This window comes from Streptomyces sp. 15-116A (assembly GCF_025290915.1).
Classification (GTDB): Bacteria; Actinomycetota; Actinomycetes; order Streptomycetales; family Streptomycetaceae; genus Streptomyces.
This window is the reverse complement of record NZ_JAOCQE010000017.1, coordinates 1-50,262: the sequence shown is the minus strand read 5'-3', so window position 1 is coordinate 50,262 and position 50,262 is coordinate 1. Positions and strand designations below refer to the sequence as shown.

General features: G+C 71.2%; 57 protein-coding genes and 1 pseudogene. 18 read left to right on the top strand and 40 right to left on the bottom strand.

Annotated elements, in window-relative coordinates:
- The 6 genes and pseudogenes from N4P33_RS05900 to N4P33_RS05875 all read right to left on the bottom strand — a co-directional run.
- Positions 1-258: pseudogene (locus tag N4P33_RS05900) on the bottom strand (hypothetical protein); the annotation flags it as partial.
- A gap of 141 nt (positions 259-399) precedes the next feature.
- On the bottom strand, positions 400-1,341 hold the full coding sequence (rlmB, locus tag N4P33_RS05895) for a 23S rRNA (guanosine(2251)-2'-O)-methyltransferase RlmB (protein WP_260825198.1): 942 nt from the start codon (positions 1,339-1,341) through the stop codon (positions 400-402).
- A gap of 52 nt (positions 1,342-1,393) precedes the next feature.
- Entirely contained in the window at positions 1,394-2,794 is a 1,401-nt protein-coding gene (gene cysS, locus N4P33_RS05890) for a cysteine--tRNA ligase (protein ID WP_260825197.1), read from the bottom strand.
- 137 nt (positions 2,795-2,931) lie between these two features.
- Positions 2,932-3,426 carry a 2-C-methyl-D-erythritol 2,4-cyclodiphosphate synthase gene (gene ispF, locus N4P33_RS05885; RefSeq protein ID WP_260825196.1) on the bottom strand — a complete coding sequence of 165 codons (495 nt, stop codon included), beginning with the start codon at positions 3,424-3,426 and terminating at the stop codon, positions 2,932-2,934.
- Positions 3,416-4,192 carry a 2-C-methyl-D-erythritol 4-phosphate cytidylyltransferase gene (ispD, locus tag N4P33_RS05880; protein WP_260825195.1) on the bottom strand — a complete coding sequence of 259 codons (777 nt, stop codon included), beginning with the start codon at positions 4,190-4,192 and terminating at the stop codon, positions 3,416-3,418. Before ispD ends, ispF begins: the two co-directional genes overlap by 11 nt.
- A gap of 304 nt (positions 4,193-4,496) precedes the next feature.
- On the bottom strand, positions 4,497-4,979 hold the full coding sequence (locus N4P33_RS05875) for a CarD family transcriptional regulator (RefSeq protein WP_003953493.1): 483 nt from the start codon (positions 4,977-4,979) through the stop codon (positions 4,497-4,499).
- A gap of 613 nt (positions 4,980-5,592) precedes the next feature.
- Here N4P33_RS05875 and N4P33_RS05870 point away from each other — a divergent pair.
- The gene (locus N4P33_RS05870) at positions 5,593-6,285 is read left to right on the top strand and encodes a copper chaperone PCu(A)C (RefSeq protein WP_260825194.1); all 693 of its coding nucleotides are present in this window, start codon (positions 5,593-5,595) and stop codon (positions 6,283-6,285) included.
- 72 nt (positions 6,286-6,357) lie between these two features.
- Here N4P33_RS05870 and N4P33_RS05865 read toward each other — a convergent pair whose 3' ends face one another.
- Together N4P33_RS05865 and N4P33_RS05860 are read right to left on the bottom strand one after the other, a co-directional pair.
- Entirely contained in the window at positions 6,358-7,038 is a 681-nt protein-coding gene (locus tag N4P33_RS05865; protein ID WP_004929857.1) for a response regulator transcription factor, read from the bottom strand.
- Positions 7,035-8,348 carry a cell wall metabolism sensor histidine kinase WalK gene (locus N4P33_RS05860; RefSeq protein ID WP_260825193.1) on the bottom strand — a complete coding sequence of 438 codons (1,314 nt, stop codon included), beginning with the start codon at positions 8,346-8,348 and terminating at the stop codon, positions 7,035-7,037. The genes N4P33_RS05865 and N4P33_RS05860 overlap by 4 nt, the downstream gene beginning before the upstream one ends.
- Before the next feature lie 211 nt (positions 8,349-8,559).
- Between N4P33_RS05860 and phoU the strand changes: the two genes are divergently transcribed.
- The 3 genes from phoU (at position 8,560) to N4P33_RS05845 (ending at position 9,904) form a co-directional block, all read left to right on the top strand.
- Positions 8,560-9,240: a phosphate signaling complex protein PhoU gene (gene phoU / locus N4P33_RS05855; RefSeq protein ID WP_260825191.1), complete on the top strand. Its 681-nt coding sequence runs from the start codon at positions 8,560-8,562 to the stop codon at positions 9,238-9,240.
- A gap of 118 nt (positions 9,241-9,358) precedes the next feature.
- Positions 9,359-9,514 carry a hypothetical protein gene (locus N4P33_RS05850; protein ID WP_260825190.1) on the top strand — a complete coding sequence of 52 codons (156 nt, stop codon included), beginning with the start codon at positions 9,359-9,361 and terminating at the stop codon, positions 9,512-9,514.
- 138 nt (positions 9,515-9,652) lie between these two features.
- Positions 9,653-9,904, top strand: a complete 252-nt coding sequence (locus N4P33_RS05845) for an SCO4226 family nickel-binding protein (RefSeq protein ID WP_260825189.1) — start codon at positions 9,653-9,655, stop codon at positions 9,902-9,904.
- Positions 9,905-9,922: 18 nt separating this feature from the next.
- Here N4P33_RS05845 and N4P33_RS05840 read toward each other — a convergent pair whose 3' ends face one another.
- Positions 9,923-11,188 (bottom strand): MFS transporter, encoded by a 1,266-nt coding sequence (locus N4P33_RS05840; protein WP_260825187.1) that lies wholly within the window; start codon positions 11,186-11,188, stop codon positions 9,923-9,925.
- Between the two features lie 150 nt (positions 11,189-11,338).
- Here N4P33_RS05840 and N4P33_RS05835 point away from each other — a divergent pair, with 150 nt between their 5' ends.
- From N4P33_RS05835 to N4P33_RS05825, 3 genes are all read left to right on the top strand, one after another.
- Positions 11,339-12,100: a phosphoglyceromutase gene (locus tag N4P33_RS05835; RefSeq protein ID WP_260825186.1), complete on the top strand. Its 762-nt coding sequence runs from the start codon at positions 11,339-11,341 to the stop codon at positions 12,098-12,100.
- Between the two features lie 185 nt (positions 12,101-12,285).
- Positions 12,286-13,707, top strand: a complete 1,422-nt coding sequence (locus tag N4P33_RS05830) for a DUF234 domain-containing protein (protein ID WP_260825185.1) — start codon at positions 12,286-12,288, stop codon at positions 13,705-13,707.
- 222 nt (positions 13,708-13,929) lie between these two features.
- Positions 13,930-14,844: a phosphorothioated DNA-binding restriction endonuclease gene (locus tag N4P33_RS05825; protein ID WP_260825184.1), complete on the top strand. Its 915-nt coding sequence runs from the start codon at positions 13,930-13,932 to the stop codon at positions 14,842-14,844.
- Here N4P33_RS05825 and N4P33_RS05820 read toward each other — a convergent pair.
- Together N4P33_RS05820 and N4P33_RS05815 are read right to left on the bottom strand one after the other, a co-directional pair.
- Positions 14,830-15,372 (bottom strand): HAD domain-containing protein, encoded by a 543-nt coding sequence (locus tag N4P33_RS05820; protein ID WP_260825183.1) that lies wholly within the window; start codon positions 15,370-15,372, stop codon positions 14,830-14,832. The two genes, N4P33_RS05825 and N4P33_RS05820, sit on opposite strands and share 15 nt — an antisense overlap.
- 12 nt (positions 15,373-15,384) lie before the next feature.
- Positions 15,385-15,801 carry a DUF2000 domain-containing protein gene (locus N4P33_RS05815; protein ID WP_260825181.1) on the bottom strand — a complete coding sequence of 139 codons (417 nt, stop codon included), beginning with the start codon at positions 15,799-15,801 and terminating at the stop codon, positions 15,385-15,387.
- Positions 15,802-15,851: 50 nt separating this feature from the next.
- Between N4P33_RS05815 and N4P33_RS05810 the strand changes: the two genes are divergently transcribed.
- Entirely contained in the window at positions 15,852-16,670 is an 819-nt protein-coding gene (locus tag N4P33_RS05810; RefSeq protein WP_260825180.1) for an AraC family transcriptional regulator, read from the top strand.
- Here N4P33_RS05810 and N4P33_RS05805 read toward each other — a convergent pair.
- The gene (locus N4P33_RS05805) at positions 16,636-17,148 is read right to left on the bottom strand and encodes a YbjN domain-containing protein (RefSeq protein ID WP_260825179.1); all 513 of its coding nucleotides are present in this window, start codon (positions 17,146-17,148) and stop codon (positions 16,636-16,638) included. The two genes, N4P33_RS05810 and N4P33_RS05805, sit on opposite strands and share 35 nt — an antisense overlap.
- A complete protein-coding gene (gene mshA, locus N4P33_RS05800; protein ID WP_260825178.1) occupies positions 17,141-18,478 on the bottom strand; it encodes a D-inositol-3-phosphate glycosyltransferase in 1,338 nt (445 codons plus the stop codon). The genes N4P33_RS05805 and mshA overlap by 8 nt, the downstream gene beginning before the upstream one ends.
- Positions 18,479-18,735: 257 nt before the next feature.
- Here mshA and N4P33_RS05795 point away from each other — a divergent pair, with 257 nt between their 5' ends.
- The 3 genes from N4P33_RS05795 (at position 18,736) to N4P33_RS05785 (ending at position 22,584) form a co-directional block, all read left to right on the top strand.
- Positions 18,736-19,527: a class I SAM-dependent methyltransferase gene (locus tag N4P33_RS05795; protein ID WP_260825201.1), complete on the top strand. Its 792-nt coding sequence runs from the start codon at positions 18,736-18,738 to the stop codon at positions 19,525-19,527.
- A gap of 231 nt (positions 19,528-19,758) precedes the next feature.
- Positions 19,759-20,844 carry a C40 family peptidase gene (locus N4P33_RS05790; protein ID WP_260825177.1) on the top strand — a complete coding sequence of 362 codons (1,086 nt, stop codon included), beginning with the start codon at positions 19,759-19,761 and terminating at the stop codon, positions 20,842-20,844.
- 333 nt (positions 20,845-21,177) lie between these two features.
- Positions 21,178-22,584 (top strand): PP2C family protein-serine/threonine phosphatase, encoded by a 1,407-nt coding sequence (locus tag N4P33_RS05785; RefSeq protein ID WP_260825176.1) that lies wholly within the window; start codon positions 21,178-21,180, stop codon positions 22,582-22,584.
- Positions 22,585-22,740: 156 nt separating this feature from the next.
- On the opposite strand, the gene N4P33_RS05780 is transcribed toward N4P33_RS05785, so the two are convergent.
- The 5 genes from N4P33_RS05780 to N4P33_RS05760 form a co-directional block, all read right to left on the bottom strand.
- Positions 22,741-23,073, bottom strand: coding sequence for a DUF2516 family protein (locus tag N4P33_RS05780; protein WP_260825175.1), 333 nt, complete (start codon positions 23,071-23,073; stop codon positions 22,741-22,743).
- 117 nt (positions 23,074-23,190) lie between these two features.
- Positions 23,191-23,814 carry a hypothetical protein gene (locus tag N4P33_RS05775; protein ID WP_260825174.1) on the bottom strand — a complete coding sequence of 208 codons (624 nt, stop codon included), beginning with the start codon at positions 23,812-23,814 and terminating at the stop codon, positions 23,191-23,193.
- Between the two features lie 78 nt (positions 23,815-23,892).
- Positions 23,893-24,387: a helix-turn-helix domain-containing protein gene (locus N4P33_RS05770; RefSeq protein WP_260825172.1), complete on the bottom strand. Its 495-nt coding sequence runs from the start codon at positions 24,385-24,387 to the stop codon at positions 23,893-23,895.
- A 67-nt stretch (positions 24,388-24,454) separates the two neighbouring features.
- Positions 24,455-25,009, bottom strand: a complete 555-nt coding sequence (locus N4P33_RS05765; protein ID WP_260825171.1) for a pyridoxamine 5'-phosphate oxidase family protein — start codon at positions 25,007-25,009, stop codon at positions 24,455-24,457.
- 84 nt (positions 25,010-25,093) lie between these two features.
- The gene (locus tag N4P33_RS05760) at positions 25,094-25,819 is read right to left on the bottom strand and encodes a class I SAM-dependent methyltransferase (protein WP_260825170.1); all 726 of its coding nucleotides are present in this window, start codon (positions 25,817-25,819) and stop codon (positions 25,094-25,096) included.
- A gap of 72 nt (positions 25,820-25,891) precedes the next feature.
- Here N4P33_RS05760 and N4P33_RS05755 point away from each other — a divergent pair, with 72 nt between their 5' ends.
- The 3 genes from N4P33_RS05755 (at position 25,892) to N4P33_RS05745 (ending at position 27,662) form a co-directional block, all read left to right on the top strand.
- Positions 25,892-26,302 carry a VOC family protein gene (locus N4P33_RS05755; RefSeq protein ID WP_260825168.1) on the top strand — a complete coding sequence of 137 codons (411 nt, stop codon included), beginning with the start codon at positions 25,892-25,894 and terminating at the stop codon, positions 26,300-26,302.
- Between the two features lie 236 nt (positions 26,303-26,538).
- Positions 26,539-27,195 (top strand): glyoxalase, encoded by a 657-nt coding sequence (locus N4P33_RS05750; RefSeq protein WP_260825167.1) that lies wholly within the window; start codon positions 26,539-26,541, stop codon positions 27,193-27,195.
- Complete coding sequence (locus tag N4P33_RS05745) at positions 27,192-27,662, top strand: pyridoxamine 5'-phosphate oxidase family protein (RefSeq protein ID WP_260825166.1); 471 nt, start codon at positions 27,192-27,194, stop codon at positions 27,660-27,662. The genes N4P33_RS05750 and N4P33_RS05745 overlap by 4 nt, the downstream gene beginning before the upstream one ends.
- 24 nt (positions 27,663-27,686) lie before the next feature.
- On the opposite strand, the gene N4P33_RS05740 is transcribed toward N4P33_RS05745, so the two are convergent.
- The 7 genes from N4P33_RS05740 to N4P33_RS05710 form a co-directional block, all read right to left on the bottom strand.
- A complete protein-coding gene (locus N4P33_RS05740) occupies positions 27,687-29,735 on the bottom strand; it encodes an AAA family ATPase (protein WP_260825165.1) in 2,049 nt (682 codons plus the stop codon).
- A gap of 37 nt (positions 29,736-29,772) precedes the next feature.
- Entirely contained in the window at positions 29,773-30,396 is a 624-nt protein-coding gene (locus N4P33_RS05735) for a TetR/AcrR family transcriptional regulator (protein WP_260825164.1), read from the bottom strand.
- An 18-nt stretch (positions 30,397-30,414) separates the two neighbouring features.
- On the bottom strand, positions 30,415-31,302 hold the full coding sequence (locus N4P33_RS05730) for a hypothetical protein (protein ID WP_260825163.1): 888 nt from the start codon (positions 31,300-31,302) through the stop codon (positions 30,415-30,417).
- Positions 31,303-31,384: 82 nt separating this feature from the next.
- A complete protein-coding gene (locus N4P33_RS05725; protein WP_260825162.1) occupies positions 31,385-33,538 on the bottom strand; it encodes an aminoglycoside phosphotransferase family protein in 2,154 nt (717 codons plus the stop codon).
- A gap of 276 nt (positions 33,539-33,814) precedes the next feature.
- Positions 33,815-34,702 carry a winged helix-turn-helix domain-containing protein gene (locus N4P33_RS05720; protein ID WP_260825161.1) on the bottom strand — a complete coding sequence of 296 codons (888 nt, stop codon included), beginning with the start codon at positions 34,700-34,702 and terminating at the stop codon, positions 33,815-33,817.
- Between the two features lie 107 nt (positions 34,703-34,809).
- Positions 34,810-35,529, bottom strand: a complete 720-nt coding sequence (locus N4P33_RS05715) for an HAD family hydrolase (RefSeq protein ID WP_399028699.1) — start codon at positions 35,527-35,529, stop codon at positions 34,810-34,812.
- Between the two features lie 29 nt (positions 35,530-35,558).
- A complete protein-coding gene (locus N4P33_RS05710; RefSeq protein ID WP_260825160.1) occupies positions 35,559-36,437 on the bottom strand; it encodes a winged helix-turn-helix domain-containing protein in 879 nt (292 codons plus the stop codon).
- Positions 36,438-36,574: 137 nt separating this feature from the next.
- Between N4P33_RS05710 and N4P33_RS05705 the strand changes: the two genes are divergently transcribed.
- The gene (locus tag N4P33_RS05705; RefSeq protein WP_260825159.1) at positions 36,575-36,763 is read left to right on the top strand and encodes a hypothetical protein; all 189 of its coding nucleotides are present in this window, start codon (positions 36,575-36,577) and stop codon (positions 36,761-36,763) included.
- A gap of 31 nt (positions 36,764-36,794) precedes the next feature.
- On the opposite strand, the gene N4P33_RS05700 is transcribed toward N4P33_RS05705, so the two are convergent.
- Positions 36,795-37,706: a FadR/GntR family transcriptional regulator gene (locus N4P33_RS05700; RefSeq protein ID WP_260825158.1), complete on the bottom strand. Its 912-nt coding sequence runs from the start codon at positions 37,704-37,706 to the stop codon at positions 36,795-36,797.
- Positions 37,707-37,880: 174 nt separating this feature from the next.
- Between N4P33_RS05700 and N4P33_RS05695 the strand changes: the two genes are divergently transcribed.
- A complete protein-coding gene (locus N4P33_RS05695) occupies positions 37,881-38,066 on the top strand; it encodes a hypothetical protein (RefSeq protein ID WP_260825157.1) in 186 nt (61 codons plus the stop codon).
- Between the two features lie 182 nt (positions 38,067-38,248).
- Here the strand turns inward: N4P33_RS05695 and N4P33_RS05690 are convergent, their stop codons facing one another.
- From N4P33_RS05690 to N4P33_RS05680, 3 genes are all read right to left on the bottom strand, one after another.
- Complete coding sequence (locus tag N4P33_RS05690; protein ID WP_260825156.1) at positions 38,249-39,505, bottom strand: GNAT family N-acetyltransferase; 1,257 nt, start codon at positions 39,503-39,505, stop codon at positions 38,249-38,251.
- Positions 39,506-39,590: 85 nt separating this feature from the next.
- On the bottom strand, positions 39,591-40,592 hold the full coding sequence (locus N4P33_RS05685; RefSeq protein WP_260825155.1) for an asparaginase: 1,002 nt from the start codon (positions 40,590-40,592) through the stop codon (positions 39,591-39,593).
- Positions 40,593-40,674: 82 nt separating this feature from the next.
- The gene (locus tag N4P33_RS05680; RefSeq protein WP_260825154.1) at positions 40,675-41,307 is read right to left on the bottom strand and encodes an aerial mycelium formation protein; all 633 of its coding nucleotides are present in this window, start codon (positions 41,305-41,307) and stop codon (positions 40,675-40,677) included.
- A 178-nt stretch (positions 41,308-41,485) separates the two neighbouring features.
- On the opposite strand from N4P33_RS05680, the gene dtd reads away from it, so the two are divergent.
- Positions 41,486-41,911, top strand: a complete 426-nt coding sequence (gene dtd / locus N4P33_RS05675) for a D-aminoacyl-tRNA deacylase (RefSeq protein ID WP_260825152.1) — start codon at positions 41,486-41,488, stop codon at positions 41,909-41,911.
- Between the two features lie 6 nt (positions 41,912-41,917).
- On the opposite strand, the gene N4P33_RS05670 is transcribed toward dtd, so the two are convergent.
- From N4P33_RS05670 to N4P33_RS05645, 6 genes are all read right to left on the bottom strand, one after another.
- Positions 41,918-42,883, bottom strand: a complete 966-nt coding sequence (locus N4P33_RS05670) for a folate-binding protein YgfZ (RefSeq protein WP_260825151.1) — start codon at positions 42,881-42,883, stop codon at positions 41,918-41,920.
- A gap of 10 nt (positions 42,884-42,893) precedes the next feature.
- Complete coding sequence (locus N4P33_RS05665) at positions 42,894-43,331, bottom strand: Fur family transcriptional regulator (RefSeq protein ID WP_260825150.1); 438 nt, start codon at positions 43,329-43,331, stop codon at positions 42,894-42,896.
- 51 nt (positions 43,332-43,382) lie between these two features.
- The gene (locus N4P33_RS05660; protein ID WP_260825149.1) at positions 43,383-43,958 is read right to left on the bottom strand and encodes an FABP family protein; all 576 of its coding nucleotides are present in this window, start codon (positions 43,956-43,958) and stop codon (positions 43,383-43,385) included.
- Between the two features lie 218 nt (positions 43,959-44,176).
- The gene (locus tag N4P33_RS05655) at positions 44,177-45,061 is read right to left on the bottom strand and encodes a hypothetical protein (RefSeq protein WP_260825148.1); all 885 of its coding nucleotides are present in this window, start codon (positions 45,059-45,061) and stop codon (positions 44,177-44,179) included.
- Positions 45,058-46,077, bottom strand: a complete 1,020-nt coding sequence (locus N4P33_RS05650) for a hypothetical protein (RefSeq protein ID WP_260825147.1) — start codon at positions 46,075-46,077, stop codon at positions 45,058-45,060. The genes N4P33_RS05655 and N4P33_RS05650 overlap by 4 nt, the downstream gene beginning before the upstream one ends.
- Positions 46,074-46,952 carry a hypothetical protein gene (locus N4P33_RS05645; protein WP_260825146.1) on the bottom strand — a complete coding sequence of 293 codons (879 nt, stop codon included), beginning with the start codon at positions 46,950-46,952 and terminating at the stop codon, positions 46,074-46,076. The genes N4P33_RS05650 and N4P33_RS05645 overlap by 4 nt, the downstream gene beginning before the upstream one ends.
- A 101-nt stretch (positions 46,953-47,053) precedes the next feature.
- Between N4P33_RS05645 and N4P33_RS05640 the strand changes: the two genes are divergently transcribed.
- Positions 47,054-47,416 carry a DsrE family protein gene (locus N4P33_RS05640; protein ID WP_260825144.1) on the top strand — a complete coding sequence of 121 codons (363 nt, stop codon included), beginning with the start codon at positions 47,054-47,056 and terminating at the stop codon, positions 47,414-47,416.
- Here the strand turns inward: N4P33_RS05640 and N4P33_RS05635 are convergent.
- The 5 genes from N4P33_RS05635 to N4P33_RS05620 all read right to left on the bottom strand — a co-directional run bounded on the left by N4P33_RS05635 (position 47,410) and on the right by N4P33_RS05620 (position 50,069).
- Positions 47,410-47,685: a DUF3099 domain-containing protein gene (locus tag N4P33_RS05635; RefSeq protein ID WP_260825143.1), complete on the bottom strand. Its 276-nt coding sequence runs from the start codon at positions 47,683-47,685 to the stop codon at positions 47,410-47,412. The two genes, N4P33_RS05640 and N4P33_RS05635, sit on opposite strands and share 7 nt — an antisense overlap.
- Positions 47,686-47,773: 88 nt before the next feature.
- On the bottom strand, positions 47,774-48,061 hold the full coding sequence (locus N4P33_RS05630) for a DUF1416 domain-containing protein (RefSeq protein WP_010351646.1): 288 nt from the start codon (positions 48,059-48,061) through the stop codon (positions 47,774-47,776).
- A gap of 42 nt (positions 48,062-48,103) precedes the next feature.
- Complete coding sequence (locus tag N4P33_RS05625; protein ID WP_260825142.1) at positions 48,104-48,949, bottom strand: sulfurtransferase; 846 nt, start codon at positions 48,947-48,949, stop codon at positions 48,104-48,106.
- A gap of 126 nt (positions 48,950-49,075) precedes the next feature.
- Positions 49,076-49,156, bottom strand: a complete 81-nt coding sequence (locus tag N4P33_RS35650; RefSeq protein ID WP_350310325.1) for a putative leader peptide — start codon at positions 49,154-49,156, stop codon at positions 49,076-49,078.
- A gap of 172 nt (positions 49,157-49,328) precedes the next feature.
- On the bottom strand, positions 49,329-50,069 hold the full coding sequence (locus tag N4P33_RS05620; RefSeq protein WP_260825141.1) for a DUF2993 domain-containing protein: 741 nt from the start codon (positions 50,067-50,069) through the stop codon (positions 49,329-49,331).
- Between the last annotated feature and the right edge of the window lie 193 nt (positions 50,070-50,262).

Genomic DNA, 50,262 nt, shown 5'->3' with positions numbered 1-50,262 from the left:
GGCGGCGGCCGGGCCCGCGGCGCCCATGGTGGTGACGACGGGGACGCGCGCGGTGTCCTCGGCGGCGGCATACCGTGCGATCCGCGGCGAGGCCGCGCGGCGCGCCGAAGCGCCCAGCTGCACGCGGAAGCTGGCGTGATTGACGATGATCTGCGCCGGATCGCTCGGCACCTTCACCATGCTCAGCGCGGGAGCGTCGTCGAGTCCCGACGAGCGGTCCCCCGTGGGTGTGCGGGGTGTTCTGGTGTCCACACTCATCTAACCGAGTGATGTGGCGTTAGGACACTGCCTCACCGCGCCGGAAGTGTCCGGGCCGCGTCAAGCCTGCCCGGACCACCCGGAATCCACCATGTGGGTGAGGTCGCCGAACGTGCGTACAGGCGCGCGGCCCGGTCCGGCTCAGCCGCGGCGGCGCGCCGCCTCGTACAGCACGATGCCCGCGGCCACACCGGCGTTGAGCGATTCCGCGCCACCCGGCATCGGGATCCGCACGCGGAAGTCGCAGGTCTCCCCGACCAGCCGGGACAGCCCCTTGCCCTCGCTGCCGACGACGATGACGACGGGCCCGTCCAGCGCCTCCAGCTCCCCGATCTCGTCCTCCCCGTCGGCGGCGAGACCGACGACGGCGATCCCGGCCTTCTTGTACGCCTCCAGAGCGCGCGTCAGGTTGGTGGCGCGGGCGACGGGCGTACGGGCCGCCGTACCGGCGGACGTCTTCCAGGCACCCGCGGTCATCCCGGCGGCGCGCCGCTCGGGCACGACCACGCCGTGGCCGCCGAAGGCGGAGACGGAGCGGACGACGGCGCCGAGGTTGCGCGGGTCGGTGACACCGTCGAGGGCGACGATCAGCGGGTCCTCGCCCTCGTCCTGGGCGTTCGCGACGAGGTCCTCGGGGTGCGCGTACTCGTACGGCGGGACCTGCAGGACCAGGCCCTGGTGGTTCAGGCCGTTGGTCATCCGGTCCAGCTCGGGGCGGGGCGCCTCCATGAGGTTGATGCCGCCGCGCTCGGCCGCGAGCTGGAGCGCCTCGCGGACCCGCTCGTCGCTGTCGATGAACTGCTGGACGTACAGCGTGGAGGCGGGCACGCCCCCGCGCAGCGCCTCGACGACGGGGTTGCGCCCGACGACGAGTTCGGAGGCGGAGCGGCCGCCGCCGCGCCGGCCCTGCGTACGGCCCTGGGCGCGGCGCGCCTTGGCCTGGGCGGCACGCTGCTTGGCGTGCCCCTTGCGCATCTCGGCGGGGGGCGTGGGCCCCTTGCCTTCCAGGCCCCGGCGCCGCTTGCCGCCACTGCCGACCTGCGCGCCCTTCTTGCCGGACATGCGGCGGTTGTTCGCGGCCATGAGGTTTCCGTCTTTCGTGGAGTGGTGTGTGTACGTGCGGGGTGGGTGGTGGTCAGCGCGGGCCGAGGCTCCAGCGCGGGCCCTGCGGGCTGTCCTCGATGACCAGGCCCGACTGGTTCAGCTGGTCGCGGATGGCGTCCGCGGTCGGCCAGTCCTTGCGAGCGCGGGCGGCCTCGCGCTGGTCGAGGACCATGCGGACGAGGGTGTCGACCACACCGTGGAGGTCTTCACCACGGTCGCCCTCGCCGGCCCAGTGCTGGTCGAGCGGGTCCAGGCCGAGCACGCCGAGCATGGCGCGGACCTCGGCGAGGCGGGCGACGGCCGCTTCCTTGTCGTCGGCGGCCAGCGCGCTGTTGCCCTGCCGGACGGTGGTGTGCACCACCGCGAGCGCCTGCGGGACACCCAGGTCGTCGTCCATCGCCTCGGCGAAGGCGGGCGGCACCTGGGCGGACGGCTCGACGACCCCCCCGGCCAGCTCGGTGACGCGCTGCACGAAGCCCTCGATCCGCGCGAACGCGGACTCGGCCTCGCGCAGGGCCTCCTCGCTGTACTCGATCATCGAGCGGTAGTGCGGGGTGCCGAGGTAGTAGCGCAGCACGATGGGGCGCCAGCGCTTGACCATCTCGGAGACGAGCACCGAGTTGCCGAGCGACTTCGCCATCTTCTCGCCGGCGATGGTGACCCAAGCGTTGTGCACCCAGTACTGGGCGAACTCGTCGCCGTAGGCCTTGGCCTGGGCGATCTCGTTCTCGTGGTGCGGGAAGATCAGGTCCAGGCCGCCGCCGTGGATGTCGAAGGCGCTGCCGAGGTACTTGTGCGCCATCGCCGAGCACTCCAGGTGCCAGCCGGGGCGGCCGCGGCCCCACGGGGTCTCCCAGCTGGGCTCGCCGGGCTTGGCGGCCTTCCACATGGCGAAGTCGCGGGGGTCGCGCTTGCCGGTCTCGCCCTCGCCGGAGGGCTGCAGGAGGTTGTCCAGCTCCTGGTTGGACAGCTGGAGGTACTCCGGGAAGGAGGTGACGGCGAAGTAGACGTTGCCGTCGGCCTCGTAGGCGTGGCCGCGCTCGATGAGGCCGCGCATCATCTCGACCATCTCGGTGATGTGGCCGGTGGCGCGCGGCTCGTACGTCGGGGGCAGGCAGCCGAGGGCGTGGTAGCCGTCGGTGAAGGCCCGCTCGTTCTCGTAGCCGATGGCCCACCAGGGGCGGTTCTGCTCGGCCGACTTGGCGATGATCTTGTCGTCGATGTCGGTGACGTTGCGGATGAACGTCACCTCGTAGCCGCGGTACTCGAACCAGCGGCGCATGATGTCGAAGTTCAGGCCCGAGCGGATGTGGCCGATGTGGGGTGCCGCCTGCACGGTGGCACCGCAGAGGTAGATCGAGACACAGCCCGGCTTGAGCGGGGTGAAGTCACGGATCTGCCGGGCGTGGGTGTCGTACAGGCGAATAGTCACGGCATCCAGGGTAGTGGGCTTGGGGGTGTGGGTGTGTCTTCGGTCGTTTGTCGGGTGCGGGCCGGTGGGGGCTGGTCGCGCCCACGCGGCGGAGCCGCATATCAGATGCAGCCCCGCGCCCCTTTAGGTAAGTCCGGTCACGTTGCTTTGATGATCAGGGCTGTTGCCACTGCCATGAGGCCCTCATCGCGTCCCGGGAAGCCCAGACCATCCGTGGTCGCGCCCGATACGGAGACCGGAGCCCCTGCCGCCTCCGACAAGACCTTCTGCGCCTCGTCCCTGCGCTTGCCGATCTTCGGGCGGGGCCCGACCACCTGTACCGCGATGTTGCCGATGCGGAAGCCCGCCTCGCGGACGATCCTCGCGGCCTCTGTCAGCAGGACCACGCCCGACGCGCCGGACCACTCGGGGCGGCCCGTGCCGAAGTGCTGCCCCAGGTCGCCGAGGCCCGCCGCGGAGAAGAGGGCGTTGCAGGCGGCGTGAGCGACGACGTCCGCGTCGGAGTGGCCGGCCAGGCCCGGCCCCTCGTTCTCCCACTTCAGGCCGGCGCACCACAGGTCGCGGCCCTCCTCGAAGGCGTGGATGTCGGTGCCGATGCCGACCTGGGGCAGCGGGTACGGCTCAGAAGCCATCGTTGAGCCTCCTGCGGGCGAGGACCGCCTCGGCGAGGACCAGGTCGAGGGGGCGGGTGACCTTGAAGGCCTCCTCGTGGCCGGGGACGGTGACGACGGTGAGGCCGAGCTGTTCGACCATGCTCGCGTCGTCGGTGACGTTGTCGGTGACCGTCTCGTGGGCGCGCACGAGGGTGGCGCGGTCGAAGCCCTGCGGTGTCTGCACGGCCCGCAGCCGGGAGCGGTCCGGGGTGGCGATCACGGGCTCGGGGTCGCCGGGGGTGGCGGCGGGCTCCACCTGCTTGACCGTGTCGGAGACGGGCAGTGCGGGGACGACGGCGACGGCTCCGTCGCGGACGGCCTCGATCACCGCGTCGACGGTGTCCACGGGGACGAGCGGCCGGGCCGCGTCGTGGACGAGGACGATGTCGTAGTCGGGCGGGAGCGCGTCGAGGCCGAGCCTGACCGATTCCTGGCGGGTGTCGCCGCCGGGGACGACGAGGAAGTCGGTGCGCTCGGGCAGGGCGTGGGCGTCGAGGAGGGTCTTGACCTCGGCGGCGCCGTCGGGCGGGGCCACGACGACGACCAGGGAGACGGCACGGGAGTCGGCCATGGCGCGGATCGCGTGGATCAGCATGGGCGTGCCGCCGAGGGCGCGCAGCGCCTTGGGGGCGCCGGGTCCGAGGCGCACGCCCCGGCCGGCGGCCGGGATCACGGCCGCGGTTCGGGCCGCCGGACGGCCGGTCTGGGGGCTCGGCGAGGGCGCGGGGAGCGGATCGGCAGACATCGGTTCCTGTCAGGTTTGTGTGCTCGGGCTACCTGGGTATGGCCTGGGCGTACCCTTCGCTCCGCAGCGGAGGGAGTGCCGGGCGTGACGATTTGACCAGCCCCTTCCGTGACTCTGGTCGAGCCGACCGCCCGGGGGCGGCACATCGGGGTCGGGGCGTGAAGACACCACATTCTCCGGGTACACACATGCCGCAGCGCCCGGCGACATTGTCTGTGTCATCGGGCACCGCGGCATGATGAGGCGCAGCGTGCGACAGCTGTGTGGAGCAGCGCGGCGCTGAGCGATCAGGCTCCGCCTCGGGTCAGGAGGCGAGAACCTCGTCGAGCAGGGCCTCGGCCTTGTCCTCGTTGGTGTTCTCCGCGAGAGCGAGCTCGCTGACCAGGATCTGACGCGCCTTGGCGAGCATGCGCTTCTCGCCGGCGGACAGTCCGCGCTCACGCTCGCGACGCCACAGGTCACGTACGACTTCCGCGACCTTGATGACATCGCCCGAGGCGAGCTTCTCCAGGTTTGCCTTGTAGCGACGCGACCAGTTCGTGGGCTCCTCGGCGTACGGCGCGCGCAGCACCTCGAAGACCCGGTCCAGCCCGTCCTGACCGACCACATCACGCACGCCGACGAACTCCGCATTGTCCGCTGGCACACGTACCGTCAGGTCACCCTGGGCGACCTTCAGCACCAAGTAGGTCTTGTCCACGCCTTTGATCTGGCGAGTTTCGATGGCCTCGATCAGCGCGGCCCCGTGATGGGGATAGACCACGGTGTCGCCAACCTTGAACGTCATGTGACAGGTACCCCTTCCGTGGCTATCCAGGGTAACACGGATACGCCGTCTTCTGAATGGCGTTTTCGCAGGTCAGGGCCATTCTCGGGGCTTGACAAGCGCAACATGAACGTGCTGCGCGGGCTGAGCGGAAGCAGGTATTCGCAGGTCGGAGCGGCTCTTCGGGGCGGGTGAAACGCGCACGTCACATGGATCCGGAGGGCCGCACGAGCGGACGAACGTCCACATATGTCCGGTTCCATGTGCTCGAGTTCCGGTACTCCGTTCGGTGACCCGAGCCGCGTTCCGGCCGATTCCGGAATTGATCACAAGGGGGATCACACACGAGATCACGGCACGCGTGGAGCAACCGCCGGCGATCCACCGTGTGATCAATTCCGGGACCCGAGTCCGTGCATTCCTTCGAGAATTGCGCGCACGCGATATGTGAATGCCGAAGGAGTGCGCGCGGGGCGCTCGGGTGGGGCTTGTCGGGGGAACGCCCGCGGCCCCGGGGAGGGTCGGGTGCGGGCGGGGAGGAACGGCTCGGTAACCTAAGGCCGCTGACAGACGCTTACCGACCCTCCAGGCGGCTTCACCGTCGCCACGCTCGAGTCAAGGAGTTGCCGCCGCCGTGAGCAGCAGCCTTCGACGCGGCGCCCTCGCCGCCGCCGCCATCGCCCTCTCGATCGCCTCGCTCTCCGCGTGCGCGGCCGGCAACAACGCACAGACGCTTCAGGTCCGGCCGGACAACGCGGCCACGACCGTCGGCAACATCAAGGTCCAGAACGCCACGGTCATCACGCCGGCCGAGCGCGAGTCGACCGGCCCGGCCGTCGTCTCCGCCACGCTGTTCAACGAGGGCGACTCGCCCGAGACGCTGGAGTCGATCACCGTCCCCGGCACCGGCAAGACCGCCGAGCTGTCCCCCGCCGAGGGCGGCAGCCTGACCATCCCGGCGGGCGGCCGGCTGATCCTGGGCGGCGAGGGCAACGCCTCCGCCGTCCTGCCCGCCAGCCGCGAGAGCGTCCAGGACGGCAACGCGCAGCGGGTCACCTTCACCTTCAGCAGGACCGGCGACGTGAGCCTGCGCGCGTTCGTCTTCCCGGCCGAGAACTTCTACGAGGAGTGGGGCCCGAGCCAGGAGCCGGCCGCGCCGGGCGCCTCGGCGAAGCCGTCGGCGGGAGCCTCCGGGGAGGCCTCGCAGACGCCGGACGCCGGGGAGTCCGCGGGTGCGGGCGAGAGTGCCGGTGCGGGGGAGTCCGGCGCCCCGTCGGGCACCCCGTCCGACGCCGCCTCCGCGAGCGAGCAGGCCGCCGGTCACTGACCGGCCGTTATCGCGAGAAGGGCGGGCCCCCTCCACAGGGGTCCCGCCCTTCTTGCTGTGGGCACTGCCGGCTTACGGCTCGAACTTGTACCCGAGCCCCCGGACCGTCACCAGGTACCGCGGCGCGCCCGGGTCCGGTTCGATCTTCGCGCGCAGGCGCTTGACGTGGACGTCGAGGGTCTTGGTGTCGCCCACGTAGTCGGCGCCCCAGACGCGGTCGATGAGCTGCATCCGGGTCAGGACGCGGCCGGCGTTGCGCAGCAGCATCTCCAGCAGGTCGAACTCCTTCAGCGGCAGGTCGACCTTGGTGCCGCCGACGGTCACCACATGCCGGTCGACGTCCATGCGGACGGGGCCGGCCTCCAGTGCGGCGGGGGTGACCTCCTCGGGCTCGCCGCGGCGGCGCAGCACGGCACGGATACGGGCGACCAGTTCGCGGGAGGAGAAGGGCTTGGTGACGTAGTCGTCGGCCCCTATCTCCAGGCCGACCACCTTGTCGATCTCGCTGTCCTTGGCGGTCACCATGATCACGGGGACGTTGGAGCGGCCGCGCAGCTGGCGGCACACCTCGGTGCCCGGCAGCCCGGGCAGCATCAGGTCGAGGAGGACGAGGTCGGCGCCGTTGCGCTCGAACTCGTCGAGTCCGTCGGGCCCGGTGGTCGCGACGGCGACCTCGAAGCCCTCCTTGCGGAGCATGTACGACAGGGCGTCGGAGAAGGACTCCTCGTCCTCGACGACGAGCACTCGGGTCACGGAAGGACCTCCGGGGAGGGAAGCGGTTCGTACGCGGATGTATCGGATGGTGGGACGGCGTGGGGGGAAGCGGAGGAAGCGGGATGCGACCGGCCGGCCTCGCCGTCGAAGCCGTCGGAGGTGTCCCGGCCGGACTGCTGGTGGGTGGCGCGGTCACGGACCGCACCGGCCTCAGGCAGCCGCAGGGTGAACGTCGAGCCCTGGCCCTCGGCGCTCCACACCGTGACCTCGCCGCCGTGCGAGGCGGCCACGTGCTTCACGATCGCGAGGCCGAGTCCCGTACCGCCGGTGGCGCGGGAGCGGGCCGGGTCGACACGGTAGAAGCGCTCGAAGATGCGCTCCTTGTCCTTGTCGGAGATGCCGATGCCCTGGTCGGTCACCGCTATCTCGATCAGGTCCCCGCCGGGCTGGGCGACCCTGCGGGCCGCTATGCCGACGCGGGTGCGGGCGGGTGAGTAGTTGACGGCGTTCTCGACGAGGTTGCCGAGCGCGGCGGCGAGCTGGCCGCGGTGTCCCCACACGGCCAGGTCGTCGGTGCCCCCGGAGACCATCGTGATCTGTTTGGTGCCGGCCGCGTGGCGGCAGCGGTCGATGGCCTCGGCGACCAGTTCGTCCACCCGGACGGGCTCGGCGTCCTCGAGGGGATCGTCGTTCTGCACCCGGGAGAGGTCGATGAGCTCCTGCACCAGGTTGGTGAGCCGGGTGGCCTCGATCTGCATGCGGCCGGCGAAGCGCTGCACGGCCTCGGGGTCGTCGGCGGCGTCCATGACCGCCTCGGACAGCAGGGACAGGGCGCCGACGGGGGTCTTGAGCTCATGGCTGACGTTGGCGACGAAGTCGCGCCGGACCGCCTCGATGCGGCGGGCCTCGGTCAGGTCCTCGACCAGCAGCAGCACGAGGCGGGAGCCGAGCGGGGCCACGCGGGCGGAGACGGCGAGGGCCTCGCCGCGCCCGGTGCCGCGCCGGGGCAGGTCCAGCTCGACCTGGCGTATCTCGCCGTCGCGCCGGGTGTCGCGGGCCATCCGCAGCATGGGCTCCACGGCGAGCTTGCCGCCGCGGACCAGCCCGAGGGCGTACGCGGCGGAGCTGGCCTTCACCACACCGTCGCCCTCGTCGAGGACGACGGCGGAGGAGCGCAGTACGGACAGGACGGTGTCCACGCCCGGTGGGAGCACCGGGTCGGTGTGCAGGGAGCTGCGGGTGGGGCGCTTCTGCTCGCGCTCGCTGAAACGGACCGCGAGCATGGCGATGACGCCGGTGAGCACTCCGGCGATCGCTGCCGCTGCGGCGACCGCCGCGTTCACGTCCATGCCTCCAGGTTAGGCACGGCTCAGGCGGTGGCCACAGCCGCCGGGGGCCGTGCTCGAACACTCGTCGCCCAGAGTTCACCTTGGAGCCAGGGATGGTTCATTTGGGGTGACGGAAACGGACGCGTACGGGACGGACCGTGGGAGCGTGGGGGAGAGCCCCGGCCCCAGGGCCCAGGGCCCGTCTGAATGATTGCGTACGAGAGGAAGCCTGATGCGGGACGCGTACCACGAGGAACTGGATTCGATCGGCGACGGTCTGGTGGAGATGGCCAGGCTGGTCGGGTCGGCGATCGGGCGCGCCACGACCGCCATCCTCGACTCGGATCTGAAGCTGGCCGAGAGCGTGATCGAGGCCGACCAGAGGGTCGACGAGCTCCAGCACGACCTGGAGGCGCGGGCGATAGCCCTGCTGGCCCGGCAGCAGCCGGTGGCGACCGACCTGCGGATCGTGGTCACCTCGCTGCGAATGTCAGCCGACCTGGAGCGCTCCGGCGACCTCGCCCAGCACGTGGCGAAGCTCGCCCGGCTGCGCTACCCGTCGCACGCGGTCCCGCGCGACCTGCACGCGACGATCCTGGAGATGGGCCAGCTCGCGCAGCGGCTGATGGCCAAGGCGGCGGAGGTGATCATCACCAAGGACGTCGACCTGGCGCTCCAGCTGGAGCAGGACGACGACGCGATGGACCTGCTGCACCGCACGCTGTTCCAGCACCTGATGGACGACCGCTGGAAGCACGGCATCGAGACGGCCGTCGACGTGACCCTGCTGGGCCGCTACTACGAGCGTTTCGCCGACCACGCGGTGTCGGTCGCGAAGCGAGTGGTGTACCTGGTGACGGGTGAGCACGCGGACGAGATCCAGGCGGAGATGCAGCAGGAGATCCAGGCGTAGAGGGCTCTGCGGGCGGGCGTGCGGTGGCTGGGGCGGGGCGTGCGTGAGCCTCAGTGCGCCGTTGATGCGCCCGGCGGGGCGGGCGTCCAATGGAGGCACCGGCCTCGAGGAGGGACCCATGTCCGAATCCCCCAGCACCACGCCCGACCCCACGCAGGAGCGCGAGACCGAGCAGCCCGCCGAGATCAGGAACCTCACCCTGATCGCCGCCTGCGGCTGCGGCTCGGGCTGCGGGTGCGGGTGCCAGTCGGGCAACCCCTGCCAGTGCGGCTGACGCGGCAGGGCTCTCACCACGAACCCGAAGGACCCCGGCGATGTGATCGCCGGGGTCCTTCGGCATGCCGTGGGCACCGTACGGGACGAAGATGGAAGGAGCGGATGCCACAGCGGGGACGAGAAGGAGGCGCGAGCCATGACGCAGTTCATGGATGTCCACCACGGCGCTCAGGGCATCACGGAGGACCAGCTCAGGGAGGCGATGAAGGCCGAGGCCGAGCTGGAGGAGGAAATGGGCGTCCGGTTCCAGCACGTCTGGGCCGACCCGGAGTCCGGCACGGTGTACTGCCTCACCGACGGGCCGTCCGCCGATGCGGTTCAGCGCGTTCACGAGCGCACCAGCGGCCGGCTGCCCGACGAGATCCACCCGGTGCCGTTGTCGCTGTGAGCGGATCCCCGGGCTCGTTCAGGTCGCGGTGACCTCGGGTCGTACCGTCTGCTCCTTGGCGGCGCCTGCCGCCGGTTCCTCGGCGGGCAGGCGGCGCATCAGCAGGGCGTACCCGAGGCCGGCCACCGTGCCGATGACGGCGCAGGCCGCCCACAGCCACTCGGCGCCCAGGCGGTCGATGACGAAGCCCGACATCAGCGGGGCGACGAGGGCGGCGACCGACCAGGACATGGTGTACATGCCCTGGTAGCGGCCGCGTCCGTGCACCGGGGAGAGCCGTACGACGAGTCCGGTCTGGGTCGGCGCGTTGACGATCTCGGCGAGGGTCCACACGCACACGGTGAGGGCGAAGACGCCGACGGATCCGGCGAAGGCGGTGAGGCCGAAGCCGTACCCGGCGAGGACGGAGGAGATGACCAGCAGCCGCCCGGGGTCGCGGTGCTGGATGAACCGGGTCACCGGGATCTGCAGCGCGACGATCAGCACACCGTTGACGGCGACGGCCATTCCGTAGTCGGCCGGGGTGAACCCGGCCTCACCCATTGCGACCGGCAGCCCGACCGAGGCCTGCTGGAAGATCAGCGCGATGAGGAAGGACAGGCCGACGACGCTCATGAACCGCCCGTCGCGCAGCACGGTGACCAGCGAGACGGAGCTCTCCTTCGCCGCGGCCTCGGCGCTGCGCTCGGGCCGGGACTCGGGCAGCTTCACGAAGACGACGATCGCGCAGACCATCGTCATCGCGGCCTCGATGAGGAACCCGGCGAGGTAGCTGTACTCGGCGATGAAACCGGCGGCCATGGAGGAGACGGCGAAGCCGAGGTTGATGGCCCAGTAGTTGAGGGAGAAGGCGCGGATACGGTCCTCGGGCCGCACGATGTCCGCCATCATCGCCTGCACGGCGGGCCGGGAGGCGTTGGAGGCCATCCCGACGAGGAAGGCGACGGCGGCGATGGCGACGGGGTGGTGCACGAAGCCGAGCGCCGCCACGGACACGGCGGTGGACGCCTGCGCGACGAGCAGCGTGGGCCGCCGCCCGAGCCGGTCGGTCATCACACCGGCGCCGAGGGAGGAGATGACCCCGCCGAGCCCGTGCAGTGCGGCGACGAGACCGGCGTAGGTGGCGGAGTAGCCGCGGTCCAGGGTGAGGTACAGCGCCATGAAGGTGGCGACGAAGGCACCGAGGCGGTTGACGAGGGTGCTGGTCCACAGCCACCAGAACGCCGGGGGCAGCCCGGAGACGGTCTCGCGGACGGCGCGTCTCGCACGGACGACGGCAGACATGGGACCCCCCGGGATGTAAGCGGCTGGAACGGCAGGCACAACTTACGAAGTGAGGGCACGGAGGGACCACTCAATTAACAGATCCCATCAAGCGTCCGCCCACCGGGCGGGCCGCGCGGCGGGCACCGGCCGTCGATTACGCTCGGCCCCATGGCCGACGCACCGTACAAGCTGATCCTCCTCCGCCACGGCGAGAGCGAGTGGAACGAGAAGAACCTGTTCACCGGCTGGGTGGACGTCAACCTCACCGCGAAGGGCGAGAAGGAGGCGACGCGCGGCGGCGAGCTGCTCAAGGACGCCGGCCTGCTTCCTGACGTGGTCCACACGTCCCTCCAGAAGCGCGCGATCCGCACCGCGCAGCTCGCCCTGGAGTCCGCCGACCGCCTCTGGATCCCGGTCCACCGCAGCTGGCGTCTGAACGAGCGCCACTACGGTGCCCTGCAGGGCAAGGACAAGGCGCAGACGCTCGCGGAGTTCGGCGAGGAGCAGTTCATGCTGTGGCGCCGCTCCTACGACACCCCGCCGCCGCCGCTGCCCCGTGACGCCGAGTACTCCCAGTTCTCCGACCCGCGCTACGCGACGCTCCCGCCGGAGCTGCGCCCGCAGACGGAGTGCCTGAAGGACGTCGTCGTCCGGATGCTCCCCTACTGGTTCGACGCCATCGTCCCCGACCTGCTCACCGGCCGCACGGTCCTGATCGCCGCCCACGGCAACAGCCTGCGCGCCCTGGTCAAGCACCTGGACGGCATCTCGGACGAGGACATCGCGGGCCTGAACATTCCGACGGGCATCCCGCTGTCCTACGAACTGGACGCGGACTTCAAGCCGGTCAACCCCGGCGGCACGTACCTCGACCCGGAGGCGGCGGCAGCGGCGATCGAGGCCGTGAAGAACCAGGGCAAGAAGAAGTAAGTCCTACCGAACAGGCCCCCTGCCTGCGCTTTCTCCGCCGGTAGGGGGCTTTTCGCTGCCTCCGTACCGCCTTCGGACCGTCAGAGCGATGAAACCGCGCCCTCCCCGAGCGCCAGCACCCAAGTCTGAATGGTATCGCTGGAGATAGTATCGGTGCCGATACCATCACCGGTGGGAGGTTGTCCGTGCGGCGCTTCATCGGGCGGAAGCGGGAGCTGCGGTTTCTCGGCCATGCCTTGCAGACGGTTCGGGACGCCCTGGGGTCGGCGAAGCCGGGGCAGTGCATCCTCATGCGTGGGCGCAGGCGGGTCGGTAAGTCCAGTCTTGTCGAGGAGTTTCTTCGGCGCGCCGAGGTGCCGTATCTGTTCTTCACCGCCGCGGGTGGCTCGGCGGAGGACGAGCTGGCGGAGCTGCTCGATGCCGTCGCCAGGTCCACCCTCCCTGAGCGGGAGCTGTTCTCCGAGGAGAGCCCGGCGCAGTGGAACGCGGCGTTCCGGCTGCTCGCGGAGATCCTTCCCGACGACCGCCCGAGCGTCGTCGTCATCGATGAGGTGCCCTACCTCATGAACCGCATCGACGCCTTCGAGGGCATGCTCCAGCGGGCGTGGGACCGCCTGCTCAGCCGCAAACCGGTGCTGCTTCTCCTGGTCGGCTCCGACCTGTCGATGATGGAGGCGCTGAACAGCTACGACCGCCCCTTCCACCAGCGGGGCCGCGAGATGGTCGTGGGGCCGCTGGACCCGGCGGACATCGGCGAGCTGCTCGGGCTCGAGCCGGCGGCAGCCTTCGACGCCGCCCTGATCACCGGCGGCCTGCCTCTGATCTGCGCGGAGTGGCGGCCCGGAGCGGACCTCTGGGAGTTCCTCCGCGACTCGCTCGACAACCCGATCTCGGCACTGCTGGTCTCCGCCGAGCGGTCGCTGGCCGCGGAGTTCCCGCCGCAGGCGATGAGCAGGGAGGTCCTGCGCGCCATCGGAAGCGGGGAGAGAACCTTCACCAACATCGCGCGCGCCGCGGGCGGCATCTCCCACACCACTCTCACCCGAGCCACCGACGTCCTGACCGGGAAAAGGGTCGTGGCCGCCGAACTGCCCCTCTCGCTGAGGCCGTCGAAGGAGCGCCGCTACCGCGTGGCCGACCCGTACCTCCGTTTCTGGCTCGCGTTCCTCGATCCGCACATGGCGGAGATCGAGCGGATGCGGGGAGATCTCACGCTGGCCCGGATCAAGGAGCAGTGGACGAGCTGGCGGGGGCGCGCGATCGAACCCCTCGTCCGGGAATCCCTCGCCCGCCTCCTGCCGGACGGGCTTCTGCCCGCCGCCCCGGCGATCGGCGGGTACTGGACCCGCAGCAACGATGTCGAGATCGACCTGGTGGGCGCCGACCGGCAGCCGGTCGCCAAGGAACTGCACTTCCTCGGCTCGATCAAGTGGCTGGAGAACTCCGCCTTCGACAGCCACGACCTGGCCGCACTGCAGAAACACCGGGCCGCGATCACGGACGAGCCGGTACCGCTGGTGGCGGTGTCCCGCAGCGGGGTCGACTGTTCCGGTCTCCAGGCGGTGTACGGCCCGGAGGAACTGCTGGGCGCCTGGCGCAGCGGGTAACCGTGAGCGCGGGACGAGGCGGCACTGTGGTGGTCCGCAGGCAGGCGTGCGGGAAACCGTAAGGAGCCGGGGGGTGAACCTCATACCCGGCTTGAGCTGGCGTTTCTGAGGTGGTGGGCAGTCGGGGTGGTCGCCCCGGGGAGCTGGAGGCGTGAGGCAGGCGCGGATCGGGTGGGCGGACGCGGGGCCGCGTGTGCGGTCACGCGGCTAGCATCGCCCGTCGTGGACTGGGTAGAGCGCGCGGCGGAGTTGAGGCAGTGGAGCCGCAGTGGGGTGCGGGCTCCGCACAAGCCGCTGCTGCTGTTGTACGCGCTGGGGCGGTTCCAGCGGGACGGCGACAGCCCATTGGCGTACAGCGCGGTCGAGGGGGATCTGAAGCGGCTGCTGGACGAGTACGGGCCGAACCGGCCCACCACGCCCGCCTATCCGTTTCACCACCTGGTCAGTGACGGGGTGTGGGAGGTGCGCAGCGATCGCGGTTCCGGCAGTCCCGGTACCGGGGTGCGCGAGTTGCGGGCGACCCGGGCTGCCGGGCGGCTCGCGCCCGATCTGCGGGCGGCGTTGCGGAGGGAGCCCGCGCTGCTCGGGCGGATGGCGCGTGCGGTGCTCGACGCGAACTTCCCGCCCTCGCTCCACCCCGACCTGTGCGAAGCCGTGGGGCTGGTGCTGGAACCGTCGGAGGTCGAGCAACTCCCGGGCGCGCGCAGGCAGCAGCGGGACGGTCGGATGCGGGAGCTGGTGCTCACCGCGTACGAGTACCGGTGCGCCTTCTGCGGCTACGACGGGCGGCTCGGGGCGGTGCCGGTCGGGCTGGAGGCGGCGCATGTGCGCTGGTGGGCCTTCGGCGGGCCGGACGAGATCGACAACGGGCTGTGCCTGTGCTCACTGCACCACAAGCTGTTCGACAAGGGCGTCCTCGGCATCGGTGAGGGGCACCGCATCGTCGTCTCACAGCGCTTCGTCGGGCACAGTGACGCCGCCCGGGCCCATGTCGTCTCGCTCTCCGGGCGGCCGGTCATCGGGCCCCAGCCGGGCGTCGAGCCCGTGGCCGCGGCGCACCGCGAGTGGCATGCCGTCCAGGTCTTCCACGGGGATCCCCGGCCAGCCGGTACCGGCCCGGCGTCAGCCTGCCTGTAGGCGCAGCAGCCACTCCCCCATCGCCCTGAAGTCCGCCTCCGTCACGCCCCGCGCCGGGTCCACCCGCAGCAGCAGGGTCGGGGCCGGGTGGGCCGCGGTTGTCCATGTGCGGTCCATGTCGCTGATCTCGTCGTCCAGCCAGATGAAGGGGCGGTGGCCCGCCCGCTCCGACAGCGCGCGGGTCTTCCAGTGGACACCTCGGGGCACGGGGGTCGGCTCCTCCGGGAAGTCCACCACCGGGAGCGGTGGCAGGCCGAGCAGTGGGGCGAGCGTGGTGTTCGCCTCGTCGGACCAGGTCGTCGCCCAGACCAGGTCGCAGTCCAGGGCGAGGAGACGAGGGCCGAGGGCCGGGTCGAGGCGGCGCAGGAGGGGGTTGTCCCCGCCGTACACACCGGGTGCCGCGCCGTACGTACCGGGTCCCCCGCCGTACGCACCAGGTCCCGCGCCGTCCGCACGACGTCCCCGCGTCGGCTCGCCGAACGGCAGGAGCGGGCCGTCCACGTCCAGGAAGAGCAGCGGGCGGGGCATGGCCTCAGGGTCTCACGGGTGCATGCGGGTGCCCTTCAGGATCTTGTCGACCGCGTTCCTCGGGCCGTAGACCGCCAGGCCCACCAGGTCGAGGCCCGCCGTCCCCACCGCACGTACCGCCGCGCGGTTGTCCGTGTCGTTGCCCGTCGTGAAAAGGTCGCCGGTGAAGAGCGCGACGGGGAGGGCGCGGGCGAGGGCCTTCGCGTGGGCGGTCGTCAGGTTCTCCTTCGTGCCCTCGAAGACCAGCACCGGCTGGCGGAACATCGGCAGGTAGGGGACGCCGTCCGCGTCCTCGTACGGTTCTCCGATCACCTCGGGCAGCCGGGTGCCGAAGCCGCTGACCAGGAACGCGGTGACGTTCAGGCGCTGCCAGGTCTCCAGGTCGTCGCGCAGCAGGACGGCGATCTTCGTGTCGAAGCGTGTGCTCATGGCGGCGAGACTGCCGGTCCGGTCACCCGTGCGTCTTGTACGTTCTTTGCATGGCCCCGAAGCGCCCGCAGCCGGCCACCGACCAGCAGGTCTCCGCCTGGCGGCCCGGTGTCCCCGGTGTCGTCGAGGTGTTCCACGCCCGCTTCACCGCGTACGCCTATCCGATGCACGTCCACGACGCCTGGACGCTCCTCATCGTCGACGACGGTGCCGTGCGCTACGACCTCGACCGGCACGAGCACGGCACCCCGCACGACACCGTGACCCTGCTGCCGCCGCACGTCCCCCACAACGGCTCCCCCGCCACCGCCGGCGGCTTCCGCAAACGCGTGCTGTACCTGGACGCCACCCACCTGGAGGACCGGCTCATCGGCGCCGCCGTCGACCAGCCCGATCTGCGCGACCCGCTGCTGCGGCGGCGGGTGGGCCAGGTGCATGCCGCGCTGCTGCGGCCCGGGGACGAGCTGGAGGCCGAGAGCCGGCTGACGCTCGTCGGGCAGCGGCTGCGTGCGCATCTGCGGTCCCGCGACGCCGTGCACCCGCCCCGCCCCGATCCCGTGCTCGCCCGGCAGCTACGGGAGTTGCTCGACGAGCACGTCGTGGAGGGGCTAACCCTCAAGGACGCCGCCGCCCTGCTCGGCGCCCATCCCGCCCATCTCGTACGGGCGTTCAGCGGCGCCTACGGCATCGCCCCGCACCAGTACCTGATGTCCCGCCGGGTCGGCCGCGCCCGCCGGCTGCTGCTGGCGGGCGGCTCCCCCAGCCAGGTCGCCCTCGATACGGGCTTCTACGACCAGGCCCATCTCACCCGCCACTTCCGCAAGTTGGTCGGGGTCACTCCGGGGCGCTATCGCTCGACCGGCGTGTGAGGTGCGCGAACGCCTCCAGGTTCCGCGTCGACTCCCCGCGTGAGACCCGCCACTCGTACTCCTTGCGGATCGCGGAGGCGAAGCCCAGTTCCAGCAGGGTGTTGAAGGCGCCGTCCGCGGCCTGAAGGACCTGGCCGAGGAGCCGGTCGATCTCCTCGGCGGTGACGGCGGCCAGCGGCAGCTTGGCGGTGACGTAGACGTCGCCCATCTGGTCCACCGCGTAACTCACGCCGTACAGCTTGAGGTTGCGTTCCAGGAGCCAGCGGTGGACGCCGGACTCGTTCTCGTCGGGGTGGCGGATGACGAAGGCGTTCAGCGACAGCGAGTGGCGGCCGGCGATGAGGGAGACCGTCGTCGACAGCTTGCGGGTGCCGGGGAGTTTGACGACGTAGTTGCCGGGTGCCGGGCTCTCCCACTCGAGGTCGGCGTCCTTGAGGGCCGCCTCGATCACCTGTGCCGCGTGCTTAGCGTCAGCCATGGTGCGAGCGTACGTGACGGCGGTGGGCCTGGGTCGCGGCCGTGTAGACGTCGGCGGTGGCGGCGGCGGCCGTGTCCCAGCCGAAGGACTGCGCGTGCCGGGCGGCGGCGGCGCCCATACGGGACGACAGCTCCGCGTTGTCGGCGAACTCGCGCAGCACGCGCGCGTAGGCGGCGGGATCGTGGCCCTGCACCAGGAAACCGGTGTGCCCGTCCCGCACGGCCACCGGCAGGCCGCCGACGGCCGCCGCGAGCACCGGCGTTCCGGCCGCCTGCGCCTCTATGGCGACCAGGCCGAAGGACTCGCTGTAGGACGGCATGACGAGGACGGAGGCGGCGCGGAACCAGTCCGCGAGCTGTTCCTGCCCGACGGGCGGGTGGAAGTGCACGACGTCGGCGATGCCGAGGCGCGCGGCGAGCTTCTGCAGCCCCTCCGGCTTGGCGAGGCCGCTGCCGCTGGGGCCGCCGACGACGGGAACGCAGAGCCGTGAGCGCAGTTCGGGGCGCTCGGCGAGCAGCTCGGCGACCGCGCGGAGCAGCACGTCGGGTGCCTTGAGGGGCTGGATGCGGCCGGCGAAGAGCGGGATCAGCGCGTCCTGCGGGAGGCCGAGGCGGGCGCGGGCGGCGGCGCGGCCGTCGGCGGGGCGGAAGCGGCCGAGGTTCACGCCGGGGTGGACGACGGCGACCTTGGCGGGGTCGGCGGCGTAGTGCCGTACGAGTTCGTCGGCCTCCTCGGCGGTGTTGGCGATCAGCCGGTCGGCGGCGGCGACGATCTGGGTCTCGCCGATGACGCGGGCGGCGGGCTCGGGGGTGTCGCCGTCCGCGAGGTTGGCGTTCTTGACCTTGGCCATGGTGTGCATGGCGTGCACGAGCGGCACGCCCCAGCGCTGGGCGGCGAGCCAGCCGACGTGGCCGGAGAGCCAGTAATGGGAGTGGACCAGGTCGTAGTGGCCGGGGCGGTGGCCCGCCCAGGCCTGCATCACGCCGTGCGTGAAGGCGCACAGCTGGGCCGGGAGGTCCTCCTTGGCGAGGCCCTCGTAGGGGCCGGCGTCGACGTGCCGGACGAGGACGCCGGGGGCGAGTTCGACGGTGGGAGGGAGGGCCGCGGCGGTCGCGCGGGTGAAGATCTCGACCTCGATGTTGATCGCGGCGAGGCGCTGCGCGAGCTCCACGATGTAGACGTTCATGCCGCCGGCGTCGCCGGTGCCCGGCTGGTGCAGCGGGGAGGTGTGCACGGAGAGCATCGCCACGCGGCGTGGCTTGCGGTGCAGCCGCAGCCGGTGGTGGGCGGACGGGGAGCGCCGACCGAGCCTCGCGATGTACTGGCTCACGGGGCGTTCCTCCTCGCTGCGGGCAGGCAGGGCTGCGGAGGCGGTGCGGATCCTCCGGTGGGTCAACAGCGGAAGGGTCCGTTCCCATTTCCGTGCAGCAGCCACGGACCGCTTCTTTGCCGAATCATTACCGGGCATCGCTCAACCGTTCGAGGCCGGGGTGCGTAGCACCGGGGTACGGGCGCTCAGCCCACTCCGCGTACCCGCATACCCTCGTACGTATGACAGCCCGCGCCCCCTCCCGCTCGCGGGGTCCCGTGGGAACGGTGACGCGCGGGACCACCAACCCCAACCGGCTGCGCCGCATGGACCGCTGGATCGCCGCCACGCACGGCGCCGAACTGCGCCGCGCCGCCGACCCCGTCGCCGTCGATCTCGGCTACGGCGCGGCCCCCTGGACGGCCGTCGAACTGCTGCACCGGCTGCGCGGAGCGACGCCACGCGCGCGCGTGGTGGGCGTCGAGATCGAACCGGCCCGGGTCGCCGCGGCACGCCCGTACGAGCGCGAGGGCCTGCACTTCCGGCACGGCGGCTTCGAGATCCCGGTACCCGGCCGGCCGCTCCTCGTCCGCGCGGCGAACGTGCTGCGCCAGTACGACGAGGCCGAGGTCACCGGCGTCTGGCAGCGGCTGTGCGCCCGGCTGGCGCCCGCCGACCCGGCGACGGGGTCGCGCGGCGGGCTGCTGGTCGAGGGGACCTGCGACGAGATCGGGCGCCGGCACGTGTGGGTCGCCCTCGGTCCGGAGGGGCCCCGCACGGTCACCTTCGCGACCCGGCTCGGCTCCCTCGACCGCCCCTCCGACCTCGCGGAACGGCTGCCGAAGGCACTGATCCACCGCAACGTCCCGGGCGAGCCGGTGCACGCCTTCCTGCGCGACTTCGACCGCGCCTGGGCCGCCGCCGCGCCCTACGCCTCCTACGGCGCCCGCCAGCGCTGGATCCGCGCGGTGCGCGACCTCACGGCCGACTGGCCGGTGACGGACCGGCCGGTGCGGTGGCGGCAGGGGGAAGTGACCGTGCGCTGGGAGGCGTTGGCGCCGCGCGCCTGAGGCCCCCCTCCCGCGCGCCCGAGGCCCTCCCGCGGACGTCCCTCCTGCGGGGGATCGACGGGAACGATCTCCGTGAGTCGTTCGTCACATCGGCGGGGCGATCGTCGTGCCGGGTGTGCAGCGGGAGGAGTCGCGGGCAGTACTCCCTCTGTACGCCGCGCGCATCCGCATGGCAGCATCCCCCGGACGACTGGATGTTACTGACGGTAAATCAGTTTGGGGGACTGGCTCATGAGGACGGGCAAGGGCGGTCTGCTCACCGCGGCGGTGACCGTGGTCTGCGCGGTCACCGTACTGGCGGCACCGGGAACGGCGTTCGCGGACCCGGCCCCCACACCGTCCCCGAGCGCGAGCACACCCGCGAGTACCCCTGCCACCAACGCCGAACTCGAAGCCGTACGCAAGAAACTCGACGGCCTCTACCGCGCCGCGGCCGTCGCCACCGAGGAGTACAACGCCGCCGAGGAGAAGGCGAAGAAGCAGTCCGCCGAGATCGTGCGGCTGGCCAAGAGGATCGTCAAGGGCAAGGAGAAGCTGGAGGAGTTGAAGGATCGCGCGGGCGCCGCGGCCGCCGCCCAGTACCGCGGCGGCGGACTGCCGCCCGAGGCGCATCTGATGCTCAGCGACGATCCGCAGGAATTCCTCGACGGCACCGACCGGGTGCGCCAGGGCCAGCACGCCACGAAGGGACTGCTCGCCGAAATGACGCGCACCCAGGAGGACTTGGAGCAGTACGCCAAGGACGCCGAGGCGCAGTGGCGCAAGCTGGAGGCGGGCCGCAAGGCCAAGGCCAAGGCGCAGAAGAAGATCGAGAAGCAGATCGCGGCGGCCGAGAAGCTCGAGGCCACGCTGGAGAAGGAGGAGCGCGAACGCCTGGCCCGGCTGGAGGAGCAAGCCGCCGAGCAGGCGCAGAGCGCCTGGCTGAACTCCGGCGTCCTCGACGACATCAAGGGCGAGGCCACCGCCCAGGGCCGGAAGGCCATCGCCTACGCCACCGCCCAGATCGGCAAGCCGTACCAGTGGGGCGCCGAGGGGCCGAAGGCGTACGACTGTTCCGGGCTCACCTCACAGGCCTGGCTGTCGGCGGGGACGGGCATCCCGCGCACCTCGCAGGAGCAGTGGAAGCGGCTGAAGCGCGTGGACATCCGGGACATGCGGCCCGGCGACCTCATCATCTACTTCGACGACGCCAGCCATGTCGGCATGTACGTGGGGGACGGGGCCGTCGTGCACGCCCCGCGGCCGGGGCGGACGGTGACCATCGCGGGCGCGGGCTCGATGCCGATGCTCGGAGTGGTCCGGCCGGACGCCGGCTGACCCCTCCGTCGCGCTCAACACCCGGGTGACATGGGCCACGTGACGCACGGCACGACGATCACGTTCCCAAACCCGGCGGTGACGTGACGTTCGTCATCCCTGGGGCATCTCCGGCCTGTCCAACTGCGGTAGCAAACGCGGCATATGACAGAGGCCGATGGCCGAGCGGCGTGCCTCACACCATTCCGTTGCGGTGGCGACAACCGCTATGGTCCCCGTTCGAAGGGGCATCCCCAGCTCGTACGACGCACAGGCGCGGCGTGCGGTTCGGGGAAGGGCCGCGATCCCTCGCCCCCCACCATGCCCTCGGGGGGAGGGAAGGAACCCGGAACAATGCCCGTACCCGTACCGCGGCAGAGAGCGATCCCGGCCGCGGAAAGCGGTCAGGCGCACGCCGTGTCACACCACGGCGGCACCACCAGGGCCTCCACCGAGGCCCTGACAGGCGCCCCGCGCACGGCAGGCCAGGCCGAGAACATCACGGACCGGGCCAGGACCGCGCCGGGGAGGGCCGAGACGACCGCCCACACCAACCTCACACTGCTGCTGATCGAGGACGACCCGGCGGGGTCGCCGATCGTGCCGGACCTGCTCGACCAGACCGGCAAGCCGATCCGTGTCCGCACCGCCCGCAACCTCACCGAGGCCGAGCGGCTGCTCACCGACGACGTCCACTGCATCCTGCTGGACCTCGCGCTGCCCGCGCCGGGCCGGGCGAGGAGCGCTGACAACGGTGCCGGTGACGACGGTCACGGTGACGACGACCACGACGAGCTGGCCGTGCTCAAGCACGTGCTGGAGCTCGCGCCCCGGCATGCCGTCCTCGCGCTCACCGCGTCCGGCGACGCCGAGCGGGGCGCCGAGGCGGTGCGGGTGGGCGCCCAGGACTACCTCTTCCGTGACGAACTGGACGGCCGGCTGCTGAGCCGCGCGATCCGGTACGCCGTGGAGCGGAAACGCTCCGACTCGGCGGAGCGGAGGCTCGCCGAGGGGCGCGTGCGCGCCCAGGAGAACCGCCGGCTGGAGCGCGGCCTGCTGCCGACGCCGCTGCTCGAGGGCTCCTCCCTGCGCTTCGCCGCGCGCTACCGCCCCGGCCGTTCGCGGGCGCTGCTCGGCGGCGACTTCTACGACGTCGTACGCACCTCGGACGGCACCGTGCACGCCATGATCGGTGACGTCTGCGGGCACGGGCCCGACGAGGCCGCGCTCGGCGTGGAGCTGCGGATCGCCTGGCGCGCGCTGACCCTGGCGGGGCTGTGCGGCGACCAGCTGCTGGGCACGCTGCAGCAGGTGCTGGAGCACGAGCGGGCCGACGACGAGATCTTCGCGACGCTGTGCACGGTCGACATCGCGCCGGACGGGCGCCGGGCCGGGCTGTGCCTGGCCGGTCACCCCTCGCCGTTGCTGGCCCGGCCCGGGTTTCCCGCGCGGCTGCTGCCGTACGACAACAACGGGCCGGCGCTCGGGTTGCTGCCGGGGGCCCGGTGGCCGCGAATGCAGGTGGAGCTGGGGGCCGAGTGGAGCCTGATGCTCTACACCGACGGGCTGATCGAGGGCCGGGTCGGGGAGAGCGGGGAGCGGCTCGGGCAGGACGGGATGGTCGAGATGGTGCGGAGGCAGCTGGCGCTGGGGCTGCGGGGCGAGGAGTTGTTGCAGGCGGCGGTCAATGAGGTCAGGGAGCTCAATGGGGGCGAGCTGACTGATGATGTGGCTGTGCTGCTGCTGGACCGGGCGGTGTGAGGGCGTGTGAGGGCGTGTGAGGGCCGCCGGACGCGCCGTGGGGGGCTCGGTTGTGTGCCGGGTGCGGGTGCGTTGTGGCTTGTCGCGCCCGCGCGGCGGAGCCGCAGATCGACACAGCCCGCGCCCCTGAAGGGGCGCGTCCGCTCGCGTTTCTTTTCAGCGGCCGCCGTTGTACGGGCCGTAAGGGCCGTCGCTGCTGGAACCTCTGGTTCTGCGGCCGCCGCCGGGGAGGCCTCGGAGGGCCGGGCGGACGTCGACCATGTAGACGATGATCGCGATGAGGCCGATGATCGGCAGGAACGACAGGATCGGGAAGATCAGGTTCACCACGAAGGCGATCCCGAGGATGATCAGCCAGAACGGCTTGGTCTGCTTGTCCGCCGCGCGGTAAGCGTCCTCACGGCGCGTGGCGGCGTCGATCAGTGCGAAGCCGCTGAAAACGATCAGGGCCATGCTCAGCAGCCACATGAGATTCGCGAAGCCCTGCATCAGCACAACGTCCACCACCCGGGTCGGCTCGTCCTTACGCGGTCACCGTACCCGCAAGCGCCGGCCGGCTACCCGTAGAACGGGCCGGACACCGCGAGAGTGCCCGGCCCGTGCTCCTTACTTGGCGGGCGGGGTGGTCTTCTTGGCGGCCGGCGTGGTCTTGCGCGCCGGGGCCTTCTTCGCGGCGGCCTTCTTCGCCGAGTCGTCCGTGACCTCGACGGCGGCCGGCTTGACCTCGGTCCTGGGCTCCGACTTCACGTCGGTCCTGGTCTCGCTCTTCGGCTCGGCCTTCGGCTCGACGGCCACGGCGATGTCCTCGATGTTCTCCGCGGCCTCGCCGCGCCAGGTCTTCACGGTCTGCTCACCGTGCTCGGCGACCTTCTCGTAGGCCTCCCGGGCCTTGACCGCGTACTCGGCGGCCACGCCCACCCCGCGCAGGGCGAGGTCCTGGGCGGTCTCGCCGAGCTTCTTCAGGTCGGCGTCGAGGGAGCCGAGGAGCTCGTTGACCTTGGCCTGGAGGTTCTCCTGCGTCTCCTTGACCCGGGTGGACGCCTTCTCCTGGACGGCCTTGGGGTCGGTGTTGCGGACGGCCTCGAGCCGGGCCGGGGCCTCGGTGCGCAGCTGTTCCACCAGGGCCGGCACCTTCTTGGCCTGCTGCAGCGCCAGGTCGGCGGTACCGGCGGCGAAGTAGAGCGGAGTCGGGTTGCTGAAGGTCTTGCGCAGGTCGTCGGTGATGGCCATGGTGAGGGTCCTCCCGGATGTCGTGTTCGGCTGAGGGTTCGTGTGATCCGCGGCGGACGGCCGGTGCCCTGGTCCGGCTCAGCCGGCCGTCTGCTGCGGATCGCTGTCGCTGCTGTCGCCGCGGTCGCGGCGTTCGGCGGACGTGCCGCCCGTGCTGGTGGAGGCGTCGCTCTCCTCGAGGGACTCCGCCGCCGTCTCCGTCACCTCGCCGTCCCTGAGGTCCGCGAAACCGTTCTCCTTGCGGAACGACTCGTACACCTGCAGGAGCACCTGCTTCTGACGCTCGGTCAGGGTCGGGTCGGCGAGGATCACGGCACGCGTCTCGACCTCGTCCCGGTCCCGCTCGGCGTCCAGGATCCCGGCGCGGACGTACAGCGTCTCGGCGGAGATCCGCAGCGCCTTGGCGACCTGCTGCAGCACCTCCGCGCTCGGCTTGCGCAGTCCGCGCTCGATCTGGCTCAGATACGGATTGGACACCCCGGCGGCATCGGCGAGCTGCCGCAGCGACAGCTGTGCACTGCGCCGCTGCTCGCGCAGATACTCACCGAGATTGCCGACGTTGAGCGATGCCATACCCCCACCTTGCCGCACCCCGCTAACTATTGCAAGCACCTGCTTGCAAGAGTTACGCCAAGACGGCTCAGCGTGGCGGGAAGGTGTACCGGGTGTGGCTGAACACCTGGCCGTCGTGCCCGAAGCTGTAGGCCGTGCCGGGGGTCACCGCGAACAGCAGGTCGTCGCCGCCGCGGATGTGGTCGCCGAAGCCGAAGAAGGTCCCCTCCGGCGAGGTGATGTGTCCGGCGTACTGCTCCTCGAACGCGGCGATGACCTCCTCCTGCCGCGCCGGGTCCGTCACCTGCTCCGCCGTGCCCTCGATCACGATGTCGAGGCCCCCGGAGAGGGTGTTGTGTCCCGTGGTCAGGGCGCAGTGGGCGTTGCCGGCCAGGTTCTTCGCCTTCTGCTCGCCCCGCCCCGTGCTGAAGTGCAGCGCCCCGTCGTGCCAGGCGGCGATCAGCGGAGTGACGTGCAGGCGGCCGTCCGGCCGGACCGTGGTGATCCAGAAGACCTCTGCCTCCCGCAGCCGGCGCTGGGCCTCCGCCCAGTCGGTGGCCGTGACGTCCTGCGCACCGGGGCGCGGGTTGAGCGCGGAGCTGTAGCGGGCGTCGAGTTCGGTCCTGGGCTGCTGAGGAGTCATGCGGAACTCCCTTCCCTGTGCCTCCCCCGCAGGCTACGCAGCACAGCCCGCCACCACTCGGCCGCCACGCAGGTCCCCCGGCCCCTACGGCCGTCGCGCGACGAACACGAACTCCTTGCCGGGGCGGTCGGGCGCGTCGCGTACGTCCTCCAGCGCATACCCCTCACCGGCCAGCTGCGCCTCGACCTCCCGGCGCCCGCGAAAGCGCAACGTCGAGTCCGAGGTCAGCACCTGACCGTCCGCCGCGAACACATACGTCCAGCGGAACGTCACCAGCGGTTCGGTGACGTCGGTCAGCTCGACCCAGGTCTCGACCGCGCCGACGCCCGGGATGTCCGTCACCCGGTACGACGCCTCACGGTTCCACTCCTCCCAGGCACGCCGGGCCGGATCCCGCGTCTCGAACACGAAGCGCCCGCCCGGCCGCAGCGCGTCGTAGGCGCCCCGCAGCGTCTTGCGCCAGGCCCCCGGGTCGACGACGGCCTGGGCGGCGTTCCCCGTCATGGTCGCCAGGTCGACCCGCAGCGGCGGCAGCGCCGTGGCGTCGCCGCCGATCCAGCGCACCCGCTCCCCGCCCGGCTTGCCCCGGGCCACGTCGAGCGACGCCTCGGCGGGGTCGACGCCGACGACCTCGACGCCACGCTCGGCCAGCAGCAGCGCCAGCACGCCGGTGCCGCAGCCGATGTCCAGCACCCGGCGCGCCCCGAACTCCCGCGCCATGGCGACGTACGCGTCGAGGTCGCGGCGGTCGGGGTCGAGCGCGTCGTAGATCGCGGCGAGCCGTGGATGCCCGAAGCACTCGTCAGTCATGCGCCGAAGGTAGGGGCAGACCGGTCAGGAATCGAGAAGCGGCGCCCCCGGGTGCTGCCTAGCCTGAACGACATGGACATCACCATTCACACCACCGCACTTCCCCACGACGACCCGGAGGAGTCCGTCGCCTTCTACCGGGACGTGCTCGGCTTCGAGGTCCGCAGCGACGTCGGCAAGGGCACCATGCGCTGGATCACCGTCGGCCCGCCCAACCAGCCCGACACGTCGATCCTGCTGGCGCCGCCGGCCATCGACCCCGGGATCACCGAGGACGAGCGCCGCGTCATCCGCGAGATGATGGCCAAGGGCACGTACGGCTGGATCCTGCTGGCCACGCCCAACCTCGACGAGACCTTCGAAAAGGTGCAGGCCCGCGACATCGAGGTCGTCCAGGAGCCGACCGATCAGCCGTACGGCGTCCGCGACTGCGCGTTCCGCGACCCCGCGGGCAATCTGGTCCGCATCCAGGAAGTCCGCTGAGCCTTCGGGCCCGCGCTCCCAGCACAGCCCTCCCGTCCCTTGCACGCCGCCCGCCCTGCCGCGCGGGCGGCGTCGTTCGTCCGCCACCGCAGAAGCCCACCGCAGACATCACGGCCTCACCGCAGGAGTCACACATGTGCCAGCCCGAATGGGGACGCGCCCGCACCGCCGCCCTCGCCGAGACCGGTCAGGATTCAAGAAGCACCACCCACCCCACCGCACCTAGCGTGAGGGACATGGCAACCATCGCATCCCTCACCCTCGAAGTGGCCGACACCGAGGCCGCCCACCGCTTCTACACCACCGCCTTCGGCCTGGACACGCAGCTCCGTCTGAGGCCCGCCCAGGCCCCCACCTCCGGCTTCCGCGGCTTCACGCTCTCGCTCGTGGTGTCCCAGCCGGCCGACGTCAACGCCCTCGTCGACGCGGCGGTCGCCGCCGGCGCCACGACGCTGAAGCCCGCCGCCAAGTCGCTGTGGGGCTACGGAGGCGTCGTCCAGGCCCCGGACGGGACGATCTGGCAGATCGCGTCGTCGTCGAAGAAGGACACCGGCCCGGCGACCCGGGCGTTCGACGAACTCGTCCTGCTGCTGGGCGTCGAGGACGTGACCGCGAGCAAGCGCTTCTACGTCGACCGGGGCCTCACCGTGGCCAAGGGCTTCGGCAGCAAGTACGTCGAGTTCGCCACCGGCACGGGCCCGGTCAAGCTGGCCCTGTACAAGCGGCGCGGCCTGGCCAAGGTCGCCGGCGTCTCCCCCGAGGGCACCGGCTCGCACTGCCTCGCCGTGGGCGGCGACATCGGCTCCTTCACCGACCGGGACGGGTTCGTGTGGGAGGACGCCCCCGCGGCGCCGACGCTCGCGCAGATCGCGGAAGGGATCGAGACGAAGTGACCACGCCGGACACGACGATCGCGCCGCCCCGCTCCCTGGCCGAGCGGCTGCGGGACACCCGCGCGAAGCTGGAGAGCGAGATCGACCTCTGGGTCGCGACGGCCGGCTCAACGGGCGGCGCCCACCTCGTCCCGCTCTCCTACCGCTGGGACGGCAGCACCTTCCTCATCTCCACCCCGCGCTCCTCGATCACCGGCCGCAACCTCCTCGCCGACCCCCGGGTCCGCCTGAGCCTCGGCCCCACCCGCGACGTCGTCATCGTCGACGGCACCGCCGAGCCGGTGGACCTCGCCGAGCTGGGCTCCGAGGCGGCCGAGGCGTTCGCGGCCAGGACCGGCTTCAACCCCGGCGCCTGCGACGAGCCCTACCAGTACTTCCGCATCCACCCCGTCCGCATCCAGGCCTGGCGCGAGGCCGACGAACTCAGCGGCCGCACCCTGATGCGCGACGGCGCCTGGCTCGGCTGACCGACCCGGCGTAAGCCACGCCCCTCAGAACGGCAGCGGCCGCGCCGCCACCACGTCCAGCCGCGACACGGCCCGCGTCAGCACCACGTACAGCCGGTGCAGCCCCCGCTCCTCCGCCTCGGCGACGCGCGCGGGCTCGACGGCCACCACATGGTCGTACTCCAGCCCCTTGGCGGCGCTCGCCGGCACCAGGCTCACCCGCGCACCCAGCTCCGCCACACCACCGACCGGCACACCGGCCCCGGCCAGCACCTCCCGCAGCCCGGGCACATCCGCGTCCGCCGCGACGACCCCGACGGAACCCTCCCGTCCGAGCGCCTCGCGCACGGCGCTCACCACCGCGTCCGGCACATCACCGGCCGCGGCGACCTCCCGGATACGCAGCTCCCCGTCCCCGCGCAGGGAACGGGGAGCCGGCACATCGACGTCCAACCGCCGGAGCAGCCGGTTGGCCAGGGCGAGGATCGTGCGCGGCACCCGGTAACCGGTGGTCAGGGGGATCACAGCGGCGTCCGGTTTCCCCAGATGGCGCAGCAGGGCGGGCCAGGAGCGGGCGGCCCAGGGGGTGGTGCCCTGCGCCAGGTCGCCCAGCACGGTCAGCGAGCCGAAGGAGGACCGACGGGCGACGACCCGGCACTCCATCGGCGACAGATCCTGAGCCTCGTCGACGACGACATGACCGTAGCCCTCAGGATGCTCGACGAGCCCCGCCACCTCGTCGAGAAGCACCAGGTCAGCGGCCGACCAGCGCGCCGATCGCCACGACCGCGGCGGCCTCGCCCACAGCACCGCCTTCTGCTCCTCGGCGTCCAGCACCCCCTCGGCGGCACGGGCCAGCACGCCCGCGTCGGTGAGGAGTTCGGCCACCACCTCCTCCGCCCGGACCCGCGGCCACACCGCGTCGAGGCAGGCGGTGACCGGCCGGGCCCGCTCGATCCGCCGCACCCACGCCTGCCCGCGCGGCCCGCTCCGCCGCTCGGCCTGCTCCCGCAGACTCCGCACGATCCGCGCCCGCACACGCTCCCGCCCGATGTCGTACGGCGGCTCCTCGGCCCGTACGTCCGCCACGATCGCCGACAGCTCCTCCCCGGGGATGCGCCACCGGTAGGCGCCGTCGGGCACGGCGAGCGGGCCGGCGGCGTCGGCCCGCACGTGCGCGTACAGCGCCCGGCGCAGCACCTCGGCCATCCGTGCGTCGTGCTTGACCAGCGCCGCCCGCTCGTCGTCGGTCCCGGTCACCGGATGCCGGGCGATCTCCTCGACCAGCGTCGACTGGCGCACCCCGCTCTCGCCGAGCGCCGGGAGGACCTCCGCGATGTACGACAGGAAGGTGCGGTTGGGCCCGAGGATCAGCAGTCCGCCGCGGCGCAGGCGCTGTGGGTGGGTGTAGAGCAGGTAGGCCGCCCGGTGCAGTCCGACGGCGGTCTTGCCGGTACCGGGGGCGCCCTGCACGCACACGGAGGCGGCGAGGTCCGCGCGGACGAGGTCGTCCTGCTCGGGCTGGATGGTGGCCGCGATGTCCCGCATGGGCCCGACGCGGGGGCGTTCGATCTCCCGGGTCACGATGGCGCTGGTGGTGGCCGACTGTTCCTGGCCCCGCCGCAGATGCTCGTCCTCGAGTCCGGTCAGGTCGGCGGAGTCGCCCCGGCTGCCCGGCGCCCAGCCGAACCGCCGGCGTACGGCGACGCCCTGTGGATCACGGGCCGAGGCCTGGTAGAAGGCGCGGGAGACGGGTGCCCGCCAGTCCACGACGAGGGGCGGGGCGGCGGGGTGCTCGGTGATGCGCAGCCGCCCGATGTGGTAGCGCTGGCCGAGGTGCCGGGTGTCGTCCGGGGAGAAGTCCAGCCGCCCGAAGAACAACGGCCCTTCGGGCAGTTCCCGCAGCTCCTTGGCCTGGCTGCGCAGCCGGTGTCCGAGCACTTCGGCGTCGGCCCCGGAGGCGGAGACGTCCTCGCCGGTGACGACCTGCTCGGCGGCGCCGCGGACCATGGCGTCGAGGACGGACCGGCAGCGGTCGTGGTGCAGGCGTTCCTGGAGGAGGGCGTGCTGGAGGGCGGTTTCGGGTGACGTCATTCCACAGAGCGTACCCACATCTCGTAACCGAGTTAAATTAATTACTCAGTCTCGTTCGAAGCAGTCGGCCGACCGTCCCTTCCAGCACCCCGAACGCCCGCTCCGCCGCCGCCACCGCATCCGGCCGCACGTCCTCCACCCGCTCCCCCGCCGCGATCCGCCGCCAGTTCTCCTGCGCGAGGATCCGGCGCACGGCGACGATCTGCCCAGCCGCGAGCCGCGCGTCGAGCCCGCCCCCGAGCGCCTCGGCCAGCGACTCCTCGGCCCGCTCCAGATACGCGTGCAGCCGCGCGACCAGCGCCGGAGTCCCGTAGAGCAGGGCATGAAAGGCGAGCACCCCGGGCTCGTCGCTGAGCCCGGTCACCGGATCGCACCGCTCCAGCCCGGCCAGAAAGTGCCGCCGCAGCGCCTCGACCGGCGCCGGCCCCTCCCTCACGACCCGCGCGGCCTCGTCCTGGTGATCGGCGATCCGGTACAGGACCAGATCCTCCTTGGCCGGGAAGTACCGGAAGAGCGTCGGCTTGGACACCTCGGCCGCGGCCGCCACCTCGGCGACGGACACGGCGTCGAACCCCCGCTCCAGAAAGAGCCGGACAGCGGTCTCCGACAACACCTGATACATCCGCTGCCGCTTACGCTCACGCAGGCCGGTCTCGCTCATGGGGACGAGCGTACGAGGTCACGCCGCGGCGCTGCGTTGCCACGGAGGTTCCGTGGCCAGGTCCCACAGGTCGTCGAAGTGCTTGATCCACGTGGCCACGGCGGCCTCCGCGGCGGCAGTGCCTTCGCGGGACCAGACGTTCAGGTCGGTGCGGTAGCCCTTCGGGTCGTAGTACTCCGGGCCCCGGTGCTGCAGGCGCATACGGGCGGAGACGTCGTACAGGCCGTGCAGGACCTGGACGCGGTTGAAGATGCAGATCTTGTCGCGCGGGATACCCGGATACAGGCGGTACTCGCACCGGACGACCACGCGGCCGGTCCCGGTGAGGCGGGTGGCGAGGTCCGAGAGGATCCCGTCGTACTCCTCGCAGCGGCGCAGCATCCGCTCACGGAAGGCAGGATCGTCCACGGGCCGGCCCTCGGGGCCGACGCGCGCCGGGACCGTCATCGGCTGCTCGAAGTCGGGGACGAGCATCCGCACGGACACTTCCCGCGTCGGTCCCGGATTGTCGAAGAGGGCCTCCAGACGGTGGTAGAGCGCGTGGTAGAGGGTCTCGCCGGTGTATCCGAGGAAGCCGATCTCCACCTTGCGGGCCTGGAAGGCCTCACTGACGAAATCACCCAGTTCGGACGAGGCCACCAGGGACCGGGTCGGCAGCCGCACGGAGGACGACAGCTCCTTCACGCTGTCGTACAGCACATACCCGACGAGGCTGAGCAGGGCGCCGCCGAGGAACGCCTTGTCCTCCAGGGCGTCTCCCACCGGCTGGACGAACTGTGCGGTCAGCCCGGTGACGAAGACGACCGCCAGGAGGGAACGGGTCAGGGCCGGTTCGAAGCGTTCCTGGTAGCGCCGCAACCGCTGTCCCACGCCACCGTCGCCCGCCCTGTTCCCCCGCTCCGGCATGCCGGGCCCCCTCCAACGCGCCAGGCCGACGCCCCGTCAGATCGCCCCCGGTGCACCGACGTTCGGAGCATTCATGTTCCCCTCACACAAGAGCCCGGGCAAGATAGGGGTTCACCGTCGAGCGGACCGGGAGGCCGAGGAAGCCGGTGGCCACCGCGAGCGTCACCGGGTACGAGTCCACCGCGCGCTGGACGTTCGGGGCGTCCATACCCGCACCGGTGACGATGCGGTCGAGATCGACGTAGGCGGACCGGACGATCTCCAACGAGCGGTAGAGCTGCCAGTCCTTGCGCCAGTCGCGGGTGTACTCGGGGGGCAGCAGCCGCTCCCATCGGCGGAACATGCGATCGCGGATCTCGGGACGGGTCGGCGTGAGGTGCATGTGGCGGACCAGGTCGTACAGCGGGTCGCCGACCAGCGCCATCTCCCAGTCGATGATCGTCACAGCCAGCGCGTCGTCCCGCCGGACCAGGTTCCAGGGGTTGAGGTCGCCGTGGAGGAGGGACGGTGCGCGGTTACTGACCTCGTGGCGGGACAGGATCTGAGCGAGGCGGTGGGCGTCCGGCAGGCCCAGGTGCCGGGCCAGCTGCTGTGACTTCTTGGGCAATTCGGTGACGAGCGCGACCAGTTGGTCCTTCAGCCAGTGAAAGAAGCGGTGGTCGACGGCCAGTTCCCAGGCCAGCGGGTCCAGCTGCCGGTAGTCCACCCTCGTCAGGGCGCACAGCTGGTCGACGAGCCCGTCCGCCTCGTGGGGCAGAAGGCCGCGCACGGGATGGTTCGGGGGGCGGCCGGTGTCGTCGGGCCCCACGTACGTGTGGACGGCGAAGGGATCGTCGGGGTAGCTGACTCCGAGGGCCAGAGCCCTCGGCGCCGCCACGGCGACCGGTGCCTCCTCGATGGCCCGCAGCACGGCGTGCTCGCTGAGGAAGCTGCGCTCCCGGCGGCACGCCTCGGCCAGTCGGCGGCGTACGACCAGGGGGGTATCGATGCTCGGCACCCGGACCACGGTGTTGAGGTGCGCGGTGCCCTTGAACACCCGGCTCGCGGGGGCCGCCCCCTCCAGCGCGAGAGCTTCGCGCACGGCGGTGTCGGAGAAGTCAGCGGGCAGCGGCAGACGCCGGTCCGGCTGCCAGGCGAATGCCTTGGCGACCAGGCCTTTGCTGTGCCCACGGCCTGCGCGGGATGCCAGCCAGCGGAACAGCGCACCCTCGATCTCCTTCTCACCCGGCACACTCGTGAGCCTCAGTGGGCCGGCCGCCACCTCCAGCGCCCGGCGCACCTCCGCAGTGGCCTCGTCCAGGCTCTTCTGAGTGAAGGAGTCCTCGAGGGAGCGCGCCGCCCGTATCACGTCGGGGAAGACGGACTGCGCCCGCTCGAAGGCGATGTAGTGCGGCAGGTCCCTGCTGAAACTGTTGAGGGCGGCGGGCCGTACTGACTGCATCGCCACCGCCCACGCCTCGACCACATCGAGCCACCGGTGGGCCGGGTACCGCATCCGCACCAGATGCGTCGCAAGATCGTGCAGCGGGTCGCCGTAGGTCGCCAGTTCCCAGTCGACGCAGATCAGCGGTTGTTCACCGGCGTACGACACGATCAGGTTGTCGCGGTGCAGGTCGGCGTGGAGGAGGCTGTAGGGCCGCCGGGCCATCGCGGGAACCCGGTCGGCGAACTCGAGAAGGGCAGTCCCGGGAATGCCGAGGGCGGCGAACAGGCCCCCGAACGCGGACCAGTTGGGCTGCCTGATCTGCTGGTCGGCGAGGTACGCCAGGGTCCGCAGGAAGCCCTGGCTGTCGGTGTCGTTCCGCGGCCAGACCGGCGGCAGCGGAGGCAGGGCGGCCCGCCGCACCTGAGACATCTGGGCCAGCATCCGGGCGAGTGCCTGGATGAGCAGAGTGTCGAGGGGCTTACCGTTTCCGCAGACGCTCGACAGGGGCACACCCTCCACATAGCTGAGGATGCTGAAGCCGTCGTCCTGGACAAGGCACTCCGGGACGTGCGGCAGGACGCCCTTGATCGCCCGCAGGATCTCGGCCTCGTCCGGCCACGTCCTGATCACGACCCGAAGCGCATCAACACGGCGCACCCGCACCGTCACCGAGGTTCCGGGCTCACGGCCGAGCAGCGAGGCCTCCCGCTCAGTCAGAGGCAGCACGTAGTTCCGGTTGTGATGGCCGTTTGTCGCTACTCCTCGCTCGGCGGCCTGATACGCGAAGGCCCGAAAGGCGGCGCCGGGCATGGCGCGCTCCCCGACTCCTGGTCGGGGAAAAGGTGGTGCGCCCACGGGCCGCTCCGGGAGGTGCGAGAGGAGTCACGTTCGACCGTACGCATGCAGGGGTGGGTCGTGCCTGTCGGTGTAGGCGCATCGGGCGTTTCGCCACCCGTTTGCCTGAAGACTGCGCGAGCCTGTTCGAGTCCGGCTGGTGAGCCCCTATACGAACAGAGGCGAGCAATCGCTCATCGGTGCGCAGATGCTACAGCACGCGACTCGTGCCTCCGGCGCCCCTGCGGTATCTCATGCCCCGTGCGGTTGTTCGGCGAGCAGTTCCCACACCGAGTCGAACCACTGGCGCATGCTGTCGACGAAGACGGACCCGGGAGATTGCGGGTCGTGGTCCTTCACGTGGTGGGTGAGCGTGGCGCCGACGCCCAGGACGTCGAGGGCCGTGATCACTTCGCCGCCCTCCAGCTGCATCGGCCGCTCCACCACCTGGTACATGCCGTGCAGTGCCTCCTCCGCGTTGAAGAGGTACAGCTTGAAGGCCGGGGGCAGCGGTGCGTGGCGGATGCGTACGTCGACCGACGGGACGAGTTCCTCCGTCTGGAGGTCTCTCAGCGCGGTCTGCAGTGAGGTGGTGTGCAGCTCCGTGATGGCGCGCAGGCGCTCCAGCGGGCGGGTGTCGGTGCGGTCGTCCTTGACGCGGGGGTACGGCAGGGGCAGCGAGGCGTCCGGCAGCAGCATCCGCAGGGTGATGCGCTGGGGGGAGATGGAGCCGCGCCGGATGCGCTGGGCCTGAAGGCCGATGTGGGCGCTGAGGGACTCGGAAGTCAACGTATAGACGTCGAGGACGACTTCGGGCGCCTCGAAGGCCTCGCTGATGAACAGCTCCAGTGTCACGTCCCGGCTCAGCCGGGTGGCCTTCGGCACCGTCGACTGGATGCGCTGGACCTTGATCACCCGTGAGCCGCTGCCCTGCCGCGACTCGATCCAGCCCTCGTCGGCCAGCTCCCGCAGCGCCCGCTGCACGGTGTCGCGGGAGACGCCGATCTCCTCGGCGAGATCCCGCTGGGACGGCAGAAAGGACCGCAGAGGGTATCGCCCGTCGGCTATCCGCCCGCGCAGCTCGTCGGCGATCGCCCGGAATCCCTTGCCTGCTCCTCCCCCGGCCCGCTGTTCGTCCACGTCTGGACCCTACCGTTCATGGGGCGTCAGCAATCGACTGCCCATCAACTGACTGACTGCGCATGCGGGTTACCGACGAGATATGGAGACCCGATGACCTTCGAGCGTCAGCCCGACGCCCGGACCAGCCTCAGCACCGGCTCCAGTGACCCCACGATCGCCGTGGCCCCCGCGTCCCGCAGCAGCTTCCCCTTGCGTTCGTTGCGGGCGTAGCCGAGGAAGGGGACTGAGGCTGCGCTGGCGGCCTGGAGGTCGGAGGGGGTGTCGCCGATCATCAGGGCGGAGCCGGGGGCCGCGCCCATGGCGCTCAGGGCGCGGTTGATGCAGTGGGGGTCGGGTTTGAGGTGGTGGAGCTCCTGGGTGCGGCCGTAGATGTGGGGGGTGAAGCAGGCGGTGAGGCCGCGGCTGTCGAGGTAGCTGCGCACCACCCGGGGGGAGTTGTTGGTGGTGATCGCCAGCCGGGAGCCCACCGCGGTCCAGGTGCGGATGAGGGGATCGGCCCAGGCGGTGGGCATCGCCGACCCGGCGGCCCGCAGCTCCTCCTTGGTGAGACGTTCCTCCAGCTCCGCGACCAGGTCACTGCCCGGATGGCGGCGGTCGACGGCACGGAGGACGACGTGCGGGTCGAGGGACTCGCGTTCCTTCTCCGTGAGCAGGCCGTGCAGGCCGCGGCCCTCCAGCCATTCGACGAGCTCCCTCGCCACGCGCTCCGCCGAGTGGCGGGCGAACAGGCGGCAGATCGGCCCGTCGAAGTCCCACAGCACGACACGGGCGGAAGCGATCAGATTCTGCAGGGCGTTCGGCTCCATCTCGGTCTCGGCCGTCACCGGATCAGTCTGTGTCGTCTCAGAAGTCACTAGGGAAGTGTCAGGTCCGTCGTGATGGTTTCCCAGAGGGCGTCGAACCACTTCTCGGATTCCTCCACGAACGCCGCGTCCCGCTGGCCCGCCCGCTTGACGAAGGAGAACAGCAGGGACTGGGAGCCGAGCACGTCGTACATGTCGAGGGTCTGGCTGCCCCATTCCTCCTCGCGGCGCTCCAGCATGTAGTAACCGAACAGCGCCTCCTCGCCGTTGAGCAGGTAGAGCTTCATCGGCGGGGTGAAGGGCAAGCCGCGGAAGCGCACGCGGACGTCGATGCCGTGGGTGGAGCGGAAGGCGCGCAGATTGTGGTCCAGCACCTGGGCCTGGGCGTTGCGCATCTGCAGCCAGCGGTCGTGCACGGTGTCGTCGCCGGACCGGCCGTCCACCGGGACCGGGAAGGCGAGGTTGATGTCACGGGAGGGCAGAAGGACGCGGAAGTCGATCGATTCCGGTCGGATACGGCCCTCATGGATCAGGCGGACCGGTTCGCCGAGGGCGAGCATCAGGGTCTCGGAGGTGTGGCACACCACGTCGACGCGGACGTGCGGGGCGGAGAACGCCTCGGTCAGGCGGGGTGCCAGCGCGACCATGGTGGGCTGCGGCTCCTCCCGGGTGGGAGGCGGCTCGGCGATCCTGGGCGGGCTGCCCTTGCTGACGTTGCTGAGCAGACCGTCCTGCTGGAGGGCGCGCAGGGCCTGACGGACGGTGCCGCGCTCCACGCCGAACTCCTCGGCGAGCTCGGCCTGGGTGGGCAGGCGGTCGCCGGCCTTCAGCTCCCCCGCGCGGATCCGTTCGCGCAGGATGTCGGCGATCTCCTGGGGCGTGAGCCTTCTGCTGCCGTTCACTGCGACGCTCTCCTGAGTCACGACCAAACGCTACAACTCTGATCCATCTATGGGGAGTTGTTTGCGAGTTGTTTATGAGTAGTAGCCAAGTGGGGACAACCTAATCAAAGTTGGCAGCCAACTTGGTCGAGTTGGCGGAAGTTCTGCTTCCGAAGGAGGAACCCGTGCCCGTCCTCGCCATCATCTCCGCCGTCCTGGTCATCACCGTCGAAGAGCTCGTCGAGTGGAAGTTCGGTATCGCCGGCATCGTCGGTCTGCTGCTGCTCACCATAGGCATCAAGGCCAACAGCCCCGGCGTCAGCTCCGCCGGCGCGGTCCTGCTCGCCCTGCTGCTGGCGAGGCCCGCCCTATGAAACACGCGCTTCCCGGAACCTGTGGGAGACGTCAGCTCGTGAGCTCCAGCTCCGAACTGATCGTCTCCCACAGTGCGTTGAACCACAGCAGGGACTGCTCTACGAACGTGGTGTCCCGCAGCCCCGCCCCCTGCTCGAAGGCGAACAGCATCGAGCGGACGCCCTCCGCGTCGTACATCTCCAGCTTCTCGTGGTCGATCTGCGCCTCCCTGCGCTCCAGCGTGTAGTAGGCGAACAGCGCCTCCACGCCGTTGAGCAGGTACAGCTTCACGGGCGGGGTGAACGGCAGGGCGCGGAAGGAGACCCGCACGTCGATGCCGTGCGTGGCGCGCAGCGCGAGGAGGTTGTGCCGCAGCACCTGCCCCTGGGCGTTGCGCTGGGCCAGCCACCGCTGGTGCACCGTGTCGTCGCCGCGCCGGCCGTCCACCGGGACCGGGAAGGCGAGGGCGATGTCCTCGCTGGGCAGGAGGATCCGGACGTCGACCTTGGCCGGTTTCAGTCGCCCGGCGTGAATCTCGCGCAGCGGCTCGCCGAGCGCGAGGTTGAGGGAGATCGAGGTCAGGCAGACGGCGTGGATCTCGACGTGCTCGGCGGCGAAGGCGGCGGCTATCCGGGGGCCCAGGGCCACCGTGGTGGGCAGGGGCGGGGCGGCGGGCCCGATCAGCGCCCTGGCGGGGTCGGCGGCGACCTTCGCGGGCGCCCCCTTGGAGACATTGGTGAGCAACTGCTCGGACTGCAGGATGCGCAGCGCCTGGCGGACGACGCCGCGCTCGACGCCGAACTCGTCCGCGAGCTGGGCCTGGGTGGGCATGCGCTGGCCCGCCCGCAGCGCTCCGGACCTGATCCGCGCGCGCAGCTCGTCGGCCACCTCGCGGTGTGTCGTCTGTGGCCGCTGTGGCCTCTTCCGTCCATTGACGGAGGCGTGTTCCGGGTCCACAGCCAAACACTACAACTTCCCGCCATCTTTGGGCAGTTCACTGAAAGGTGGTTATGAGTCGCTTCCAAGTGGAGATAACCAAGGAAGAGTTGGTCACCAACTTGAGCGACCTGGTCGAACCTTCCGGGTGTTGGCCATCAGGGTGACGGTTGGGGACCACCGAGTCCAAGGGGGACCGCCATGCCGCTCGTCGCCATCGTCCTCGCCGCCCTGGCCATCGGATTCGAACAGTTCATCCAGTGGAAGTACGGGCCGATGGGCATTATCGCCTTCGTCGCGCTCGCGGTGGGCCTCAAGGCCCGCAACACCCTGATCAGCGGCATCGGCGCGGTCATCCTCGTGATGCTGCTCGCCCAGTCCGGCTGAGGGCACACCACCACAGACGTCTGGCCGGACTCCCTTCCGGAGGGGAGCCGGGAGACCGGCCAGTCAGCACCACCCGCACCACCCGCACAACAACCACAACCACAACTGAACAGCTCGCTACGGATGAGCGCACCCCTGTCGTCGGCGGAAGGAGACGGGCACACCGGGCGCACGCACCGCGCTCAGAACAGGTCCGGGCACCACGGTCGCCTGGACGTACGCAGCAGGGCGTCGGCCTGACGGGCGGCGCCCGCTCGTTCTTCCCGCACCCGCCCCGCGGCCGCGAGCCGTACCGCCGACTCGTCCCCCAGCCACAACGCCGCCAACTCACCTACGTCCAGGCTGAGATCGGCGCTCGCGTCGGTCGGCGTACAGGACCCTTCGCCGTCCTCGGACGCCTCCAGCCGGTACCGGCCCCCGGTCAGCCCGCCGCGGTCGGCCACCTCCAGCACCAGCGAGCCGGCCGTCTCGTACGTCCGCGCCTCCAAGGCCCGTACGACGTCCAGGATCCGCACCCACAGCCAGTCCGCCTGCGTGGTGACGGCGGCGGCGCGCGGGTCCGGCAGGAAGCAGGGGAGCAGGTCGTCGGGGGCCCGGCTGCCGGTTTTGACCTTCACGATCCAGTCGATCGAGCACAGATACCGCCACAGCGCCCGCTCGGCGGCCGGGCTGACCGCGATCAGCCACTGCACGCTCGCCGTGTTCAACGGCTGCTTGCCGTCGCCCCAGTGGTCGTCCGCCGTGTACGCGACCATGCCGTCGACCTCGCCGGACGCCGAGCGGTACACGGCGAAGTACGGCTCCGTCCACGAGCTGTGGAAGCGTACGGCCCCCGTGTTGAGCTGCCACCACAGCTCGTTGCGGCTGACCGCACCCGGCTGGCGGCGGCGCAGCCGGTCGTGCAGCTCGGGGCCCAGCTTGCGGACGTCCTCGCCGTCCACCAGGTCGATCCGGCCGCCGTCCTCCGGGCCCGACCAGCGGGGGTCGAGTCCGGTGCGCGGCACGTCGATCGTCCACTCGGTGACGGAGGTGGCGGGGCCGAAGCCGTAGCGGCCGTAGATCGGGTACTCGGCGGCGATCAGGGTCGCCACCACGTCCCCGCGCTCCTTCGCCGCGGCCAGGTCCCGCTCCATCATGCGGCTGAGCAGACCGCGGCGGCGGTGGGTCGCGGTCACGGTGACGTTCGATATCGCGTCGGCGGGTACGGCGGCACCGCCGACCGCGGTGAGCTCCTGCGCGAAGGAACGGAACGTCGCGACACACCGCCCTGCGTCGAAGGCCCCGAGCGACCGGCCGGGCACGAACTGCTTGCGGCGCGCGTCGAGCACCTCCTCGCTCGCATGCGGCTCCCGGAGGAACCCGGTGTTCAGCGCCCGGTTCCAGTCGGCGAACTCGGTCTCGTCGATGGGACGTACGTCGATGTCGGCGGGGGAGGTCATGCCGTCACGGTAGGTGGCACCGCGCGGAGCTGTCGCACGGTTTTTCGGCGCGCGCGGGCGAACAGCGACCGGGCCGCGCGTGCACCTAGAACACCGCCCGGATCTCCCCCACTTCACGCCCCCCGCCCGTCAGCGGTGCCCGGCCGATCTCGTCGAGGACCGGGGAGTCCACGCCGAGCAGCCGCAGCGCGCGGGACAGGACCGGACCCAGGGTGCGGACCGCGCCGTCCTCCACCTTGAAGGCGAGGGCGCGGCCGTCCGGGAGGGCGACCGCCTGGACCGCCTCCGCGCCCATCTTCGACAGGGCACCCGGGACCTCCCGCATCAGCCAGGTGTCGGCGCGGCGGGTTCCGGCGACGTACTCGGGGTGGGCGCGCATCGCGTCGGCGACGCGGCGCTCGGGCGTGCCCGGCTCGGCCAGCACGAAGGAGCGGTAGGCGCGGGCGAGTCCGGTGAGGCTGATCGCCATGAGCGGGGCGCCGCAGCCGTCCGTGCCGAGGGCGGCCACCGGTTCGCCCGCCGCGTCCTCCACACCCCTGTGGATGAGCCGCTGCAGCGGATGGCCGGGGTCGAGGTAGCTCTCCAGCGGCCAGTCCCGCAGCACGCACGCCGCCAGCATCGCGGTGTGCTTGCCGGAGCAGTTCATGGCCACCCGGTCCCGCACCCCGCCGGCCGCCAGGTACGTCTCCCGCTCCTCGGCGTCCAGCGGCAGGTCCGGCGGGCAGCCCAACTGCTCCTCGCCCAGCCCGTGTTCCGCCAGCATCTTGCGGACCAGGTCCCGGTGGAACACCTCGCCCGAGTGGCTCGCGGCGGCCAGCGCCAGCCGCTCCCCCGACAGGTCGAGCCCCGCCCGCAGCACCCCCGCCGCCTGCATCGGCTTGTTGCTGGAGCGCGGGAACACCGGCGCCGTCACGTCCCCGAGCGCCAGCCGCACCGCCCCGTCCGCGTCCAGCAGCACCAGGCTCCCCCGGTGCCGCCCCTCGACGAAACCGGACCGGACGACCTCCGCGAGCACCGGCGGTGCGGCAGGGCCGGACGGGGCGCCGGGTATGGGCGGCTGGGATGCTGCGGACACGGGTGCGGACATCGGCGGTGGCCTCCGGACGGCGGACGACTCGAACGACCCGCCCGCCGCGGTCCACGGCCCGGGATCACCGGGCCGTCCCGCCTCAGACGAGCAGGTCGTCGACTTGCGCTTCCCCTTCACGGTACCTGCGGGCGATCTCGGCGCTGCAGTCGTCGGCCGTCCGCTGCAGCCGCTGCCGCCGCCGGGACACCTGCTGCTCGTACCGCACGAGCCGCCCCATCGCCGTGTTCAGTTCGCCGTCGGTGCGCGCCCCGAGGTCCGACAGCTCCACCTCGGCGAGCATGTCCGCGGCCAGCCGCCGGTACTCCTCGCTCTGCGGCGTGCCGAGCGTCACATGCCGGGCGGAGGAACGGTGCCGGGCCGGGGTGTCCCGCAGGATCTCCGGCAGCCGCTCCACGACGGACGCCTCGGCCGGCGCGGCCACCGACGCCGTGCCCACCGGCGTACGCCGGGTCAGTTCGGCGCGGAGGATGTCGATCCGCCCCTGGAGCAGCCGCCGTACATAGCTGAGGTCCGCCTCGTCACGCTGGGCGTCGCGGCGCAGGGTGCGCAGCTCGGCCAGGCTGAGGACGCTCAGATCGTGCTCGGCTGTCTCCTCGGGCAGGACGGGACTGTCCGTGCGCTGCGTGGGCGGCCGGTGGAACTCCCGCTCCCCGGCGCCCTCGTGGGTCAACGAGACAGCCCCAGGCGGCTGCCCGGTACCTGGTGTGCTCATGTGCCTCTACCGTCCCCTCGACCGGCGTGTGCAAAGCATCGTGCCACCCCAAGTGGTCGCTATGTGTCCGAGTGGCCCCGATCGGCCCCAGATGGGGGTTAAGGAGTAAAAATAGCCCGACCGGGGCGGGGCGCGGACCGCGCTCAAGCGTGTGTTCGCCGACCGGCATGATGGTCGTATGCGTGCAGTGGTGCAGAGGGTGGACGGCGCGAGCGTCGTCGTGGACGGCGAGACGGTCGGGGCGATCGAGGGCGAGGGGCTGTGCGTCCTCGTCGGCGTGACCCACGAGGACACCAAGGAGAAGGCGGCGCAGCTCGCCCGCAAGCTCTGGTCGATCCGGATGCTGAAGGACGAGAGATCGTGCAGCGACATCGACGCGCCGCTGCTGGTCATCAGCCAGTTCACCCTTTACGGCGACGCCCGCAAGGGCCGCCGCCCCACCTGGAACGCCGCCGCCCCCGGCGACGTCGCCGAGCCGCTGGTCGACGAGGTGGTGGCCCAGCTGCGCTCGCTGGGCGCGACGGTGGCGACGGGCCGCTTCGGCGCGCAGATGCGGGTGTCGCTGACGAACGACGGCCCGTTCACCGTCCTGCTGGAGATGTAGCCGGGCTCAGGGCTCGACGACCGTCTCCTGCGCCGCGGCCGTCTCCCCGGCGATCAGCCGGGCGTCCACCGGCACATTCCGCTTGACCAGCGCGAGCGCGACCGGACCCAGCTCGTGGTGCCGTACGGACGTCGTCACGAAGCCGATCTTCCGGCCGTCGGGGCCGTCGTCCGCGAGCCGGATCTCGGTGCCCGCCGCCGGCAGATGGACCTCGCTGCCGTCCAGGTGCAGGAAGACCAGCCGGCGCGGCGGCTTGCCGAGGTTCTGCACCCGGGCGACGGTCTCCTGGCCGCGGTAGCAGCCCTTCTGCAGATGCACGGCGCTGCCGATCCAGCCCAGCTCGTGCGGGATGGTGCGGTGGTCGGTCTCGAAGCCGAGCCGCGGCCGGTGCTGCTCGACCCGCAGCGCCTCGTGGGCGAGGATCCCGGCGGGCGGCCCGGCCTGCCCGGCGAACGACTCCAGGTCCTCGCGGGGCAGGAACAGATCACGCCCGTACGGTGTCTCCCGCACGACGACGCCCTCGGGGACCTCGGTGATGGAACCGGCGGGCAGGTGCACCACCGCGATGTCGGCGGTGCGGTCGGCGACCTCGACCCGGTAGAAGAACTTCATCGACTCCAGGTACGCGATCAGGGCGTCCTGGGTGCCGGGCTCGACATGCGCCCAGACCGTCTCGCCGTCGTCGACGAGGTACAGCGCGTGCTCGATGTGGCCGTTCGCGGAGAGGATCAGCGCCTCGGTGGCCTGGTGGGCGGGGAGGTCGCTGACGTGCTGGGTGAGTAGCAGATGCAGCCAGCCGAGCCGCTCGGGACCGGAGACGGTGACGACCCCGCGGTGGGACAGGTCGACGAAACCGGTGCCGTCGGCGAGGGCGCGCTGTTCGCGGAACAGGTCGCCGTAGTGGGCGGCCACGCCTTCGTCCACGCCCTCGGCGGGGACGGCGCCGGGCAGGGTCAGCAGGGGGCTCTTCATATCCGCAAGCCTACGACTCGGTAGTTGAATTCTTCAGCGAGCAGTCCTCGCACCGGCCGAAGATCGCGAAGTGCTTCATGTCCGTGTCGAAGCCGAACTCGCGCCGGAGCTTCTCGGTGAACTCGGCGGCCACCGACACATCCGCCTCGATCACGTTGGTGCAGTCCCGGCAGACCAGGTGGATGTGGTGGTGGCGGTCGGCCAGGTGGTACGTCGGCGCCCCGTGACCCAGGTGGGCGTGGCTGACGAGACCGAGCTCCTCCAGGAGCTCCAGGGTCCGGTAGACGGTGGAAATGTTGACCCCCGACGCCGTCTTCCTCACTTCCACGAGGATGTCGTCGGGGGTCGCGTGCTCCAGGGTGTCCACTGCTTCGAGGACAAGCTGGCGCTGCGGCGTCAGCCGGTAGCCGCGCTGCCTGAGGTCGCTCTTCCAGTCGGTGCTCACCACACCGGAAAGTCTAGGCGGTGTGCCCCGGGAACCCGCTTGTGCGGCGGGAACCTACTTGAAGAAGGCGATCCCGTCGTCCGGGAGATCGTCGGGCAGGGCCTTGGCCCAGCGCTCGACCTCCTCCGGGGTGACGGCCTTCTTCAGGTGGGCCGACATGTAGGGGCGCAGCTCGACCTCGGGGGTCTGCTTCTCGCCGACCCACATCAGGTCGCTCTTGACGTAGCCGTACAGCCGCTTGCCGCCGCTGTAGGGGCGGGAGCCGGCGGTGCGGGCCACGGCGTCGGTCACCAGGTCGATCTGCGGCTTCTTGTCGGCCAGCTCGCCGTACCAGATCTCGATGACGCCGTCGTCGCGGGTCATCGTCACCTCGACCTTGCGCTCGGCGTCGATCCGCCAGAAGCCGTGCTCGGACTCCAGCGGCCTGACCTTGTTGCCGTCGTTGTCGAGGACCCAGGTGTGCGAGCGGTACTCCAGGAAGTCCCGGCCGTCGTGGGTGAAGGCGACCTCCTGCCCGAAGTTGCACTTCTCGGAGCCGGGGAAGTCGTGCACGCCGGCGCCGGCCCAGTTACCCAGCAGGAAGGCGAGCGGGACGAGGTCCTTGTGCAGGTCGGACGGGATCTCGATCATGAGCAGTAGTTCCTAGCGTCGTCTCAGCGCTGGCCCTGGTACAGCTTCTTCACGGTCAGCCCGGCGAAGGCGAGGACGCCGACGGCAACCAGGACCAACAGGATTTCGAAGAAGAGTTCCACGGGGTGCTCCTTGAGCGGGGTGCGGAGTGTGCACAGGGCCGGCCCCCAGCTTACGCGTCCGGGGTCCGGCCCTTCCTGTGAGGTACGCCCGCGGCGTCAGGCCAGCAGCTGCCCCTGGAGCAGCACCGTCTGCCAGAACGGGACGGCCTCGGCGCCGCCCTTGCGGGACTGCACGATCACGGCGAGCGTGTCGCCGGACGTGAGGTAGGCCTGGCGCACCTGCTCGTCGCCGTAGGACCCGTTCTCCACGTAGGCGGTCGTGCGCACCCCTTCGACGTGCTCCCGGCTCAGGAACTTCTCGTCCCACTCCGAGTCCTCGGCGCCGCGCAGCGGGTACCGGGGGCTGATGGTCGGGGTGAGGCCGTCCTGGATCAGGGCGTCCACGACGGCCGCGGTGTTGAACTGCAGCAGGTAGATCCGCGTGCGGGTGCCGTCCGGCATGGTCCAGCCGCGGGCGGCGATGTGCCGCAGGGCGTGGACGGCGAGCTGGTCCCCGAACTCCTCGCGGTCGTCGTTGTGCGCGTACTCCTTCAGGAAGACGTCCGTCTTCAGCCAGCCGTCCGTGCCGCGCAGCGCCGGGTCCTGCTCGGCCCTCTCGGGCGCGGGCAGGACGAGTTCGCGCAGGTCGGCGTGGTGCGTGCCGGCCAGGTTCGCCTCGGACTGCGGTCCGGGGCTGCCGGACGGCAGCGGCGGCCGGGTGAGCGTCGGGTAGTCCCAGCGCCCGTCCGGCTCGGTGGCCAGTCCGGGTACGTCCGTCCGCTCCATCCGCGTGATCCCGTACGCGGTGGACGCGCCGACCGCGGCGAACACGACGACGGCGGCGGTCCAGCGCAGCACGGCACGCAGGACCCGGCGGTCCCGCTTGACCGGCGGCGCGGGCGGGGGCGGCGTCACGGTGACAGCCACGGGCGGGGCCGGGACGGGAGGAACCGGCACCGGCTCCTCGGTCGCGCTCGCCTCGGTGACGATCTGCTCGCTCATACGGCCTTCCCCGGTTCCTGGATCCGGTCGAGCTGGCGGCGCAGCAGCATCGCGGCCCCCTTCGTGTCGAGCGGCGCGGTTCCGGCCGCGCTCGCGGTCACCAGCACGTTGCCGACGTAGGCGGTGCAGACCATCGTGTCCAGGTCTTCCTCGTCGTCCTTGGGCGCCAGGTAGCAGCGGGCGTCCTTGTGGCCCTTGATCCTCGGGCCCTTGCGGAGGGAGTCCATGGCATCGAGGAACCGGATCTGGGCCCGTGCGCGCTGCCGTACGGTGGTTCCGCTCTCCATCTGGGCCAGTTCGATGCTCATGGTCAGGGTCTCGTCCGTGACGCTCCACGAGGTCCCGGCGAGGCTCTGGTAGCTGCGCATCGCCACGCCCGTGAGGTGCTGCCGGTCGATCTCCTTCTCCATCTGCTTGCGCATGCTGCGCGGCAGCCAGCTCAGCCGCTCCTTGCGCAGGGCGGTGGCACGTTCCCCGCCGAGCACGGCCTCGGGGCCGAACTCCCCGATGTCCGGACCTCGTTCCCAGCCGGAGTCCTCGTACGACACGAGCATCCCGGCGAGCCCGCCGTCCTCGCCCGCCTTCGCCGCCCGTCCCTCGTCCTTCGGCGTCGCGGGGAACTCCCAGACCGGGGCGCCCGCGTCCCGGTCGGCCCCGTTCACCGTCACCACGGTGTACCCGGTCCCACCGAGCACGGCAACGGCCAGCAACACCCCACCGGCAATCCGCAGCACCCGCCCCCGCCGCCGGGGCTTGGCTCCGCCCTCGGGGGGCACGGCACCGTCGGGGGCGGGCCCGTCGGGCGGGGGTACGGGCGTGGGCTTCAGCGCCTGCGGGGCGTGGTCGACGGGGGCCGGGTCGCTCGACGCCGGAGCAGTCGAAGCCGCATCAGCGGAGGCCGCCTCGGCGGGCGCCGGATCACTCGGCGCGGGGACCGCCGGGGCCGCGTCGGCCGGTGTCGTGTCGGCCGGTGCGGTGTCGGCCGGCGTCGTGTCGTTGGTCGGGTTGTCGGTCACAGCCGCTCCAGCTGCCGCTCGGCCAGGTCGAGGATGGTCGACCTGCTGATCGGCTTGTCGGCCGTCAGCCAGATCTCCATCGAGATGTCACCGCGCCAAACGTGCGCCTCGGCGGTGTAGTAGGGCAGGTAGCCGGGCTCCCGGGTCGCCGCGTGGACGTACGCCTCGCCGTTGACGGCGCCGGGGATCTCCCAGCTGTCGGTGCCGGCCTTCTTGCCCGCCCAGTGATGGTTGTTGTCGGCGTAGGAGCCGGCCGACAGCTGCTCCTCCTGCCGGAACTGCACCAGCCGGATCTCGACGACCAGTCCGCCCTTCTCCCAGGCGGTCGCGGCGACCCGGCGCAGGTCGTCGGTGACCAGGTCGGTGAACATCACGTCCGAGTTGGTGTACACCGACGCGTACTGCTCGATGCTGAACCAGCCGTCGGACGCCACGAACTCGGCGTCCTCGGCGCCCCGCGGCTTCTTCAGCAGCAGCCTGCGCAGATCGCCGTCGGTCTTCATCCGGCGGTCCTGCGCCGCCGGGAGCGGCTCGGGGCCGGGGCCCTTGTCCTGCTTCAGCTCCGTCTGGGCCAGCGACGGCAGCCTGGTCGGCTCACGCTCGGCCTGCACGAGATACCCGGTGCACGTGCCGGCGACGATCCCGAGCACGGCGGCGCCGGCGATCAGCGCGGCGGTACGCCCCCGCCTCCGCTTCCCCGGCACCGCCTCACCGGCGAGCGCCTCTGCCCCGGCAGGAGCCACCACACCGGCAGGAGCCACCGCACCGGCAGGAGCCTGCGCACCCGCAGACCGCTCGGCCGCCTCGACGGTCCCGCCCACTTCGGACGATCTCGCCGCATCCGGGTCGTGGACCACTTCTTCGGGTTGTTCCAAGACGTCCCCCCACAGAAGGTGAAGCGCGCATTCCGCTGCGCGCGCACAGGAGACCCACCGGCCACGGCGCGGGTTGTAGCGGCCATGATTACGATTCGGCCATGGCGAAGAAGCTCGTGATCAAGGTGACCGCGGGGGCGGATGCCCCCGAACGCTGCTCGCAGGCGTTCACGGTGGCGGCGGTGGCCGCGGCCAGCGGCGTGGACGTCTCGCTGTGGCTCACCGGTGAGTCCTCGTGGTTCGCCCTGCCGGGCCGCGCCGCCGAGTTCGAGCTGCCGCACGCCGCCCCGCTCCCGGACCTGCTGGACTCGATCCTCGCGGCCGGCCGCATCACGCTGTGCACCCAGTGCGCGGCCCGCCGCGACATCACGGAGAAGGACGTCATCGAGGGCGTACGGATCGCGGGCGCGCAGGTCTTCGTCCAGGAGTCCCTCGGCGAGGACACCCAGGCGCTCGTCTACTGAGCGGGCGGCCCTCCGGGCCGTTTCTTGCCGTCCAGCTCGTCCCACCACTCGTCCGACTGCGGATCACCGGAGGGATCGTCCCACCAGCGGTCCTCCGGCCCCCGCCGGTTCGCGATCATCGCGGCGACCGGCGGGATGACCATGGCCACCACGCACATGCCCACGGCCACGGGCACGGACCACAGCCGCACGACGGCCCAGGCCAGGACGAACAGCCCGACGCACGTGCCCATCAGGGCGAAGTAGACGTGGCGCCTGCGCGCATACATACGACCAGCGTAGGTCCGGGCACGGCGAAGGGCCGCACCCCGGGAGTCCAACCCGTGGGATGCGGCCCTCGCAGCCGGGTGAGCGACCTCAGACCGCGATCGCGACCTCGGCCAGCCCGCCCTGCTGGGCGACGACCGTGCGGTCGGCGGTGGCGCCGGGCACCAGCGCGCGGACGGTCCACGTGCCCTCGGCCGCGTAGAAACGGAACTGTCCGGTCGCGGAGGTGGGCACCTCCGCGGTGAACTCGCCGGTCGAGTCCAGCAGACGGACGTAGCCCGTCACCGGCTCGCCGTCGCGGGTCACCTGACCCTGGATGGTGGTCTCACCGGGCTTGATCGTCGAGGCGTCCGGGCCGCCGGCCTTCGCACCGCACATGTCTTACTCCTGAAGGGGTCTGGAAAGGTCGGTCGGGAGGGATTACTTGCCGGGGCCGAGCTCGATCGGCACGCCGACGAGCGAGCCGTACTCGGTCCAGGAGCCGTCGTAGTTCTTGACGTTCTCGACGCCGAGCAGCTCGTGCAGCACGAACCAGGTCAGCGCGGAACGCTCACCGATGCGGCAGTACGCGATGGTGTCCTTGGCGAGGTCGACGTTCTCCTCGGCGTAGAGCTCCTTGAGCTCCTCGTCCGACTTGAAGGTGCCATCGTCGTTGGCGTTCTTCGACCACGGGATGTTCTTCGCGCTCGGCACGTGACCCGGGCGCTGCGACTGCTCCTGCGGCAGGTGGGCCGGGGCGAGCAGCTTGCCGGAGAACTCGTCGGGCGAGCGCACGTCGACCAGGTTCTGCGAGCCGATCGCGGCGACGACGTCGTCACGGAAGGCACGGATCGAGGTGTCCTGCGGCTTGGCCTTGTAGTCGGTCTTCGGCCGCTCCGGCACCTCGTCGCCCGGCACCAGCTCGCGGGCGTCGAGCTCCCACTTCTTGCGGCCGCCGTCGAGGAGCTTGACGTTCTCGTGGCCGTACAGCTTGAAGTACCAGTAGGCGTACGAGGCGAACCAGTTGTTGTTGCCGCCGTACAGGATGACCGTGTGGTCGTTGGCGATGCCCTTGTCCGACAGGAGCTTCTCGAAGCCGGCCTGGTCGACGAAGTCACGGCGGACCGGGTCCTGCAGGTCCTTGGTCCAGTCGATCCGGATGGCGTTCTTGATGTGGTTCTTGTCGTAGGCGGACGTGTCCTCGTCCACCTCGACGATGGCGATGGTCGGGTCGTCCAGGTGCTCCTGGAGCCAATCGGCGTCGACCAGGACGTCGCTGCGGCTCATGCTTCTTCTCCTCCGGGGCAGTTGCGGCGGGGCGTGCAAGTCACAAAAGTGCGCGCGGTCGTACGGGACCGGCACACGGGTGGCCCGGGATCCGGGCAGGGGGAATACGGACGTCGAGGCGTCCGCTCAGAAGGTGCGACAGAGCATGGCGGCGACACGGCACAGGTCTACTGCCCGCCGCTTCGTGAGATCCGCCTGTCGCTTCATGGGCTCGATCGTAGGGACGCCGGGGCGGCCATGTCACCGGCGTGTCGTATCGTGAGACGCGATCGTCCGTATGGCAGGACGATCGACTCCCTCGCCTCTCCTCCTACGGGCCCCTCACCGCCCGCGTCCGGCGCCCATCTGCCCTACGGACACCGGAGTCTCACGTGTCGGACTATCCGGCCAGCCGGACGTCGGAGCCCTCGACCGTGATGTGCACGCCCGACTCCCCCGCCTCGACCTTGTCCAGCCGGATGCCGCCCGGCAGACCGTCGATCCTCTGCTGGAAGTCGGTGATCTTCCGCACGCGCGACTCGGGCAGCGTGATCGACCCGAACTTGGGCAGCGCGTCGGCCTGCACGCGCACGGTGTCGCCGTCCACGACCTTCACCGAGCTGAGCACGTACACCGGCTCGGGCAGCTTGGTGCCGAGCACGGTGGCCTCGACCTCGACCTTGATCTTCCCGTTGCCGCCGTCGGACAGCCCGACGACGTTCGCGGTGACGCCCGGGGCGACCTGCGTCGGCTCGGACTCGGCGGTCTTCAGCAGCTCGTCGTACGACACGGTCGCGGTGCCGGTGGCGCTGCTCGCCGTGGCCGAGCGGAAGTCGCCGGAGAACTCGACGCCCTTCATGTCGGCGCGCAGATCGTCGATACGGATCTTCTGTGCGCCGTCGCCCGCGGTGGCCTCGTAGTCCTGGATGCCCACCTCGACCTCGTCGAGGCTGCCGCCTGCGACCTGGGTGAGGAACGGGAAGCCCTTGATGGACACGTCGGGGGTGTCCGCGAGGTTCTCGGTCGCCTTCAGCCGGTCCGCGGCCTCGCCCTCGGCGAAGTTGACCGCGACGCGGTCGGCGATCACGAAGAGACCGCCGAGTATCACGACGACGACGAGCAGTATTCGCAGTGCACGCATGCGGTGTGTCCCCCACCCAGGCCGACCCCGACGACCGGCCGGCCGCCCAGCGCGAGGGTAACTCCGTGCGGAAGGGCGGACGAGAAATTGTCGATCATCTGTGACACCGGAGGGGCCTCATGAGGCTTGACGCGTCTCAGGCGACGACCCGGCCCAGCAGGTACACCGCGGGAGCCGCAGCGGCCAGCGGCAG

Bases quoted from the DNA above. Each gene is read 5' to 3' on its own strand.
- rlmB (WP_260825198.1), bottom strand. From the start codon at position 1,341: ATGGCCGCGAACAACCGCCGCATGTCCGGCAAGAAGGGCGCGCAGGTC.
- ispF (WP_260825196.1), bottom strand. From the start codon at position 3,426: ATGGCTTCTGAGCCGTACCCGCTGCCCCAGGTCGGCATCGGCACCGAC.
- ispD (WP_260825195.1), bottom strand. From the start codon at position 4,192: ATGTCTGCCGATCCGCTCCCCGCGCCCTCGCCGAGCCCCCAGACCGGC.
- N4P33_RS05875 (WP_003953493.1), bottom strand. From the start codon at position 4,979: ATGACGTTCAAGGTTGGCGACACCGTGGTCTATCCCCATCACGGGGCC.
- N4P33_RS05860 (WP_260825193.1), bottom strand. From the start codon at position 8,348: ATGGACGTGAACGCGGCGGTCGCCGCAGCGGCAGCGATCGCCGGAGTG.
- phoU (WP_260825191.1), top strand. From the start codon at position 8,560: ATGCGGGACGCGTACCACGAGGAACTGGATTCGATCGGCGACGGTCTG.
- N4P33_RS05850 (WP_260825190.1), top strand. From the start codon at position 9,359: ATGTCCGAATCCCCCAGCACCACGCCCGACCCCACGCAGGAGCGCGAG.
- N4P33_RS05845 (WP_260825189.1), top strand. From the start codon at position 9,653: ATGACGCAGTTCATGGATGTCCACCACGGCGCTCAGGGCATCACGGAG.
- N4P33_RS05840 (WP_260825187.1), bottom strand. From the start codon at position 11,188: ATGTCTGCCGTCGTCCGTGCGAGACGCGCCGTCCGCGAGACCGTCTCC.
- N4P33_RS05835 (WP_260825186.1), top strand. From the start codon at position 11,339: ATGGCCGACGCACCGTACAAGCTGATCCTCCTCCGCCACGGCGAGAGC.
- N4P33_RS05820 (WP_260825183.1), bottom strand. From the start codon at position 15,372: ATGCCCCGCCCGCTGCTCTTCCTGGACGTGGACGGCCCGCTCCTGCCG.
- N4P33_RS05815 (WP_260825181.1), bottom strand. From the start codon at position 15,801: ATGAGCACACGCTTCGACACGAAGATCGCCGTCCTGCTGCGCGACGAC.
- N4P33_RS05810 (WP_260825180.1), top strand. From the start codon at position 15,852: ATGGCCCCGAAGCGCCCGCAGCCGGCCACCGACCAGCAGGTCTCCGCC.
- N4P33_RS05805 (WP_260825179.1), bottom strand. From the start codon at position 17,148: ATGGCTGACGCTAAGCACGCGGCACAGGTGATCGAGGCGGCCCTCAAG.
- N4P33_RS05790 (WP_260825177.1), top strand. From the start codon at position 19,759: ATGAGGACGGGCAAGGGCGGTCTGCTCACCGCGGCGGTGACCGTGGTC.
- N4P33_RS05785 (WP_260825176.1), top strand. From the start codon at position 21,178: ATGCCCGTACCCGTACCGCGGCAGAGAGCGATCCCGGCCGCGGAAAGC.
- N4P33_RS05780 (WP_260825175.1), bottom strand. From the start codon at position 23,073: ATGCAGGGCTTCGCGAATCTCATGTGGCTGCTGAGCATGGCCCTGATC.
- N4P33_RS05775 (WP_260825174.1), bottom strand. From the start codon at position 23,814: ATGGCCATCACCGACGACCTGCGCAAGACCTTCAGCAACCCGACTCCG.
- N4P33_RS05770 (WP_260825172.1), bottom strand. From the start codon at position 24,387: ATGGCATCGCTCAACGTCGGCAATCTCGGTGAGTATCTGCGCGAGCAG.
- N4P33_RS05765 (WP_260825171.1), bottom strand. From the start codon at position 25,009: ATGACTCCTCAGCAGCCCAGGACCGAACTCGACGCCCGCTACAGCTCC.
- N4P33_RS05760 (WP_260825170.1), bottom strand. From the start codon at position 25,819: ATGACTGACGAGTGCTTCGGGCATCCACGGCTCGCCGCGATCTACGAC.
- N4P33_RS05755 (WP_260825168.1), top strand. From the start codon at position 25,892: ATGGACATCACCATTCACACCACCGCACTTCCCCACGACGACCCGGAG.
- N4P33_RS05750 (WP_260825167.1), top strand. From the start codon at position 26,539: ATGGCAACCATCGCATCCCTCACCCTCGAAGTGGCCGACACCGAGGCC.
- N4P33_RS05740 (WP_260825165.1), bottom strand. From the start codon at position 29,735: ATGACGTCACCCGAAACCGCCCTCCAGCACGCCCTCCTCCAGGAACGC.
- N4P33_RS05735 (WP_260825164.1), bottom strand. From the start codon at position 30,396: ATGAGCGAGACCGGCCTGCGTGAGCGTAAGCGGCAGCGGATGTATCAG.
- N4P33_RS05730 (WP_260825163.1), bottom strand. From the start codon at position 31,302: ATGCCGGAGCGGGGGAACAGGGCGGGCGACGGTGGCGTGGGACAGCGG.
- N4P33_RS05725 (WP_260825162.1), bottom strand. From the start codon at position 33,538: ATGCCCGGCGCCGCCTTTCGGGCCTTCGCGTATCAGGCCGCCGAGCGA.
- N4P33_RS05695 (WP_260825157.1), top strand. From the start codon at position 37,881: ATGCCGCTCGTCGCCATCGTCCTCGCCGCCCTGGCCATCGGATTCGAA.
- N4P33_RS05690 (WP_260825156.1), bottom strand. From the start codon at position 39,505: ATGACCTCCCCCGCCGACATCGACGTACGTCCCATCGACGAGACCGAG.
- N4P33_RS05685 (WP_260825155.1), bottom strand. From the start codon at position 40,592: ATGTCCGCACCCGTGTCCGCAGCATCCCAGCCGCCCATACCCGGCGCC.
- N4P33_RS05680 (WP_260825154.1), bottom strand. From the start codon at position 41,307: ATGAGCACACCAGGTACCGGGCAGCCGCCTGGGGCTGTCTCGTTGACC.
- dtd (WP_260825152.1), top strand. From the start codon at position 41,486: ATGCGTGCAGTGGTGCAGAGGGTGGACGGCGCGAGCGTCGTCGTGGAC.
- N4P33_RS05670 (WP_260825151.1), bottom strand. From the start codon at position 42,883: ATGAAGAGCCCCCTGCTGACCCTGCCCGGCGCCGTCCCCGCCGAGGGC.
- N4P33_RS05660 (WP_260825149.1), bottom strand. From the start codon at position 43,958: ATGATCGAGATCCCGTCCGACCTGCACAAGGACCTCGTCCCGCTCGCC.
- N4P33_RS05655 (WP_260825148.1), bottom strand. From the start codon at position 45,061: ATGAGCGAGCAGATCGTCACCGAGGCGAGCGCGACCGAGGAGCCGGTG.
- N4P33_RS05640 (WP_260825144.1), top strand. From the start codon at position 47,054: ATGGCGAAGAAGCTCGTGATCAAGGTGACCGCGGGGGCGGATGCCCCC.
- N4P33_RS05635 (WP_260825143.1), bottom strand. From the start codon at position 47,685: ATGTATGCGCGCAGGCGCCACGTCTACTTCGCCCTGATGGGCACGTGC.
- N4P33_RS05630 (WP_010351646.1), bottom strand. From the start codon at position 48,061: ATGTGCGGTGCGAAGGCCGGCGGCCCGGACGCCTCGACGATCAAGCCC.
- N4P33_RS05625 (WP_260825142.1), bottom strand. From the start codon at position 48,949: ATGAGCCGCAGCGACGTCCTGGTCGACGCCGATTGGCTCCAGGAGCAC.
- N4P33_RS35650 (WP_350310325.1), bottom strand. From the start codon at position 49,156: ATGAAGCGACAGGCGGATCTCACGAAGCGGCGGGCAGTAGACCTGTGC.
- N4P33_RS05620 (WP_260825141.1), bottom strand. From the start codon at position 50,069: ATGCGTGCACTGCGAATACTGCTCGTCGTCGTCGTGATACTCGGCGGT.